36 protein-coding genes, 1 tRNA gene and 1 pseudogene (2 of these 38 running past the window's edge) are annotated in these 57671 nt (G+C 57.5%); 21 read left to right on the forward strand and 17 right to left on the reverse strand.

The annotated features are described in order from the left end of the window. A protein-coding gene (gene fruK, locus FOV68_RS04795; protein WP_010248301.1) for a 1-phosphofructokinase crosses the window boundary here: on the reverse strand, window positions 1-126 show its beginning. 813 nt of this gene lie to the left of the window's left edge; only the first 126 of its 939 coding nucleotides appear in the window; the start codon lies at window positions 124-126; the stop codon falls past the left edge of the window. Then, window positions 123-1253, reverse strand: coding sequence for a fused PTS fructose transporter subunit IIA/HPr protein (gene fruB, locus FOV68_RS04800; protein ID WP_143990412.1), 1131 nt, complete (start codon window positions 1251-1253; stop codon window positions 123-125). Before fruB ends, fruK begins: the two co-directional genes overlap by 4 nt. 312 nt (window positions 1254-1565) lie before the next feature. Here fruB and FOV68_RS04805 point away from each other — a divergent pair. Then, window positions 1566-1802 (forward strand): annotated as a pseudogene (locus FOV68_RS04805) (PIN domain-containing protein); the annotation flags it as partial. Between the two features lie 39 nt (window positions 1803-1841). On the opposite strand, the gene FOV68_RS04810 reads toward FOV68_RS04805, so the two are convergent. Next, the gene (locus tag FOV68_RS04810) at window positions 1842-2096 is read right to left on the reverse strand and encodes a YkgJ family cysteine cluster protein (RefSeq protein WP_031292689.1); all 255 of its coding nucleotides are present in this window, start codon (window positions 2094-2096) and stop codon (window positions 1842-1844) included. 343 nt (window positions 2097-2439) lie between these two features. Here FOV68_RS04810 and yeiP point away from each other — a divergent pair, with 343 nt between their 5' ends. From yeiP to yejF, 9 genes are all read left to right on the forward strand, one after another. Then, the gene (gene yeiP, locus FOV68_RS04815; RefSeq protein WP_003854146.1) at window positions 2440-3012 is read left to right on the forward strand and encodes an elongation factor P-like protein YeiP; all 573 of its coding nucleotides are present in this window, start codon (window positions 2440-2442) and stop codon (window positions 3010-3012) included. Window positions 3013-3088: 76 nt separating this feature from the next. Further along, complete coding sequence (locus tag FOV68_RS04820) at window positions 3089-4057, forward strand: GTP-binding protein (protein WP_143789159.1); 969 nt, start codon at window positions 3089-3091, stop codon at window positions 4055-4057. A gap of 45 nt (window positions 4058-4102) precedes the next feature. Beyond that, window positions 4103-4810 (forward strand): phosphatase PAP2 family protein, encoded by a 708-nt coding sequence (locus FOV68_RS04825; RefSeq protein ID WP_143990414.1) that lies wholly within the window; start codon window positions 4103-4105, stop codon window positions 4808-4810. A gap of 512 nt (window positions 4811-5322) precedes the next feature. Further along, window positions 5323-5898 (forward strand): bifunctional murein DD-endopeptidase/murein LD-carboxypeptidase, encoded by a 576-nt coding sequence (gene mepS, locus FOV68_RS04830; RefSeq protein WP_031593348.1) that lies wholly within the window; start codon window positions 5323-5325, stop codon window positions 5896-5898. A gap of 222 nt (window positions 5899-6120) precedes the next feature. After that, window positions 6121-7683, forward strand: a complete 1563-nt coding sequence (locus FOV68_RS04835; RefSeq protein WP_186289716.1) for a cyclic di-GMP phosphodiesterase — start codon at window positions 6121-6123, stop codon at window positions 7681-7683. 44 nt (window positions 7684-7727) lie between these two features. Further along, a complete protein-coding gene (locus FOV68_RS04840) occupies window positions 7728-9536 on the forward strand; it encodes an extracellular solute-binding protein (protein ID WP_083069102.1) in 1809 nt (602 codons plus the stop codon). Window positions 9537-9547: 11 nt separating this feature from the next. Continuing rightward, window positions 9548-10642 (forward strand): microcin C ABC transporter permease YejB, encoded by a 1095-nt coding sequence (locus tag FOV68_RS04845; RefSeq protein WP_143990415.1) that lies wholly within the window; start codon window positions 9548-9550, stop codon window positions 10640-10642. Continuing rightward, entirely contained in the window at window positions 10639-11661 is a 1023-nt protein-coding gene (locus FOV68_RS04850; RefSeq protein WP_143990416.1) for an ABC transporter permease, read from the forward strand. The genes FOV68_RS04845 and FOV68_RS04850 overlap by 4 nt, the downstream gene beginning before the upstream one ends. Next, on the forward strand, window positions 11662-13266 hold the full coding sequence (yejF, locus tag FOV68_RS04855) for a microcin C ABC transporter ATP-binding protein YejF (protein ID WP_109650826.1): 1605 nt from the start codon (window positions 11662-11664) through the stop codon (window positions 13264-13266). On the opposite strand, the gene FOV68_RS04860 is transcribed toward yejF, so the two are convergent. From FOV68_RS04860 to rsuA, 3 genes are all read right to left on the reverse strand, one after another. Then, window positions 13253-13573, reverse strand: a complete 321-nt coding sequence (locus tag FOV68_RS04860) for a hypothetical protein (protein WP_033788223.1) — start codon at window positions 13571-13573, stop codon at window positions 13253-13255. The genes yejF and FOV68_RS04860 overlap by 14 nt on opposite strands. Window positions 13574-13867: 294 nt before the next feature. After that, on the reverse strand, window positions 13868-15064 hold the full coding sequence (locus FOV68_RS04865) for a Bcr/CflA family multidrug efflux MFS transporter (RefSeq protein ID WP_031593356.1): 1197 nt from the start codon (window positions 15062-15064) through the stop codon (window positions 13868-13870). Between the two features lie 48 nt (window positions 15065-15112). Continuing rightward, the gene (rsuA, locus tag FOV68_RS04870) at window positions 15113-15832 is read right to left on the reverse strand and encodes a 16S rRNA pseudouridine(516) synthase RsuA (protein WP_010248342.1); all 720 of its coding nucleotides are present in this window, start codon (window positions 15830-15832) and stop codon (window positions 15113-15115) included. A gap of 155 nt (window positions 15833-15987) precedes the next feature. Between rsuA and FOV68_RS04875 the strand changes: the two genes are divergently transcribed. Together FOV68_RS04875 and rplY are read left to right on the forward strand one after the other, a co-directional pair. Next, window positions 15988-17742, forward strand: coding sequence for a DEAD/DEAH box helicase (locus FOV68_RS04875; protein WP_143789164.1), 1755 nt, complete (start codon window positions 15988-15990; stop codon window positions 17740-17742). A 176-nt stretch (window positions 17743-17918) separates the two neighbouring features. Continuing rightward, complete coding sequence (gene rplY / locus FOV68_RS04880) at window positions 17919-18203, forward strand: 50S ribosomal protein L25 (RefSeq protein ID WP_003854168.1); 285 nt, start codon at window positions 17919-17921, stop codon at window positions 18201-18203. A 118-nt stretch (window positions 18204-18321) separates the two neighbouring features. Here the strand turns inward: rplY and yejK are convergent, their stop codons facing one another. Beyond that, the gene (gene yejK, locus FOV68_RS04885; protein ID WP_010248346.1) at window positions 18322-19326 is read right to left on the reverse strand and encodes a nucleoid-associated protein YejK; all 1005 of its coding nucleotides are present in this window, start codon (window positions 19324-19326) and stop codon (window positions 18322-18324) included. A 158-nt stretch (window positions 19327-19484) separates the two neighbouring features. Here yejK and FOV68_RS04890 point away from each other — a divergent pair, with 158 nt between their 5' ends. From FOV68_RS04890 to FOV68_RS04910, 5 genes are all read left to right on the forward strand, one after another. Further along, window positions 19485-19712 (forward strand): YejL family protein, encoded by a 228-nt coding sequence (locus FOV68_RS04890; protein WP_010248348.1) that lies wholly within the window; start codon window positions 19485-19487, stop codon window positions 19710-19712. A gap of 22 nt (window positions 19713-19734) precedes the next feature. Further along, on the forward strand, window positions 19735-21489 hold the full coding sequence (gene yejM, locus FOV68_RS04895; protein WP_143990417.1) for an LPS biosynthesis-modulating metalloenzyme YejM: 1755 nt from the start codon (window positions 19735-19737) through the stop codon (window positions 21487-21489). A 73-nt stretch (window positions 21490-21562) separates the two neighbouring features. Then, window positions 21563-21639 (forward strand) — tRNA-Pro (locus tag FOV68_RS04900). A gap of 440 nt (window positions 21640-22079) precedes the next feature. Beyond that, window positions 22080-22283: a hypothetical protein gene (locus FOV68_RS04905; protein WP_003854174.1), complete on the forward strand. Its 204-nt coding sequence runs from the start codon at window positions 22080-22082 to the stop codon at window positions 22281-22283. A gap of 71 nt (window positions 22284-22354) precedes the next feature. Next, window positions 22355-23083: a 4'-phosphopantetheinyl transferase gene (locus tag FOV68_RS04910; protein WP_143789166.1), complete on the forward strand. Its 729-nt coding sequence runs from the start codon at window positions 22355-22357 to the stop codon at window positions 23081-23083. Between the two features lie 157 nt (window positions 23084-23240). On the opposite strand, the gene FOV68_RS04915 is transcribed toward FOV68_RS04910, so the two are convergent. The 3 genes from FOV68_RS04915 to apbE form a co-directional block, all read right to left on the reverse strand. Further along, on the reverse strand, window positions 23241-24893 hold the full coding sequence (locus tag FOV68_RS04915; RefSeq protein WP_064703756.1) for a multidrug ABC transporter permease/ATP-binding protein: 1653 nt from the start codon (window positions 24891-24893) through the stop codon (window positions 23241-23243). 96 nt (window positions 24894-24989) lie between these two features. After that, window positions 24990-25631, reverse strand: a complete 642-nt coding sequence (gene alkB, locus FOV68_RS04920) for a DNA oxidative demethylase AlkB (RefSeq protein ID WP_031593360.1) — start codon at window positions 25629-25631, stop codon at window positions 24990-24992. Then, a complete protein-coding gene (gene apbE / locus FOV68_RS04925) occupies window positions 25631-26677 on the reverse strand; it encodes an FAD:protein FMN transferase ApbE (RefSeq protein WP_039388539.1) in 1047 nt (348 codons plus the stop codon). The genes alkB and apbE overlap by 1 nt, the downstream gene beginning before the upstream one ends. Window positions 26678-26848: 171 nt before the next feature. On the opposite strand from apbE, the gene FOV68_RS24155 reads away from it, so the two are divergent. Beyond that, a complete protein-coding gene (locus FOV68_RS24155; protein WP_010248361.1) occupies window positions 26849-26959 on the forward strand; it encodes a hypothetical protein in 111 nt (36 codons plus the stop codon). A 149-nt stretch (window positions 26960-27108) separates the two neighbouring features. After that, entirely contained in the window at window positions 27109-27303 is a 195-nt protein-coding gene (locus FOV68_RS04930) for a hypothetical protein (protein ID WP_143990418.1), read from the forward strand. Window positions 27304-27320: 17 nt separating this feature from the next. Here the strand turns inward: FOV68_RS04930 and ompC are convergent, their stop codons facing one another. The 7 genes from ompC to FOV68_RS23965 all read right to left on the reverse strand — a co-directional run bounded on the left by ompC (window position 27321) and on the right by FOV68_RS23965 (window position 54795). Next, window positions 27321-28439: a porin OmpC gene (gene ompC / locus FOV68_RS04935; RefSeq protein ID WP_010248366.1), complete on the reverse strand. Its 1119-nt coding sequence runs from the start codon at window positions 28437-28439 to the stop codon at window positions 27321-27323. A gap of 599 nt (window positions 28440-29038) precedes the next feature. Then, window positions 29039-30208, reverse strand: a complete 1170-nt coding sequence (locus tag FOV68_RS04940) for an HlyD family efflux transporter periplasmic adaptor subunit (protein WP_010248368.1) — start codon at window positions 30206-30208, stop codon at window positions 29039-29041. Further along, window positions 30205-32352, reverse strand: a complete 2148-nt coding sequence (locus tag FOV68_RS04945) for a type I secretion system permease/ATPase (protein ID WP_143990419.1) — start codon at window positions 32350-32352, stop codon at window positions 30205-30207. The genes FOV68_RS04940 and FOV68_RS04945 overlap by 4 nt, the downstream gene beginning before the upstream one ends. A 16-nt stretch (window positions 32353-32368) precedes the next feature. Next, the gene (locus tag FOV68_RS04950) at window positions 32369-33724 is read right to left on the reverse strand and encodes a TolC family outer membrane protein (RefSeq protein WP_010248373.1); all 1356 of its coding nucleotides are present in this window, start codon (window positions 33722-33724) and stop codon (window positions 32369-32371) included. Between the two features lie 304 nt (window positions 33725-34028). Next, window positions 34029-35963: an Ig-like domain-containing protein gene (locus FOV68_RS04955; RefSeq protein ID WP_143990420.1), complete on the reverse strand. Its 1935-nt coding sequence runs from the start codon at window positions 35961-35963 to the stop codon at window positions 34029-34031. Window positions 35964-36310: 347 nt separating this feature from the next. Next, complete coding sequence (locus FOV68_RS04960; RefSeq protein ID WP_143990421.1) at window positions 36311-54313, reverse strand: Ig-like domain-containing protein; 18003 nt, start codon at window positions 54311-54313, stop codon at window positions 36311-36313. 308 nt (window positions 54314-54621) lie between these two features. Then, a complete protein-coding gene (locus tag FOV68_RS23965; RefSeq protein ID WP_186289717.1) occupies window positions 54622-54795 on the reverse strand; it encodes a hypothetical protein in 174 nt (57 codons plus the stop codon). Window positions 54796-55051: 256 nt separating this feature from the next. On the opposite strand from FOV68_RS23965, the gene FOV68_RS04965 reads away from it, so the two are divergent. Further along, window positions 55052-56206 carry an MFS transporter gene (locus FOV68_RS04965; RefSeq protein WP_010248386.1) on the forward strand — a complete coding sequence of 385 codons (1155 nt, stop codon included), beginning with the start codon at window positions 55052-55054 and terminating at the stop codon, window positions 56204-56206. A 19-nt stretch (window positions 56207-56225) separates the two neighbouring features. Then, window positions 56226-57671, forward strand: the 5' portion of a protein-coding gene (rcsD, locus tag FOV68_RS04970) for a phosphotransferase RcsD (RefSeq protein WP_050680390.1). The gene runs 1212 nt beyond the window's last position; 1446 of the gene's 2658 nt are visible here — the first part of the coding sequence; it begins with the start codon at window positions 56226-56228; its stop codon lies beyond the right edge, outside the window.

Below are 57671 nucleotides of genomic sequence, written 5' to 3' on the forward strand. Positions count from 1 at the left end.
GCCCTTGCCCGCAGCATGCAGCCCGGTGGTTTTCACCAGGTTAACTTCGCCACGTTCAATTTCAGGGGTATATCCCACCAGGTCATACGCCGGGTTCAGCGTAATGGTGGCGACGCGTCTGCTCATGATGCCCCCTCACCCAGACCACTGGTGATCGCTTCTTCAATCGCGTTCAGCGCCTGCTGTGCATCTTCACCGCTGGCGGTGAAGCGCAGGCGATGGCCTTTCTTCACGCCCAGCGCAACCACTTTCATCAGGCTGCGGCCATTAGCGGGTTTGCCGCTGCCGTCGAGATTGGTTACGGCGATGTCGCTGTTGAACTGCTTGATCACGCTGACCAGCGCCGTGCCCGGACGGGCATGCAGGCCGTGTTCGTTGCGAATGGTAAATTCAGCCGTCAGCACGTCAGCCTGCTCATCGACTTCGCTGGTGAGCAGTGCGTAAACGCCTGCAGCATCCGCTTTCAACAGACGATCCGCTTTGCCCTGCTGCAGCAAGGCGCTGAGGTAACCCAGTACTTCCAGCGGACGTTCATCGGTCGCCGAAACGCTGATTAACATCGCAGCCGATTCGCCCTGATGGTCGAAGGCATGTTCAGCGCGGCTGATAGCCACGCCGCTGCGCAGGTTGCCGAGGCTGCTGTCGCTGAGCCAGATGCCCTGACCCAGATTCAGCGGAGTCGTTGAAACCACGTCTGCGACGTAGCTGGCATCCACCACACCAGCGGACTGCAGCCGACCAGCGTTCATCGCCTGGAGGGTGATCAGATCGCTGGCAGCCACATTGAGCGTGATTAATGAGGTGTCGAAGCTGAATTCAGCGGCTTGTTTCTCGCCCATCAGCCACGCACGAAGATCTTCAGCAGAGGCGGTTTTTAGCTGTTCTGCAATGGTGTCATCGCTCAGCACATGGGTCAGCTGACGCAGCAGCGCCAGATGTTCATCCGACTTAGCGGCAATCCCGATGGCAACATAGGCTGTCTGATCGTCACCCCAGGCGATGCCCTGCGGAAACTGGAAAACCTGAACGCCGGTTTTCAGCACCAGATCGCGGGTATCTGTGGTGCCATGAGGGATTGCGATGCCGTTGCCAAGATAGGTTGAGGTCTGCTGTTCGCGCGCCAGCATCCCGTTGACGTACCCTTCAGTCACATTGCCCGCCGCGGTTAACGCGGTAGCAACCTGACGAATGGCCTCTTCTTTATTCTGGGCGCTGGCTCCGGTATGGATGGCCTGCAATTCGAGCTGGAACATAATTCTCCTCGCTTGCTGAGATTGAATCGTTTCAGCCAGTGGGAAAGTTTTTACGCCATGCTGTGGAAAACAGGTGGCGCAGTCACCGCTGAAACGTTTCAGGGATTGTGGTACAGCCGCTTTCACCAGGCAAGAAAATGCGCAAACGGCGTAGCAGATTTTTGACGTTACGCACATTTCGGGCAGGTTTAGCGGATTAACGGACGAACAGGCTGACGCTGCTGCTGTAAAGTGAGAATGAGTGGACCGAAAAACTTCAGCAGCGTCAGCGCCTCAGGGCGCGGTATCCGCTTCAGGTTACAGCAGATACGTTTGCAATTGGTGGATGCATTCTGTGCACGTCCTGATGCTGTACTTTCATGGGATCGCGCAGCGGCAGATGCAACCACTGAAATCAAAGCGGCGCTGGCTGCTGCCGGAACGCCCATTGGTCCCAACGACATCGCGATTGCCGGGCATGCCATTGCGGCCAGAGCTATTCTGGTGACCAATAACACACGCGAGTTTGAACGGGTACCCGGATTGCAGCTGGAAGAGTGGGTCAGCTAACCGCTGACGCTGGATTGAATCTAAGCGGTGGGAGGGTTCTCAGGCACGTGTGCTGGCTTCAAGCTCAATCAGGTAGGTCATGGCTGAGGTACGGTCTGTAAGACACATATCAACTGAAGGTTGCAGACTTCCGCATACTTTCGGCCTTAAATCTGAACCGAAAATCATGCACAAATTTTCATCCGATAACTGAATGCATCGGACATTCGCGGGTTTACCCTGCGGCATTCCGGGGATGGGGCTGGAGATTGACGGCGCGATGCAGCAGGCTCCACAATCAATACGACACTGCATTAACACCTCTCACGCGACCTTCAGAATACAACAGACGGTAACAGAACCTCAGAGGGAGCGACACCACACCCTTCAGCTCTTAACTTCCTGCTTAAATCGTTCACTGTCACCCATGTCAGAAATCGGTGAAGAGATAGAGGGCGATGTGCAACAGGCAACGCCCTGGCTACGGCATTGCATGCTGTGCTCCGGCAGAGAAAGTCGCGGCGACAATAGCAGTCCGGGGCGGCAATTGCCATGAAAGCCGCGGCCTGAGACAAAATTTCACGCCGGTGATATTGCCAGTCTTCACCGGCGCGAGTAACGTTGCGCGCACTTCACTCTCAAGATAGCGAGAACAGCAATGCCAAAAGCCAATGAAATCAAAAAAGGGATGGCCGTCACGCACAACGGTAAACTGCTGCTGGTTAAAGATATTGATGTCCAGAGCCCCAGCGCACGCGGTGCCGCCACCCTGTATAAAATGCGCTTTACCGATGTCCGCACCGGTTTAAAAGTGGAAGAGCGCTTCAAAGGCGACGAGATTATTGATGCGATTTCGCTCAGCCGTCGCAGCGTGACCTTCTCTTATATAGATGGTGACGAATACATTTTTATGGATGATGAGGATTACACCCCCTACTCCTTTAAACAGGAGCAGATTGAAGAAGAGCTGCTGTTTATCCCCGAAGGCGGCATCCCTGGCATTCACGTGCTGACGATGGAAGGTCAGGTGCTGGCGCTGGAACTGCCACAAACCGTGGATATGGAGATCGTGGATACTTCACCAGGCATTAAAGGTGCTTCCGCCAGCGCCCGCACCAAACCCGCCGGTATGAGTACAGGCCTCTCGATCCAGGTACCGGAATATCTCAGCAACGGTGACCGCATCCGCATCCACATTGCTGAACGCCGCTATATGGGCCGTGCAGACTAAATCAGAAGCCTGCTGCCGATCGTGATAGTGTTATATTATTACATTATCACGTTATCCCCCGGCAGGAGTCACTCCCATGACACGCGTTAATCTGATTACCGGTTTTTTGGGCAGCGGCAAAACCACGCTGCTCTGCCATCTGCTGGCTGCCAGGCCGTCCGGGGAAAACTGGGCGGTGCTGGTTAATGAATTTGGCGAGATCGGAATCGACGGCGCTCTGCTGGCCGATCGCGGTGCCACGCTGAAAGAGATCCCCGGCGGCTGCCTGTGCTGTGTTAATGGCCTGCCGATGCAGGTCGGGCTGAATATGCTGCTGAAGAGTAAACCCGATCGGCTGCTGATCGAGCCAACCGGCCTGGGCCATCCTCGTCAGGTGCTGGAGATGTTGGATTCGCCCGTCTATCAGTCGTGGCTGCAACTGAATGCCACACTGACCCTGCTGGATGCGCGTCAGCTGGCCGATCCTCGTATCGTTGCCAATGAAAACTTCCGCGATCAGCTGGCTGCCGCCGACCTTATTATCGCTAATAAGCGCGATTGCTGGGATCAGGCGGATCGTCAGCGCCTGGCTGACTGGCAGCAGCAGATGCAGCCTCCGCGACCTCTGATCGAGACAGAATTTGGTCAGATCCCCCTTTCTCTGCTGGATACACCCCGGCAGCCGCGCGAGCTTCCCGTGCCGCAGCATCATCATTCGTCGGTTCCCACCAGCGGTCTGGCGGCGTTGCGACTGAATGGCGATACGCGCTGGCGTCGGGCGCTGAACCACGGCCAGAGCTATAGCGCCTGCGGCTGGCTGTTTGATGCTGATACGCTGTTCGACAGCGGCGCGCTGCTTGAATGGGTTCGGCAGGCGCCGGTAGATCGCGTTAAAGGGGTGATGCGCACGACAGAAGGCGCCCTGCGTATCAATCGCCAGGCAAATGAGCTGCAGAGTGAAACACTCCCCTCACCGCCATCCGATAGCCGCATTGAGATCATTCATTCTCAACAGGCTGACTGGAATCGTCTACAATCGGCATTGTTGAAGTGCCGTTTACGCTGACAGAGGTATTGTCGGCGGTTATTTTTAATAATAATGAGTTTAATTATGCGCGTAACTCGCCTTATTACTATCCTGCTGCTTAATGCACTGGGCGTGGTGCTATTTCTGTCATGGTATCTGCCCCCGGAACATGGCTTCTGGTTCGGCGTCGATAAATCTATTTTCTTTGGCTTCAATAGCCAGATGGTGACCCATCCGCTGTTCGCGCTGATCGTCGCTATCACGAATTACCGTGGTTTTGATGCGGTGTCATTGCTGGCGATGGGTCTGCTTTACCTGTCGATCTGGCGGCGCGAAACGCCTAAGGCGCAGCGCCGGATGCTGGCAATCGGCATCACCATGCTGCTGACCGCCGTCGTTCTCAATCAGCTGGGCCATCTGTTGCCGGTTAAACACTCCAGTCCGACACTGTTCTTCGAGAACGTGCATCGCGTCAGTGAACTGACCGGTATTCCCGCAAAAGATGCTTCGAAAGATAGCTTCCCCGGCGACCACGGTATGATGCTGATCATTTTCGCCTGCTTTATCTGGCGTTATTTTGGGTTCAGCCGCTTTTTAATTGCCGCGGCTATTGTGGTGATATTTTCACTGCCACGCATCATGGCCGGTGCGCACTGGTTTACCGATGTTGCCGTCGGTTCAATGTCGGTGGTATTAGTCGGTCTGAGCTGGTGGCTATTAACGCCCGCCAGTGACGTCCTGGTTAACTGGTTTTATCGCAAATTGCCGGGGAAATATAAGCCCGTGACGTAAATGTTAAGCGCGGACGATTTAAACCCCTGGTTTGAACCGCCCGCGCTTATTAAAAACACCCCATCACTATTAGCCTGCTAATTAAATTTACGAAAAGAAAAGGTTATGACCCTGCTGGCAGGTTAATTAGTCACCAATATTCTCTGTCAATAAAGAAAACTCTAAAAACAGCCTCTATGCCCCGAATTAGCCCCCCTTTAACTCCCTGTTCTCACCATCATTTGACCACAATTGTAGCTAAAGTAGTCAGTGTGTTACGGTTTGATTTCACATCAAAAAAACCTATATGAAATTGATTAAAAGCACTCGCCACGGCGTCTGTAATCAGTTAACCTCAGTCGCAGTGAGGCAACAGCGGCGGAAAATTCGGATTTTTTACCGTTAAAATGTGTCCATTAACACATTTTAGTAATTAAGGATTTGTCTTAGTCTGTTTCGCTTATTAATCTCCCTGTTTTGTCATCTGGCTGGCGACAATCTTGTCGTAAGGAAATCGAAGGAAAACCCGAATAATGGTCAAGTCTCAACCAATACTGAGATATATCTTGCGGATCGTGCCCGCAGTGGCGCTGGCAGCACTCCTCTCAGCTTGTAGCAGTACCCATAGCAGTCAAAACGCGAATAACGAGAATCATGAAGTTAACAACCACAATGGTTTTTTACTTCAGGCGTCTCAGGATGAGTTTGAAGAAATGGTGCGTAATGTCGACGTTAAGTCGCGCATCATGGAACAATACGCCGTCTGGAAAGGTGTGCGCTATCGCCTCGGTGGCGATACCAAACGCGGGATCGATTGTTCCGCCTTTGTACAACGCACCTTCCGCGATCAGTTTGGCTTAGAATTACCGCGTTCTACCTCGCAGCAGCAGGATACCGGTAAAGAGATTACCCGCAGTAAACTGCGTCCCGGCGATCTGGTGATGTTCCGTGCAGGCTCTACTGGCCGTCACGTTGGCATCTATCTTGGCAACGATAACTTCGTTCATGCCTCGACCAGCAGTGGCGTGATGATCTCCAGTCTGAACGATGATTACTGGAAAAAGCGCTACCGTGAAGGACGCCGTGTATTAAGTCGTAACCCGACCTGATAACCACTTTCGATCTTCTCTCAGCCAGAGAACATGAAACGCTGCTTATGCAGCGTTTTTTTTCGCCTTTAATCATTTTTACCAGCAGTTATATAAGACAAAAGCATTCTGATTCAGATTAATAACAAGACATTTCCCGCCGTCTCGTTATATTCTCGGTCGCTTAAACCGAAGCCGTCGTGCGCAATAACATAATAATAATTTGATTAGGGGAAGCTCCTCATGCCACTGTCGGGGGCGCTACGGCGCCATGCCACCTATCCTCGCCGTATCGCATGGAGTAGTGCGATAGCTGGCGGCTTATTCTTTCTGTTATTTGCTGCACTCTCGCTTCACCATACCTGGCAGAAGCGAGAACGACAGCATCAGCAACTGCTGGAAAACAGCCGCACGGCATTACAGCAAACGCTCTCCAGCCTGATTAACAGTACCCTCAGTCCCCTGCTTCCGTTTACCCACACTGCCTGCAGTACCATCAATCGTGAACTCACCTCACGCGCCGCCTTTGCCGGAAATCTTCGCGCCATCCTGCTGGTTAACGAAGGTAATGCCTTTTGCTCCTCGGCCACCGGCAGTTTTAATCTGCCGCTCAATGTGATTGCGCCCCTGAGTGATATGTCACGTGATATCGATCTGCAACTGATGCCGGGCACGCCGTTGCAGCCCAATAAACCGGCGCTGGCGTTGTGGATCAAAAATCCCGGCAGTCTGCAGTCAGGCGTTTTCGCGACGCTGAATATTACCCTGGCACCCTATCAGCTGCTGGCGTCCGGGCATCCGGAAATTACCGGTATGGCACTGGTGGCACAACGCAGCGCCTTAACCAGCTGGCAGTCCGTCGTCATACAGAATAAAAACCTGCCGATGCCGCTGCACCGGCAGGCGCTGACAGGCTATCCGCTGCAGTTTGTGTTGTACGGTTCCACTCTGGCGTTCAGCGATTATCAGAATATCCTGCTGAGCGGCCTGCTACTGTCGCTGCTGGTTTCAGGCGGTTGCTGGCTGCTGTTGTCGGTTTATCAGCGCCCTGGTAAAGAGCTGATTCGGGGCATGAAGCGCGGTGAATTTCACGTTGAATATCAGCCGCTGGTCACCTCCCATGATGGTCAGCCGTATGGGATGGAAGCGTTACTGCGCTGGACCCACCCGACGAAAGGCCCGATCCCGCCCGATGTTTTTATTCACTATGCCGAGGCGCAGAACCTGATTATTCCCCTGACCCGACATCTGTTTCAGCTGGTTTCCCGTGATGCCCACCTGCTGTGTCATACCATTCCCCGTCATGCCTGCCTCAGCCTCAACATTTCGCCCCTGCATCTGGCTGACAGCGGTTTCCGTCAGGATGTGCTGCGCTGGCTTGATACCATGCCTGCGGACCACTTTACTTACGTGTTTGAGATCACCGAGCGAGCCATGGTGCGCGACGAAAATGTCGGAGAACTGTTTGACTGGCTGCATCAGCAGCAGATCCATATCGCCATTGATGATTTCGGTACCGGTCACAGCGCGCTGATCTATCTGGAACGTTATGACTTTGATTATCTGAAAATCGATCGAGGCTTTGTTCAGAGCATCGGTACGGATAGCCTGGCCTCGCCGGTGCTCGATACCGTGCTGCAGCTGGCGAAGAAGCTGAACCTGAAAAGTGTCGCCGAAGGGGTAGAAACCGGCGAGCAGGCTGCCTGGCTGATTAACCGCGGCGTGACCCATCTGCAGGGTTACATCTTTAGCCGTCCGCTGCGACCGGAAACGCTGATAGACTATTTCCGGCGTCATAACGCCTGACACTACCTGGCCCGAATTGCGCCAGACATCTGACAGGAGAGTGCATGCTGTTTCGTTCCGGATTTCTGCTGCTGTGCGGCCTGCTCAGCGCCCCGCTGCTGGCGGCCTCTGTCCAGCAAAGCTACGCGTTCACCCAGGCCGGTGAAGCGAAATATCCGCCTGGCTTCAGCCATTACGACTACGCCGATCCCCGCGCCCCCAAAGGCGGCAGTATCACCATGGCGGTGGTGGGCACTTACGACAACTTCAACCGCTACGCTTCACGCGGTAATCCGGGCATTAACACCGGCACGCTTTATGATGGGCTTTACACCAGCTCAGACGATGAGCCTGGCAGTTATTATCCGCTGATTGCCGAGTCAGCGCGCTACGCCAGTGATTTTACGTGGATTGAGATCCGTCTTAATCCCCGCGCCCGTTTTCAGAATGGCACACCCATCACCGCCCGCGACGTGGCGTTCACCTATCAGAAATTCATGACCGAGGGCGTGCCCCAATTTCGCGTCGCCTATCGTGGCGTGACCGTTAAAGCGCTGAACGATCTCACTGTGCGCATTGAAGCACAGAAGCCGGATAAAGATCTGCTGCTTGGCTTACTGACGCTGCCGGTTATCGCAGAGTCGTTCTGGCGCGATAAGAAGTTTAATGAGCCGTTAAGCGAGCCACCCTTGTCGAGCGGACCCTATCGCATCGCCCGCTGGAAGCTGGGACAGTTTATTGAGTTCAGCCGGGTAAAAGATTACTGGGCCGCTGACCTGCCGGTCAATCGCGGACGCTTTAATTTTGATCGAATGCGCTATGACTACTATCTGGATGACAATGTGGCATTTGAAGCCTTCAAGGCGGGTGCTTACGATCTGCGCGAAGAGACATCGGCAAAGAAATGGGCCACTCAGTATCGCGGCCGCAATTTTGACGATGGCAGCATCGTCAAAGAGACCACGCCCAATGATGCCGCTATCGATACCCGCTGGCTGGCATTCAATAATGAAAAACCGCTGTTCCAGGATCGCCGCGTGCGTCAGGCGCTGTCACTGATGTTCGATTTCGAGTGGATGAACAAGGCGCTCTATTACGGTGCCTGGCAGCGCGCCAGCAGCTATTTCCAGAACACGGCGTATGCAGCCAGCGGCGTGCCGGATCCACAGCAGCAGGCCCTGCTTGAACCCTGGCGCGGGCAACTGCCACCTGAGCTGTTCAGCCAGCCTTATCAGCCACACAAAACCGACGGCAGCGGCTATGACCGCGCCAGCCTGTTAAAAGCGTCTGACCTGCTGAAACAGGCGGGCTGGCAGATTAAAAATCGCCGTCTGGTCAATGATAAAACCGGTCAGCCGTTTACCATAGAACTCCTGCTGCGCGGTGGCACCAATACCGACTGGGCGTTACCGTTCCAGCACAATCTTTCCCGACTTGGCATTACGCTGAACCTGCGGCAGATCGATAACTCGCAGTATCTGCGGCGCTGGCGCGAAGGCGACTATGACATGATTGCCACGGTCTATGGTGCGATGCCGGTCCCAACCTCCAGTCTGCAGATCCTCTGGCAGTCTGACTTCATCGCCTCGTCGTGGAATACCGCGCGGGTCAAAGAGCCTGTAGTCGATCATTTCGTGAAACAGATTGTGGCGCATCAGGGTGATCCCGCCGCGCTGCGGCCGCTGGCCCAGGCGCTGGACCGGGTGCTGCTGTGGAATGCGTATATGATCCCGATGTGGTACAACGCAGAGCAGCGGCTGGCGTACTGGGATAAGTTTTCTCACCCTGCCCGCAAGCCAGCCTACAGCGTCGGACTGGAAAACTGGTGGTACGACACAAACAAAGCCGGACGCCTGCCGGCCAGCAAACGCTAAGGAGATCACCGTTGGCCGCTTACTTTCTGCGCAGATTGCTGCTGATCATCCCGACGTTATGGGCGATCATCACGCTTAATTTTTTTATCGTGCAAATCGCGCCCGGCGGGCCGGTCGATCAGGCGCTGGCTAACATTCAGTTTGGTCAGACAACCGGTCTGCCCGGCAGCGGCGCAGACAGCGCCGGTTCACGCGCCAGCCTCAGTCATCTCAATCCTGCCGATAATCAGTATCGTGGCGCTCGCGGGCTGGATCCCGAAGTGATTGCTGAGATTAAACAGCGTTATGGTTTCGATAAACCTCTCTGGCAGCGTTACGGCGAGATGCTGTGGAATTATCTGCGTCTGGATTTTGGCGACAGCCTGTTTCGCAGTGCCTCGGTGATCGGGCTGATCAAAGAGAGCCTGCCGGTTTCGATCAGTCTGGGATTATGGAGCACACTGATCATCTACCTGGTGTCGATCCCGCTGGGGATCCGCAAGGCGGTGCGCAATGGCAGCGCTTTTGATGTCTGGAGCAGCGCTTTTATTATCATTGGCTACTCCATCCCGGCTTTTCTGTTCGGCATCATGTTAATCGTGCTGTTTGCGGGTGGCAGCTATCTGGACTGGTTTCCGCTGCGCGGCCTCACCTCTGCGCAGCACGACACACTGCCCTGGTATGGCAAAGTGCTGGACTACTTCTGGCATATCGCCCTGCCGGTGCTGGCGACGGTGATCGGTGGCTTCGCCACGCTGACCATGCTGACGAAAAACGCGTTTCTGGATGAGATCCGCAAGCTCTATGTGGTGACTGCGCGCGCCAAAGGGGTGCCGGAGCGCCGTATTCTCTATCACCATGTGTTTCGCAATGCGATGCTGCTGGTGATCGCCAGCTTCCCCGCCACCTTTATCAGCATGTTCTTTACCAGCTCGGTGCTGATCGAGGTTATGTTCTCGCTCAACGGACTTGGGCTACTCGGCTATGATGCGACTCTGCAACGTGACTATCCGGTGATGTTTGGCACGCTCTATATTTTTACGCTGATAGGTTTGCTGATGAATATTCTCAGTGATCTCACCTATACGCTGGTCGATCCGCGCATCGATTTCGGGAGCCGCTCATGACGCTCTCTCCACTGAATCAACAGCGCTGGCAGCGCTTTCGCCATAACCGGCGCGGCTACTGGTCGCTGTGGATCTTTCTGATCATCTTTCTGCTGTCGATGGGTGCCGAACTGATTGCCAATGACAAGCCACTGCTGGTGCATTACCAGCAGCGCTGGACAGTGCCGCTGCTGTTTGATTACAGCGAAACCGACTATGGCGGCGCACTGGCGACAGCGGCGGATTATCAGGATCCATGGCTGCGGCAGCGCATTGAGCAGAATGGCTGGGCCATATGGGCACCGATTCGTTTCAGCGACAGCACTATCAACTTTGCCACCGAGGTGCCCTTCCCCTCTCCGCCCTCTGCGCAGAACTGGCTTGGCACGGATGCTAACGGCGGCGACGTGATGGCACGCCTGCTCTATGGCACGCGCATTTCTCTGCTGTTCGGACTGATGCTGACACTCTTCTCCAGCATCATCGGAATTGTGGTCGGTGCGGTGCAGGGCTATTTCGGCGGCAGGATTGACCTGATTGGGCAGCGGCTGATTGAAGTCTGGTCCGGCATGCCTGCGCTGTTTCTGCTGATTCTCCTCTCCAGCGTGATCCAGCCGGGTTTCTGGTGGCTGCTGCTGGTCACCGTGGCTTTCGGCTGGATGAGCCTGGTCAGCGTGGTCCGGGCAGAGTTTCTGCGTACCCGAAACTTTGATTATATCCGTGCGGCGCAGGCGCTGGGGGTCAGCGACGGCCGGATCATGCTGCGCCACATGCTGCCAAACGCCATGGTCGCCACCCTGACCTTTCTGCCGTTTATTCTGTGCGGATCGATTACCACGCTGACCTCACTCGACTTTCTCGGCTTTGGCCTGCCGCTGGGTTCGCCCTCGCTGGGCGAGTTACTGCTGCAGGGCAAAAATAACCTGCAGGCACCCTGGTTAGGCCTGGCGGGCTTTTTCACCCTGGCGATCCTGCTTTCGCTGCTGATTTTTATTGGCGAAGCGGTACGCGACGCTTTTGATCCGGGCAAAGGAGCCTGAATGAACACGCCATTGCTTGCCATCAATCATCTCTCGGTCGCCTTTCGTCAGGGCGAAACGCTTCGCCAGGTGGTGAATGACGTTTCACTGCGCATCGACGCGGGCGAAACGCTGGCGCTGGTGGGCGAGTCGGGTTCCGGCAAGAGCGTCACGGCACTGTCGGTGATGCGACTGCTGCATGAGGCTGCCGTGGCTTATCCCAGCGGAGAGATTCTGTTTAGCGGTGAAGATCTGCTGCGCGCACGTGAGCAGCGCCTGCGCGGGATTCGCGGCAACCAGATTGCGATGATTTTTCAGGAGCCGATGGTATCGCTGAATCCGCTGCATACCGTGGAGAAGCAGCTGTATGAAGTGCTGTCGCTGCATCGCGGGCTGCGTCGTCCGGCGGCACGCGGTGAAATTCTCAGCGTGCTTGATCGGGTCGGAATACGACAGCCCGCCACCCGGCTCAATGATTTTCCCCACCAGCTTTCGGGTGGAGAACGTCAGCGGGTGATGATCGCTATGGCGCTGCTGACCGAACCTCAGCTGCTGATTGCCGATGAGCCGACCACCGCGCTGGATGTAACGGTGCAGGCGCAGATCCTGAAGCTGCTTCGTGAACTGCAGCGAGAGCTGAATATGGGCATGCTGTTTATCACCCATAACCTGAATATCGTGCGTCAGCTGGCGGATAACGTCAGCGTGATGCGCAATGGTCACATCGTCGAACAGAACCGCTGCCAGACCCTGCTGAATCAGCCGCAGCACCCTTACAGCCAGCAGTTGCTGGCCGCCGAACCGGAAGGAAAAGCGCTGCCGCTGCCCGCAGACGCGCCGGTCATTCTTCGGGTCGATAATCTTCAGGTCAGTTTTCCGCTGCGGCGCGGGCTGTTCCTCCGGCAGAGTGGTGAGAAACAGGTGCTCTCGGGGCTGAGCTTTAGCCTGCGGCGCGGCGAAAGTCTGGGGCTGGTCGGCGAGTCCGGATCAGGTAAAAGCACTACCGGGCTGGCACTGCTGCGGCTGATTGCCTCGCGCGGCGAAGTCTGGTTTGACGGCCAGCCGCTGCATCAACTGTCACGTCGTCAGTTATTGCCGCTGCGTCAGCGCATTCAGGTGGTGTTTCAGGATCCCAACTCTTCACTGAATCCGCGGATGACAGTGCAGCAGATCATTGCGGAAGGCCTGGCGGTGCATCAGCCCGAACTTAGCCGTGCGCAACAGGAGCAGCGGGTCATCGCGGTGATGGCGGAGGTGGGGCTGGAAGCGGAAAGTCGCCATCGTTATCCGGCCGAATTTTCGGGCGGTCAGCGACAGCGTATTGCCATTGCGCGGGCACTGATTCTCGAACCAGAGTTGCTGGTGCTGGATGAACCGACCTCATCGCTGGATCGCACGGTGCAGAAGCAGATTCTGACACTGTTACGCCGCTTACAGCAGCAGCGGCAGCTCAGCTATCTGTTTATCAGTCACGATCTGGATGTGGTGCGCGCCCTGTGCCATCAGCTTATTGTGCTGCGTCAGGGAGAAGTGGTGGAACAGGGAGAGTGTGAAAGGTTGTTTGCTTCACCCGCGGCCGGGTATACCCGCGAGCTGCTGCAGTCGGCGCAACTCAACCTGCGATAAAAGTCTCGGCAATCGCTACGCCCTGATTTTTCAGGCAGCAGTTGGTGGCGCTTTCGTCACGACGCTGAATGAACAGACAGGGCTGTCCTTCGCACTCGGCTACTTTGCAATCGACCTGAATATCCGCCAGAACCTCTTTTAGCTGCTGAAGGATCTCCCACGCCGGAATGCCGTCATGGCTGATCAAGCGCAGCGCAACGAAATCCTGCTCGTCCAGCGTTGCGTCATCGGATTCGATAGCACTGTGGTGATCGCTGGCCCAGCGAAAATGCTGTGGCAGACGATGCACAATCGAAAGTTGCAGCATAGTTTCCTCTCCCCGGATGAGTTTATGTCGCAACACAAAGCAGCCCAGCTGGAAGCGGTCTGATAACCGCTGAGTCCGGACAGGGTTTAATGGCCCGTCCGTGTGGATTGCAGAAGCGCATTTTTTGCGACTTACATCGCACTTCAGCCTATATGTACCGCGTTCACACGCCGTTAACAATCATTTTAGCTGCATTGTGATTACTTTTTTAACTAAATATTTTCACAATATAGAAACAAAACCAGGAGGCGTGCAAGTCGGCAGGTCATTGCAGAGGGAAACCACTGCGCCCGATTACCGGGGCGCAGTGCGGGGACGTGAAGCGTAGAAAAAGAGCAGCAGAGAGATTGTCGCGCACAGTGCAATCGTGCCGACCATTGGCCAGGCGCTGTTGAAACTCACCAGCGACAGCAGCGCGCCGACAAACGCCCCGACGCCAAAACGCAGGGTGCCCGCCAGCGACGATGCCGTACCCGCCATATGCGGAAACTCATCCAGAATCACCGCCATCGCATTCGATGAGACCATCGATACGCAACCGATAAACATCGCGATCCCCATCACCAGCGGCAAAAAGCCGAGGCTGAAGGCGCTGACCAGCAGCAGCCAGATCCCCATACAGAACTGTATCAGCAGTCCCATCCGGAACATCGCCACCGGGCCAAAGCGGCGCACGGCGCGGCTGTTAATCAGCGTCAGGACAAACAGAAACACCACATTGAGGCCAAAGTAGTAGCCAAAGTTTTGCGGTGAAACGTGATTCAGTTCGATGTAAACAAAGGGACCGGCATTGAGAAAGGTAAACAGCCCGGCAAAGGAGAACCCGCTCGACAGCATGTAACTGAACGCGCGCTTGTGGCGAAACAGCGTTACGAAATTGCCGAGCGTAGTACGCAGATGAAACCGCTGTCGCTGCTCCGGCTTCAGGGTTTCACGGATCTGCGTGGTCACCAGCACGGTCGTGACTAACGCCGCGCCCGCGAGCGCCCAGAAGATGGCGTGCCAGCTCCAGAGCACCAGCAGCCAGCCGCCGATGATCGGCGCCAGCAGCGGCGCAATGGTGGTAATCAGCATCACAAAGGACATCATGCGGGAGAAGTCCTCTTTCGAGTAACTGTCACGCATTAACGCGTTGATCACCACACTCGCTGCGGCAGCCGACAGGCCATGCAGAAAGCGCATCGTAATCAGCTGATCGATGGTTTGCGACAGCGCACAGGCCGCGGCGGCGCAGGCAAAGATCAGGGTGCCGAGCGCAATCACCGGCTTTCGCCCATAGCTGTCTGCCAGCGGCCCATAGATAAGCTGGCCAATCGCGAAGCCAAGAATGTAGAGGTTGAGCGACATCTGCACGCTACCGGCTGAAACGCCAAACTCACGTGCAATCTGCGGCATGGCAGGCAGATACATGTCGATCGACAACGGCATCAGCATGGCTAACAGACCGAGGATGACCACCAGTCCTGTTGGCGAATTCTTTTCCTTACGCACTCCCTCTCCTGCCCTTATGGTCGTGATGCGGGCCGCCCGGCCCGTCGGTTATTTTGTCTGCAGCTCTTTCGGCAGACCGATGCTGGCGATCTCTTCTTCTGTCAGCGCACGATATTCGCCCGGTTCCAGATCGGCGTCCAGTACGATGTCGCCGATGCGCTCGCGATGCAACTCAAGGACCCGATTGCCTACTGCCGCAAACATCCGTTTTACCTGATGATAACGGCCTTCGCTCAGTGTCAGCCGGACGTCTGTCGGGGTGATCACCTCCAGCTGAGCCGGTTTAGTCAGGCTCTTCTCATTGTGCAGCTGCACGCCCGCCGTAAACTGTGCGGCGGTATCGTCACTGACCGGCGATTCCAGGGTGACACGATAGGTTTTCTCGCAGTGATGACGTGGCGAGGTAATACGGTGTGACCACTGGCCATCATCTGTCAGCAGCACCAGTCCGGTAGTGTCGATATCAAGACGCCCCGCCGCGTGCAGTTTAAATGACATCGGTTCTTCAATGAAATAGATGATGGTGGGATGATCGGGATCGTCGGTTGAGCAGACGTAACCCTGCGGTTTGTTCAGCATAAAGTAGCGTGGACCGGTCTGCATCTGCAGTACGTTGCCGTCATAGACGACTTCGTGGTCGGGCAGCAGTTTAAACGCGGTATCGCGTACGATTTCCCCGTTAACGGTGACACGCTGGCCACGGATCTCGCGATGGGCGATGGCGCGGCTGATTTCCAGTTGCTGAGAGATGAATTTGTCGAGTCGCATGAATTCGTTTTGCCTGTTACTGCGGAGGGAATCTGAAACGGCCTGGTTAACCGTTGAAAATGTGCGGGAAGTATAACGTGATCCGCGCCAGCCTGACAGCGCGTTTACCGCACTTTCATGGCATAATTACCACCAGTTTTGCAAAAGTGAGCATCATGTCTTTTACCTTACGCCCCTATCAACAGGATGCGGTGAATGCCACCGTGGCGCATTTCCGTCGTCATCAACAGCCTGCAGTCATTGTGCTGCCGACCGGAGCCGGAAAGAGCCTGGTCATTGCCGAGCTGGCACGGCTGGCGCGTGGCCGGGTGCTGGTGCTGGCGCACGTCAAAGAGCTGGTAGCGCAGAATCACAGTAAATATCAGGCTTACGGGCTGGAGGCGGATATCTTTGCCGCCGGACTTCAGCGCAAAGAGAGTCAGCGCAAAGTGGTGTTTGGCAGCGTGCAGTCAGTGGCGCGTAACCTCGACCAGTTCGACAGCGCCTTTTCACTGGTGATTGTCGATGAGTGCCACCGTATCGGTGATGATAAAGAGAGTCAGTATCAGCAGATCTTCAATCATCTGCGTCAGCATAATCCGCAACTGCGTTTACTGGGCCTGACCGCCACCCCTTTCCGGCTGGGTAAAGGCTGGATTTATCAGTTCCACTATCACGGCATGGTGCGTGGCGACGAAAAATCGCTGTTTCGCGACTGTATCTATGAACTGCCGCTGCGCTACATGATTAAGCATCAGTTTCTGGTGCCGCCGGAGCGACTGGATATGCCGGTGGTGCAGTATGACTTCAGCCGCCTGACGGCACAAAGCAGCGGCTTGTTCAGCGAAGCCGATCTTAATCGTGAACTGAAACAGCAGCAGCGCGTGACGCCCCATATTATCCATCAGATCGTGGAGTTTGCTGAAGATCGACTGGGAGTGATGATTTTTGCCTCAACGGTGGAGCATGCGCATGAAATTTTGCGGCTGCTGCCCGCTAACAGCGCGCTGGTGTCAGCGGAAACGCCTGCCAGAGAGCGCGATGCCCTGATTCTGGCCTTTAAGGCGCAGCAGCTGAAATTCCTGGTTAACGTGGCGGTGCTGACCACCGGGTTTGATGCCCCCCACGTTGATCTGATTGCGATTCTGCGCCCGACCGAGTCGGTCAGCCTCTATCAGCAAATCGTCGGACGCGGCCTGCGGCTCTCGCCCGGCAAAACCGACTGTCTGATTCTTGATTATGCCGGTAATCCGCACGATCTCTTTACGCCCGAGGTCGGCGCGCCCAAAGGGGCCAGCGACAATCAGCCGGTACAGGTTTTTTGTCCCGCCTGCGGGTTCGCCAACACCTTCTGGGGCAAGGCGACCGAAGATGGCATGGTTATCGAACATTTTGGCCGACGCTGTCAGGGCGTGCTGGAAGATGATGAGGGCGAGCGCGAACAGTGTGACTTCCGTTTCCGCTTTAAAAGCTGCCCCGACTGCGGCGCAGAGAATGATATTGCCGCCCGGCGCTGTCACCAGTGCGACAAAATTCTGGTCGATCCTGACGATATGCTTAAAGCGGCGCTGAAACTTAAAGATGCGCTGGTGCTGCGCTGTGGCGGCATGACGCTGGAACAGGGCCGTGACGCCAAAGGTGAATGGCTCAAGGCGACCTATTATGACGAGGAAGGCACCAGCGTCAGCGAACGGTTTCGTCTGCAGACACCGGCCCAGCGCAAAGCGTTTGAACAGCTCTTTATGCGCCCGCATCAGCGCGCGCCCGGCGTGCCGCTGGGCTGGCAGAGCGCCGCTGACGTGCTGGCGCTGCAGCCGCTGCTGCGTCATCCCGACTTTGTGGTGGCGCGGGCCAAAGGTCAGTTCTGGCAGATCCGCGAAAAAATGTTCGATTATCAGGGTCGCTATCGCCGTGCCAATGAGCTGCGCTAATGAGCGCTATCGGGTCCGGCTAACCGGATGCCGAACCCGGCTGGCGGGTATATCGTTTGCTACCACCCGGCATAACGGCTATACTGCCGCCCGCTTTTGCATGTGCATCAGCGGTATTGAATAACCAGCCTGTTACTGGGTCGCCTGTAGCAGGAATTAAATAAAGAGATATATTAATGCTCACTATCAATGCAGTAGAACGTAAAGAGCAGGGTAAGGGTGCGAGCCGCCGCCTGCGTACAGCAAACCGTTTCCCGGCCATCATCTACGGTGGTTCTGAAGCGGCTGTTGCCATCGACCTGGATCACGACTCCGTAATGAACCTGCAATCTAAGCCAGGTTTCTACGACGAAGTGCTGACCCTGTCAGTTGACGGTAAAGAAACTAAAGTGAAAGTTCAGGCTGTTCAGCGTCACCCGTTCAAGCCAAAACTGTTCCACATCGACTTCGTTCGCGCTTAATCGCGAACTTCGTTGAAAGCAGAAGGGCCGGTTGCGAAACCGGCCCTTTTCTTTTGGCGCTGCCCGGTGAAATGATCGCCGCGTGCAGGGAATGAAAGCCGGGCTAAGCCCGGCTTTTTTATTTACTGCTGGTACGGCGCTGCAGCTGATCGCGCAGATTGGGTGGTGTGCCCTTAATCGTCAGGGTGTCCGTTGCCGGATCCCAGAAAATGCGTTCGCCCAGCAACATCGCATCGAAGTTCAGGGTCAGGCCCCCGCCGCTTCCGGCAAACTTCGTCAGCTGGCGCAGAGTACTGCGATCCGCCGGGAAGCTCTCTTCCAGCTCATACCCCTGCTCCTGGGTAAAGGCCTGGAACGTTTTTTCACCCAGCGGTGGCAGTTCGCTCGACAACTCTTCCAGCGCAATCTCCTCGCCTGCCTGCAACTGCTCGTTGCAGTAGCTGTAGACCTGCTGGCGATAGTTCTGCCGCTCCTGCTTATCCAGTTCCGATTCGTTGCAGTAGTCATCTACCGCCTGCAACAGACCGCGGTTCTGCGCCTTGGTGTCTAATCCCACTTCGGCACCCAGGAAATCCATAAAGAAGTCAGCCACTTTACGTCCGACGCGGCCACGCAGGAAAGTCAGGTAACGAGTCGATTCCGGGTTAGTTTCCCACTCGGTTAAATCGATGCGTGCCACGATGTCGGCATGATTGATGTCGAGATAGTGGGTGCTGCTGATATCCATCTGCTCGTTGACGCGCATGCTGGACTGGCTGTTCAGCACCGCAATCAGCAGGTATTCCACCGCCAGATAGCGGTAGTGAATAAACAGCACCACGCCGCCTTCAGCGAAGGGGTATTTTGCAAGCTCATCGCGCAGACGACCGGTCGCGGCACGGCTAAAAGCGAGAAAATCATCGTTGCCCTTACGACAATTACGCAGCGCTTCTGCCAGTTCACTCTCTGCATTGAACAGGCCATAGGCTTTGCTTTTTGCGCTATAGACCCGGTGTAACTCCTCCACCATCGCGTTGACCGTGTTGGTGGCAGGCAGCAGCGAATCGCGCAGCGCCAGTTCAAGCTGGTTTTCATCGCGTTTAATTAACTGATGCAGGGCAATCTGGTCGATATCCAGACTCATGGTAGACTCTCCTTTTAGCACAGGCGCGTATTCAAACACCGCCAGCATCGGCTTTCAACTCCATGCGTATAGCGAACGTGCTGCTTTCGATAAAATTGCGGTAAAAAGTGCGCTGTTCCGGTAATATATCGCCTTTTGAAATGAGCTTAGACGACGATATGGCACAATCATCCCGTTACAGTGACGAACGCGTGGAACAACTCCTCGCGGAAATGGCCCAAATCCTGCACAAGGACAAAGCCCCCACCGATCTCTCCCTGATGGTTCTGGGAAATATGGTGACCAACTTAATTAACAGCGATGTCGCTCCGGCGCAACGTCGTTCACTGGCACGATCTTTCGCCGATGCCCTTCAGGCGTCTGTGCGTGACGATAACGCCCATTAATTGGCTGATTTGACTTCATAATATGGTAACCAACCGGCAGCGCTACCGCGAAAAAGTTTCCCAGATGATCAGTTGGGGTCACTGGTTTGCTCTGTTTAACATCTTATTCGCGCTGATTTTAGGCAGTCGCTACCTGTTGGTCGCCGACTGGCCTTCTTCGCTGGCGGGGCGCATCTACGCCTATACCAGCTGGGTTGGCCACTTCAGTTTTGTCGTTTTTGCCGCCTATCTGCTGATTATCTTCCCGCTGACCTTTGTGGTGATGTCGCAACGGCTGATGCGGCTGTTGTCCGCGGTAGTCGCTACCGCCGGGCTGACGCTGGTGATGGTCGACAGTGCGGTGTTCAGCCGCTTCCACCTGCACCTGAATCCGGTGGTGTGGGAGCTGGTCATTAACCCTGATCAGAGCGAGATGGCACGCGACTGGCAGCTGATGTTTATCAGCGTGCCGCTGATTTTCCTGGTTGAGATGCTGTTTGCGACCTGGAGCTGGCAAAAGCTACGCAGCCTGAATCGCCGTTCATTTGGCAAGCCTGTCGCCGCCCTGTTTATCAGCGCCTTCTTTGCCAGCCACCTGATGTATATCTGGGCCGATGCGAATTTCTATCGCCCGATTACCATGCAGCGTGCCAACCTGCCGCTCTCCTACCCGATGACCGCCCGCCGCTTCCTTGAGCGTCACGGTCTGCTGGATGCGCAGGAGTATCAGCGTCGGCTAATTCAGCAGGGCGACCCGGAAGCAGTGGCGGTGGAGTATCCGCTGAGCGAGATTACTTTCCGTGATGCCGGCACACGCAACAACCTGCTGGTGCTGACGGTCGATGGTCTGAACAACGCCACGCTGGCCAAAGCGCTGCCGGAACTTAATCAGTTCGCCAGCGAGAACGTGCGTTTTACTCAGCACTACAGCGCGGGTGATACGCCGGAGAAAGGGTTGTTTGGCCTGTTCTATGGGATCTCATCCAGCTACATGAACGGTATTCTGGCGTCCCGAACGCCGTCGGCACTGCTGGGCGCGCTTAGCACTCAAGGTTACCAGTTTGGCCTCTTCTCCTCAGAAGGCTTTAATCCGCCGCTCTACCGACAGGCGTTGCTGACTGATTATTCACTGCCAGCAACCACCAGCCAGCCCAACGCCAGTACTGTGGCGCAATGGCAGAACTGGCTGGAGAAACAGAACGGTTCACAGGCGCCGTGGTTCTCATGGATTGCCCTGAACGGCCCGGACGTCACTGGCGACAGTGCAAAAGCGCGTCAGCGCAGCTATCTGCGCCAGGCTCCTGCCGTTGATGAGCAGATCCACGCGGTGCTCAGCAGCCTGCAGGCGCGTGATTTACTGAAGAACACGGTGGTGGTGATTACGGCGCAGCGTGGACTGGCACTGGATGGCAATCCTGACAGCGCCGGAAACCGCCAGACGCTGCAGGTGCCGTTAGTGATTCACTGGCCTGATACGCCCTCGCAGACCGTTGATCGCCTTTCTGATCATCAGGATGTGATGTCGACGCTGATGCAGCGACTGCTGCATGTGCGGACCAATCCGGTGAACTACTCTCAGGGTGAAGATCTGTTTGCTGCGCGCCGTCGCCATGACTGGGTCGTCAGCAGCGAAGAGAATAAGCTGGTGATTACCACGCCGCAGGTGACGCTGGTACTCAACAACAACGGCAGCTATCGCGCTTATGATGCGCAGGGCAACGCCCTGAAAGATCACAAGCCAGAACTGGCGCTGCTGTTGCAGGTATTAACTGAAGAGAAGCGCTTTATCGCTAACTGATTAATAATCAGGCAAATAGTCTGCAGGTATCTTGCATTAATGGTGATAACCAGTAGACTAATCCTCCAGTGTTCGGCACGTAGCGCAGCCTGGTAGCGCACGGTCATGGGGTGTCCGGGGTCGGAGGTTCAAATCCTCTCGTGCCGACCAAATTCCCTGAAAAGCAGCCCTAAAGGCTGCTTTTTTCGTTTCTGTCATCAAACCTTAACTTTCCTCGCACCTTCGGCAATCCGTTCTATACTTAACTGCGTGTGGGTAACAAGAGGAGAGTTCATGACATATATTGAAAAAGACGATCCAACAGAAGCACCCGAGTCAGGCGATAAGCAACCTTCCCCGCCAGACCAGAAGTAACCCACGGGGCCGCGTCTGACGCGGCCTTTCTATGTCAGCTTACCTCTCCGTCTCACATTCAGAATAGTCCCGTGTGGCAGTTAACATTCCTCTAACAATCAGCAGGTTAACAGTTGCATAATAATCTGATCTGCTTCACAAAATCAGCTTCCGGCTGCGCTTATTCATCAAACTGAAACAAAAATGTCACAGAAAATGCCTACCCTGAAATCCCCAGAAATTGACGGATAATTTTTATGGCGATCAAAGCGAAAAGCCTGAAAGATGCAGAAGCATTGCTGCATTCAGGCATTAGCAAAGTGGAACTGGCGTATGACATTGGCAGCGACGATTTCTTTCGTCTGGCAAGCCACTGGTGCGACCGAGGTGCACGCATCAGCAGGGGCCACCACCATTTCGTTGTTTCTCTGAAGAGTTTTGCCATTCCTCCCAACGACTGATTCCGGCGGGCTGCTTGCCCTGATCCATCGCGCCTGATTTAATGCCTTTTTGGTTTTGATGATGGTCCCGCATGCGCTATCCCGACCTGCCGCTGCCGCCTGTTGCAGGCGGCTTCATCCTTTCCCGGCACCTTAACCGCAGCGATCCCTTGCTGGCGGTGAGTCACTTCGATCCGCAAAAGTATCATGACGGGCTGGCTGTCGAATGGGATATTCCGCTGCCCGTCCGACTGCAGAAGGCTGTCAGTAAACGGCGTGCTGAATACCTCGCCAGCCGTCTGCTGGTCCGGTCAGTGATGGCAGAACTGGGTATTGCTGATTTCATTCTGACCAATGCAGCCGATCGATCCCCCTGCTGGCCCGCTGGCATTAAGGCGTCACTGTCGCACAGTGCAGGCATCGTTGTGGTAGCGGCAACCCGTCAGCCCTGCGCTGTTGGGGTGGATGTCGAGCAGTTTATGTCGGAGACGACGGCGCATGAAACGGCTGAGTTGCTGATGAACGAGCAGGAACAGCACCTGTTACGGACGCTGCCCGTCTCTTTCCGCGCTGCCGCTACCCTGCTCTTCTCCCTCAAAGAGAGCGTTTACAAAGCCATCTGGCCGCAACTGCTTCAGCCGATGGACTTTCCGGATGCAGAACTGGTGTCGGTAGATTTCGCGCAGCAGCGCGCGACGTTGCGGCTGACTCAGGACTTTAGCGGGTGTTTTGCGATGGGGACGTTACTGGAGGCGAGCTTTGTATGGCGGGAGACTCAGGTAATCACGCTAATCACACATCGGCTTAAAAAAACCGGCTAAACAATACGCGTTAAAACAATGCGGTTTAGCCGGGGGTAACACAGACGAAAGAAAAGGTTCAGGATGGCAGAAACCGGAGTTTCTGCTGATCGCTAACGTAGCCTGGTTCAGGCGAAGCACGCCACTACGCTTTTTTGCTAAGCTTTGCCAGCTGCCGTTAAAGCCCGGTGTCGGTGCGTTTCACCGAGTCGAGCGTGGCAAGATCGCGCTCATTACCGGTCAGCTCTGTTAACTGGCCTTCACGCATCTCCAGCAGCCGATCGGCATGAATGAAGTAGTGATCGTCATGGCTGATAGCAAACACCGTTTTACCCGCCTGCTGCAGCCATGGCAGCAGCTCGCGATAGAAGATACGTCGGAAGTGAGGGTCCTGATCCGCCGCCCACTCATCCAGTAGCAGCACATCGCGCTCTTCTGCCACCGCCAGCAGCAGCGCCAGTCGCTTACTCTGTCCTTTAGAAAGCTGCAGGTTCAGTACTTTATTGCCTTCAATCTTCAGCTTATCCTGCATCTTCAGCCTCTCAAGCCAGAGCTGAACCAGCGCCGGGTTGGCTGCAACCCCTTCCCGCCCGATTAGCCGGTCAAACAGATGTAAGTCGGTAAAGACCGCCGAGAACTGACTGCGCCACACATCAAGCTCATCCGCCGTTATCGGCTTGCCATCCAGCAGCAGCGTGCCGGACTGAGGCTGATACAGCCCGGTCAGCAGCATTGCCAGCGTTGATTTCCCGCTGCCGTTGCCGCCAATCAGAAAGACCAGTTCGCCCCGGCGCAGCGTCAGGTTAACCGGCCCGACCTGGAAGCCGTTATCACCATAGTGAAAAGAGACGTCGCGTAACTCCAGCGTTTGCCAGTCTGAGGACGTGGAGGCGGAGTGGAATCCTGACTGATAAGGAGCGAGGTCAAAGGCGTTGAGCTTACGGAATGCGACCTGGGCGCTGAGCAGAGTCGGTAACGCGCCCACCGCGGAGAGCAGCGGCGTGCGTAAAAACAGCAGCGTCAGGGAAAAGGTGGCGGCGACGGCGGTATTGGCCCAGCCCAGGCTGTTGGCCATAAAAAAGACCATGCCGATAGCGCCTAACGTCATGATATTTGACCAGTTGACCGCACTGAGATGGTAAGTATCGGCGCGCACAATGTGGTGTCGCCAGGCGCGGGCATCTTCCTGATAAACCGTGTCGTAAACCTGCTGAGCGCGTGAGCGGTTAAGCTGTAGCTCTTTGCGCCCTTCAATCACCGTCTGATAATCGCGATAGAGGTTATCTTCGATTTCCCGCAGCTTTGCCATGTGCAGGTAAACCCGCGATACCAGCAGCCAGCCGCCAACCAGCGTGACACCCAGCCAGACACTGGTTACCAGCAGCATTTTAGGCGACAGCCACGCGAGATAGATCGCCGAGCCAAGCGTAATAATAACGCCCTGAAAGAGCTCCGGCAGACGCACAAAGGCCAGAGTAATGGCCCGCACGTCGCTGGTCAGTCCCGCCAGCAGTTGCGCACTACCGAGTTGCTCGATGCGTTCAATGCGGGTATCGAGGATACGCTTGATAAATTCGCCGCGCAGTCGCCAGACAAACTGATGGCCAAGCATGGTCAGCGCCAGCTGCGAGGCCAGCGTTACCGCCATCAGCACCACCAGCTGCAACAGAAACTGCGGCAGTACCGCAAATGAGGTGTTAATGGCGACAATCATTTCGCGATTGATAAAGGCAATCATGCCGATACCCAGCACGGCGCTTAACAACGTGAGCGCAATCACCCCGATAAAAGGCCAGCGGAACTGGCGAAAAACAACGCTTAGCAACGTCATGCAGGCAATCCAGCAGTCAAAAAACAGCCTGCAGTGTAATGGGATGCAAAATGATAGCAATAGTTATTCGCACCACGCCGTAACCGGCGTGGTGGGTCAGAAAGCGCGTCGAAACGTCAGGTTATAACGCCAGGCACCCACCAGCGGATGAACGCCTGGCTTAAGTGGCAGGATGCCGTGGTAGCGCAGGCGCGACGGCCCGCCCCACACCACAATGTCGCCATGTTCCAGCAGCACACGCTGGGTACTGTCACCCCGCTCGAAGCCGCCAAACTGAAAGACCGCCGGTAAACCCAGCGACACCGAAACGATAGGCTGACGCAGATCTTTCTCATCTTTATCCTGATGCAGTGTCAGCTTCGCGCCCGGCTCATAGCGATTAAGCAGGCAGGCATCCGGATTAAAGCCAGGGAATCCCGCCTCAGATGCCGCCTGCTGCGCCAGGGTCCGAAACAGCGACGGCATAGCCGGCCATTTGCGCCCGTTCAGGTTGTCCTGCTGCTGATACTGGTAGCCGCGTGAATCCACCGACCAGCCAAAATCGCCACAGTTGGTCATCGCCACCGACATGCGATGGCCACCGGGCGTAATGCGATGGGCAAACGGATTCTGCTCCGCAATTGCCATTATTTGCTGATAAAGCGCCTCTGCATCCTCACGTGCGCGACGCCGCAGGATCACCGCGCCCTCAGCCAGCGTCTCCTGCCAGGGTTGCTCTTCACTAAACAGATCTAACATCAGGGTTCTCCGGATTCAGCGGGGATCAGGAAAGCAGCGAACTGCGGCGACATCCAGCTGACAAATTTATCGCCCTGCTTGCTGATCAGATAGACCGCCAGATGCTGTTCGATCGCCAGCGCCTGGGCTTTTTCCGTGCCAAGTACCATCAGTCCGGTATCCCAGCCATCGGCTTCCAGCGCCGTGGTGGCGATCACCGTGGCGGAAACCAGTTTATGCTCAATTGGCCGTCCGGTAACGGGATCGATCACATGAGAAATGCGTTTGCCGTCCAGTTCATAATAGTTGCGATAGCTACCGGAGGTACTGATGCCGTGTCCCTGCAGATTAACGCGCGCCTGAACCGCATTCTCACGATCGGTCGGTTTCTGAATCGCCACCCGCCACGGCTGCTGCTGCGCATTAAGGCCACGGCTCAGCACGGCGCCCCCCACTGACACCAGATAGTTATTGATGCCGAGCTGCTCCATCAGTCGCGCCAGATGATCGGTGGCAAAGCCCTCGCCCACCGTCGAGAGATCGACATAGAGATCCGGCAGATCTTTCTGCAGCCACTGTCCGTCTGCGCCCTGCACCACCCGCAGATGCTGCAATCCGGTCTGCGCCCGGGCGGCGGCGATTTGTGCCGCATCCGGCGTATGGCCGGGCTGCTTCGTCGGGCCAAAGCCCCATAAGTTGACCAGTGGCCCGACGGTAATATCCATCGCCCCGCCGGTTTTACGGCCAATCCGCAGTGAGGTCGTGACAATATCTGCCATGTTTTCACTCACCGGCTGCGGTGACAGGTCACGGCTTTGGTTGAAGCGCGATAAGGCGGAGTCTGGCTTCCAGGTAGAGAGTTCCGCATCGTCCGCATCCAGCTGCTGCTGAATACGCTGTTGCAGTTCCGCTCTGCGCTCACTCGCCACATCGGCCAGGCTCACCCGCCAGACGGTTCCCATGGTTTTTCCTTCCAGCACCAGCGCGGATGTGGTCGCTGGCTTATCACAGGCCGTTAACATTAAAGTTAACATCGCTATAAACAGCAGATTAATCTGAGAACGCATCTTTCCTCACTTGTAACACTTTATTCAGCTCTGCTACAAAGCATAAACTTCGGGTAAAGACGCTTAAAGAGAGTTGAATATTTCTCTGAAACCTATCAATATTCACCGGTCATCTACCCTGTATCCGCCTTTTATCAGGCGACTAACGTTAACCAAAGTAAGGAGCGGCAGATGATCTATCTGATTCTCGTCATTGCCCTGGGGCTGTTTATCTTCAGTAGCTATAAAGTTTTGCACCAGCGTCGTCATCGTCACATGACACCCTCACGCCCGCGCCAATAACAGGCTTAACTGCACCTGATTGGGGCAAGATCGCCCTGACGCGCGCGGCAAGTGTACCAAAGTGCGCGCGAGGTCTGTGGCTGTGAGAGCGGTAAAGCTGGCATGAATTCTGCACTGTTGAAACAGTGTTTATCTCTGAGAGGTGCAGAATGAAAAATTCACAGAAGTGGCAGTCAGCATGGCATCATTGGCTGAGCTTTTCAGCCTTCACCCTGGCAGGCGTGGCATTTGAAGGCGCGCGATTCGGCAGCGTGGTGTCGTCAGTGACAACCGCGCCGGAAGCCACTAAGTGGCGAAAGGCTGAAGCGCTCAGCCCGAAAGGTGACGTAGGAGCGCAGCGGTAACTGCGCTCCCGTACAACTCAGAACTGGTAAACCAGACCCAGTGCCACCACGTCGTCGGTATTGATACCGGCTGCGTCGGTGAAAGCGTTGTCGTCCAGCAGGTTGATCTGGTAATCAACATAGGTGGACATGTTTTTGTTGAAGTAGTAGGTCGCGCCGACATCGATATATTTTTTCAGATTCTGTTTACCCCAGTTCTGAACATCGGTGCCGCGTGAGGTGACGTACGCCAGGGATGGACGCAGGCCAAAGTCGAACTGATACTGCGCAACCAGTTCCCAGTTGTCCGCTTTATCCGCATAGCCATAAGCTGAAGAGTCGTTGGTGCTGTCGCCGAAGCGGGTCGCATTGTACGAGCGTGAGTACATAGCCGCCAGATAGACATTGTTCGCGTCATATTTCAGACCGCCAGTATAGACTTCCGCTTTATCGCCACTCCCGAGGATGCCTGATGTTGCGCTGTTCTGGTCGTTGGTACGGTCAGACTGGAAAGCAGCCGCACCAATGCCGAAGCCTGAACCCAGATCGTAAGTTGTGCTCAGACCCCAGCCGTCGCCATTCTGACCCAGTACGTCACGGCCATTCGGAGACTCTGTGCTGTTGCCATTCTTGCCCTGATACTGGACTGCAAAGTTCCAGCCATCCACCAGACCGAAGAAGTTATTGTTACGGTAGGTCGCCATGCCGTTACCGCGCTGATACATAAAGTTATCTGCGCCGTAGGTATCGCCGCCGAACTCTGGCAGCACGTCGGTCCATGCGCCGATATCGTAGGCTACACCGTAGTTACGACCGTAGTCGAACGAACCTGCATCACCAAATTTCACACCGGCAAAACCAACACGGGTGTAGCTGTCAGCCGTACCTTCAGACTCGGCGTTGTTCAGCGCCGCCTGGTATTCCCACTGGCCGTAACCGGTCAGCTCATTGCTGATTTCGGTTTCGCCCTTAAAGCCGAAGCGAACGTAAGACTGATCGCCATCAGAACCATCGTTATCAGAGAAGTAGTGCAGACCGTCAACTTTACCAAACAGATCTAATTTGTTGCCGTCTTTGTTGTAGATTTCAGCTGCGTTTGCTGATCCTGCTGCAACCAGCAATGCAGGGATCATCAGGGAGAGAACGCGACGTTTCATTTTATTACCCTCTGTTATGTGCCTTTTATTATTTGCCACTGCTAACTGAATGATTAAAAATTCAGCCGGCAAGCCATTGTTGTTTTATAACGGGCAATAATCCACCAGGAAAATGCTACTAAATTTCCAAAAGTGTTTCATACGTCGAAACAGTTATTTCATAATGTAAATAACGGGGAACTAATAACCAGCACGGATCGATAAAAAATGGCGCACAAATCGATAAACCGATTTGGATAGCCATGTTATCAACAGGTTACATCAGAGTATTCCGAAGCACTGAATGATAAAACTTATACGGCATCTGGTAATAGAATAGACCCCGCTATCATCATTTATTCCATTATTACCTTCATTCTCCCCGAATGAGATGTACAACTTATTATTTCCCGCCGGACAAATTGTCCGGCATTTTTTTGCCTGCTGTTTGCCGTTGCGTTATATCTTCGTAAACTTTATTAACCGGGTTAAATTAACTACAGTCTGTTTCCGCACATATTGTTAAAATACGCACGCTTTGCGCCCTGATTGCCCAAATATCTGCCATGTTAATTTATCACCGTAATTAAGCAGGCAGATATTTTAGCTGGTGCGAATTTTCAGCGCTCGCGCATCGATTCTTTGACTTTATTCAGGGGTTTAATCAGATAATCCATGACCGATTTCTGACCGGTTTTAATCTCCACATTGGCCACCATACCGGGCACGATCGGGAATTTTCGTCCGGCACGGTTAGTCAGCTCGGCTTTCTGGGTACGTACATAAACACGATAGTAATATTGATCACGTTTTACCTCATCCTGCAGGGTATCTGGCGAGACCGTTTCAACTTCGCCGTGCAGATCGCCATAGATTGAGGAGTCATAGGCGGTCACTTTCACAGTGGCGGCCAGACCGGGTCGTATATAGGCGATATCGCGTGGATTGATGCGCGTCTCAATCAGCAGTTGATCCTCCAGCGGGACGATTTCCATCAGTTTACCGCCAGGCTCCAGTACGCCACCGACCGTGGTAACCTGAATATCTTTAACGATGCCGCGTACCGGTGAATAGAGTGTGGCACGCGTCAGCTGATCCTCTTTGCCTGCGGCAACTTGCAGTTGCGCATCCAGTTCGGCATTGTTTTTCACCTGCTCTTCGTGGGCGCGCACCAGATAGTCATTGCGCGCCTCATCGATTTTGCCGCGCAGATCGCTGACCTGACGACGCAGTCGAATCACCTCGACCTGCCCTGCTGCGCCTTTGGCAACCAGCGGTTCCGTCAGCCGCAGTTCATCCTGCACCAGTCGCAGCGACTGCTGCAGATTACTGATGGTTTCGGTGAGATTACGGCGTCGCGACTCGTAGAGCTGCCGTTCGCGCGTCACCAGGTTCGGCTCCTTCAGCGTTTCGGCGCTGAATGTCAGCGGTGTGCCCGACAGCTCCGCCTCCAGCCGTTCGGACGAGGCGCGCAGGGTGCGCACTTTGGCCTGCGCCTCGCCGAAGTTCGACTGGAAGCGCGTCGGATCGAGGGTCGCCAGCACCTGCCCTTTTTCGACAATGTCGCCCTCATGCACATTAAGCTGTTTGACGATGCCGCCATCCAGGCTGTCGATCACCTGTGCGCGGCTGGAAGGGGTGACTTTACCCGTGCCGACCGTGACCTCATCCAGAATGGCAAAGTGCGCCCAGATGAGAAATATCGCCAGCGCGGCGGTGCAGAGCCAGATAATCGCCGATGTCCGGCGTTCATGACGGGCAAGATCTTTATCAACAATAACCAGACTCATGCGGTGTCTCCCTTAGCTGGCGATGGCGCGTGTGTCGTCGCGCGGCGCAGGATCTCGTCGCGCGGGCCGTCGGCCACAATCCGGCCGTTATCCATCACCACAATACGATCGACCATCTTCAGCAGTGCCGGACGGTGCGTCACCAGCACCAGCGTCCGGCCGCTGATCCAGCCCTGTAGCTGACGGATCACATGCTCCTCCAGCTGTTCATCCATCGCCGCGGTGGGTTCATCCAGCAACACCACCTGCGGCTGACGCAGGATCAACCGGCTCAGCATCACCATCTGACGCTGGCCGCCCGACAGCCCGCGCCCGCCTTCATTGATAATGCGGTCCAGGCTGGCGGCATCCTGCTGGACTAGCGACAGCGCACCGCTGATGCGCAGCGCCTGCAGCATCTCCTGTTCGCTGGCATGGGGATTGCCCAGCATCAGATTCTGCCGCAGCGTGCCAAAAAAGAGACGAGAGTCGTGCGACAGCCAGCCGAGCTGACGACGTAAATCGGTGGGATCGATACGCTCAATATCGACGCCATCGACAATCACTTTGCCCTGAGTCGCCAGCGCCTGACCGGCGAGGATCTTCAGCAGCGTCGATTTCCCTGCGCCGACTTTGCCCAGAATGGCAATCTTCTCACCGGGCTTAATCTGCAGTTGCTGAACGTTGAGCACATTCTTTTCATTCTCTTCGTCATAGCTGTAATGCACATTGCGCAGATCGTACTGGCCGGTGAGCGTCGGGCAGTGTGCCAGCGTGGTCGCCTCAGGCTGATCAAGCGGCTTCTTCAGCAACTCATCCAGCCCTTTCATCGCCATTTTGGCATGCTGCCAGCGCGAGAAGACCATGGTCAGTTGCATCAGCGGGGCGATGGTGCGTGATGAGAGCAGGCTGCAGGCGACCAGCGTACCGGTGGTGATTTGCGAATCGAGCACCAGATAGACACCAAATACCAGCATGCCCGCATAGGTGAGCTGCTGCACAGTCGCGGCCCAGCCGGTGAGACGCGCGCCCCACAACCGCTGCTGATTACTGATTGAGGCGCTGACTTCGTGCGTCTGCTCCCACTGACGCTGAAAATAGGGTTCTGCCTGCAGCGCCTTGATATCCTCAATCCCTTCAATGGTCTCCACCAGCACTGCATTGCGCAGCGCGCCCTCGCGCAGCCCCTCTTTGGCCAGGCGTGCCATAGGGATCTGCACCAGCAGACCGGGAATGACGATCAGCGGGATCGCCGCCAGCGGAATCAGCACCAGCCAGCCGCCAACAAACGACATGATAAACAGGAACAGGATGACAAACGGCAGATCGGCCGCTGCGCCTACCGTGGTCGAGGTGAGCAGCTCACGCACCTGGTCGATCTCACGCAGCTGCGAGATAAACGAACCGGTCGATTTCGGACGTGCCTCATTACGTATGCTCATCGCCCGGGCAAACAGCATGGCCGAGACTTTCAGGTCGATGCGTTTGCCCATTAAGTCTGACACCTGGGTCCGCATCAGCCGGATCAGATACTCAATGGCCGCAGCGATCAGCACGCCGACAAACAGTACCCACAGCGTGGACTGCGACTGGGCCGGAATGACCCGATCGTAGACCTGCATCGAAAAGAGAATACCGGCCAGCGCCAGCACATTACTGATCACCGAGGCCAGCGAAATTTCCGTGATACGGCGGCCCATACCGCGAAAATTTTTCCAGAACCAGTGTGGCTCATAAGGCTGAACGAATTCGTCGATGCGCGCATCACGGCCACGCGCCGCTACGCCAATCACGCCGACATCGCCCTGGGCGCGTGCCAGCAGTTCTGATAACGCGCTTTCACGCACCACATCGCCGCCTTCACTGAGCCAGTAGCGCGCGCTGTTGTCTGAATCGATGCTCTCCAGCACCGCCACGCTGGCATTCTCCAGCACCAGCACCACCGGGGTAATCTCCTGACGCCAGCGCAGTTTGTTCTGCGGCACCATGGTCAGATGCAGTCCCAGCAGGCCGGAGAGTCGTTCCAGCTGCTGTGACACCGGCAGATGTTCAAACCAGCGCATCTGCTGACGCAGGGTTTTGCCATCGGCAGGTTTACCGAATCGCGCAGCCACACGCAGCATGGCGGCAATCCAGTTATCGGTATTCAGGGTTGATGTACTCATTATTAATGCCTTATCGCTATTGCAGCGAAGGAAGGAGATCGCCGCTGCTTTGCTGGCGATCGATACCCATGATATCGAGCAGATTGTCTACCGCGGCGGCATAACGCACGGTGGCGTCCCAGCCATCGTAAAGCGCGGTGATGCGTGAGCTGTCAGCCTGAAATACATCCTGTTCCACGCTAAGCAGATCGTTCAGGCTGCGCTTACTCAGGCGATATTCATCGGCGTAGACATTACGGGTATGGTCGGCGCTGGCCAGCTGCACTTCCCCGGCGGCCTGCCGCTGCTGCGCGCCAATCATGTCGGCATAGGCGGTAGAGGCGTTTTGATTGATCGCGAGCTTAGCCTGCTGAATAGCGGCCTGCGCCGCTTCACGATCGCCCTCGGCTGACTGGGTTTTCGCATTCACCAGGCCGCCCTGATAAAGCGGCGCTTCCACCTGCAGCTGCACTTCATCATCCCAGTAAGATTGACGGTCGTTTTCATAGCGGGTCCGGCCCGCCTGCACTTTAATCGTCGGCCAGTGACCGGACTCTGCCTGGCGCACACGTTCACGAGCGGCTTCCTGTTTCGACTGCGCGCTGCGCACCGCCGCGCTGCTTTCATAGGCGATTTTGTCGAGGGTGATCTGCTGTTTAAGCAGCGCCTGTGGCAGTTCAGGCAGAGTTGCGGGGACCACACCGGTCAGCACGGTCAGCTGCGCGGTGGCGGAACGGTGCTGGGCACGATATTGCTCCAGCGTAGCCTGCATCGCGGCGATGCGGGTTTCCGCCTGCAGCACGTCGGACTGAGAATTGAGGCCAGCATCGGCGCGCAGCTTCGCGATATCCCGCACGCGCTTCAGCGAGGCGATATTGGTATGCGCCGTTTCTGCCAGCGCCTGGTAACGTTTGACTTCAAGGTAGGCCTGCAGCGTATCTTCCGCCACGGTGGTCATCGAATCGAACAGGCTGTAACGATAAGCATCCGACAGCGCGTGCTGCTCATCGATGGCGCTGCCGGTGCGGCCAAAGTCGTAGAGCAGCTGGCTGAGCGTGATGCCACCGGAGCCGTTATTGTTGAGGCTCCCGGCGGAGTCAGTCTGATGAGAGCGTCCCGCCGCGCCCTGCAGTGAGATCTGCGGATACCAGGCGCTGCGGGCGGCATCAAGATCCCCCTCACCGATATGGATCTGTGCCGCCGCTTCCGAGATTTTCGGATTGCGGGCGAAGGCCCGAAGAATGGCGTCGCGCAGCGTTAAGCTGGCAATCTGCTCTTCGGTGGGCGCGGCGCGCCAGTTAAATTCGGCTTTAGGTAACGGTGCGGCAAAGGCCGCGTGCACTGCAACGCCACTCAGGGCGCACAACAAAAAAGTTAATCGCGCTTTGTTCATTATCCATACCAACAGGGGTTCTTATCATCATGGTGTTTTTCCTGGTGAACAAAGCGAGCAAAAAGGGGTGCCACTCAGCGTCTGACGCATTTATTGCATTATTTTATTTATGGTTCGCAAGCGAGGCGCTAAACGACCTTTAACATTATTAGATCATATCCCGGGCTTATTCCTGCTAAAAACAGATGAAATCGTTAATATTTCTCCTGAGAGGACAAAAAATAATCACTAAACGCATCCACGCCAATCCAGACAGGCTTAACAGACCTGTCCGGAAGGCAGTGCGTTTGCTAATGTTTTCGCGTCAGACCAGCGGGTGTGCCGCAGGATGCTGCAGCAGGTGATCGGCAAGTGTATAAGGAATATCGGAGAACAGATGGTTTTCCTGCGGTGCGGCGGCAGTGGATGCCTGCGCCACGTGCGCGGTTTCCGCCTGCTGGGTCAGGCTGACAGTCTCCAGCAACTGGTCCACCGTCTGACCCTCCAGCGGGTTGGCGCTTTCGGTATGGGATGCCACCTGCACCGTCTGGCTGGCACTGGCCAGATTACCGGCGCTGTCTTTGCCGCTGACTGTCATCTGGTACTCACCATCGTCCAGCGGTGCCAGTTGCCCGGCCAGAATGGTCAGCGCCCAGCCGCCATCGGCTTTTACACTGGCGCTGTAGTGCTGATCGCCCAGCGTTAATTCCACCAGGCTGCCCGGTTGCAGATGACTGGAGCTGCCCTGAATCAGATGCCAGCTGTTGACATCGGCAGCATCAATTTTGTTATCACCAAAAGCCGTGTCCAGGGTCAGCGTCGGTCGCTGATGCACGGCTACGGTAAACAGTTGATCACTTGTCTGGGTGTCGCTGTTGCCATATTCATCCCAGCGGTGAAAGGTGGCGGCGACCGGGCCATCCGGCAGTGCCAGCAGTTCGCTGGAGGTCAGTGTTACCATACCTTTGGCATCGGGCTGGTAGGTTTTACCGTTGATCTCCAGGGTGTTGGCGCCTTCAACGTAGAAGCTCAGATCGTGCTGCGCCTCCTGATAGTTGAGCGTCATGTCACCGCCGATATCCATTTCGGTGTAGATCGGAATAAAACCGGTGTGGATATTCAGCTCATGCGTGACGTTGGTGTAGTTGTTGGCCCCGTCGATCGACCAGGCGCGGATTTCCCCAACGTTGATAAAAGCGTGCACATCCGCTGCCGGGATCACCACCTGCCAGTGTCCATCTTCGGCTATCGTGGTGGCATAATCTTTCTGGTTGGCACCGTTGATCACCAGCCGATGGCCCGGCATCACGGTGGAGAGCGTGCCGCTAATTAGCAGATCCTCCTGGCTTTCTGCCAGGTTTATCACATCGTCCGCAGTGACCTTGTCGAAGGTAATTTTTGGCAGGCTACTCAGATGGGTGATCAGCGTCAGATCGTGATATTCGGTGGCGCTGTTTCCATTGGGATCGGTCGCCGTGACTTTCAGGCTGTAGACCCCATCTTTAAGCGCCTGCATATCGCTTTCATGAAATGTGCCATACCACTTACCGTCGTTTCCCATGCTGGCGGTGGTGGTTTGCGTCCCCAGCGTCAGTGTCAGCTTCGACCCCACCGGCAAGTGCGTTGCGCTGCCGCTGATCTCAACGCCATAAATGCTCTCAGCAATACTCACCGCGTTATCGCCACTGACCGTGTCCACGCTCAGGGTAGGTTTGATCGTGCGGTCGACATAGAGACCAAAGTCAACGGTGGTTGCCGTGCTTTGCCCTGCTTTATCGGTAATGGTCAGCGTGAGCGTGTGATTGCCATCCGGTACGCCTTTCAGCGCGTCGGCCGGCATAGAAGCATTCCAGTAGCCCCACTGATTAACGGTGCTGTGCCAGCTTTGATCGTTGAAGGTCAGCGTGACGGTGGAGCCCGCTTCTCCTTCCGCACGGCCGCGCAGATGCACCGGCTTTTCCGCTTCCCAGCCGGCGATCACGCCATCACTGGCGATCGCTTCATAGGGCTGCAGCCAGGCGGGTGGCGAATTCTTCACCGTGGCCAGAGTGTTGCCATTGAGCGGGCTGCTATGCAGTGACTCGGTGGAGAGCGTGGTGACAGGCAGGCTCTGGCCCGGCGTGGCGAAAGGAAGGCTCAGACTTTGCGTGGCGGCTGGCGCAATGGCGGGCACAGCGCTATCGGCAACGGCAAAGTCGCTTACCGCCGTCTGGAAAATGGATTCGAGCCGGATGGTACGAAGCGTATCGCGTGATGACATAGGTAACCTCAGTTCAGAACAGAAACGCAGACAAAAACCATCGGATAAACCGATCGTTTACTCTGACGATATGGTAGTGGGACAGCTAAAACTGCCCGTTTCCGCTGGTCGGAACTGATTACCCGCAGGTAACAAGGATTTATAAACAGGACGCTAATAAAAGCGCCAAATAGAGTCAGAATGCTGATTTTACGGCGTGACGCCGTTTGTTGCGCCTACCCTAATCTTTCATTCTGCTAATGAATAGTGGCGATAATCTGGAAAGTGGAATTATCACGTGACTGAAACAAAAAAAGCGGGTGCTTTCGCACCCGCTCTATTCATCTTCTGAACAGACCTTTCAGTCACTACACAACATGGACCTGCAGGTTCTGCTGCACCAGCACATCGCCCAGGGTGTTATCACTGGTCAGCGCCGAGTTGTGGTAGATCTCAAAGACTCTGCCCTCAACGGTACGCTCGCCGGTCACTTCCCAGATTCCGCCGTTGCTGTTAGCCAGTGTCACCTGGCTGCCATCTGCGCCTTTGATCAGCAAATCGTCACTCTGTTTATCCGTGATATTGAGTGCCTCATTGAGATCGAGCTTCACGGAGTTGGTTCCGGTTTTACCCAAATCGAGCACCTCAATGTGTTCGACCTTCAGGCCCAGCGCAGTGAGATCCAGACTGAGATGCTCACCATTCAGCACCAGGGTATCGGTGCCTGCGCCGCCATCAATATGGGTAAAGTTAAGGTCACTGACCGTCACGAGATCCGCCCCGCTGCTGCCGGTCACTGTCGCCCCCTCAATGGTGCTGCCATCGGCCAGCGTAATCACGACGCCGCCGATGGTGTAGCCCACCTCCTCTGCCGGTGCCGCTGCCACCGCGGCGTCATTTGCCGCCGCGTTTTCACTGCTGCTGACCGGCGTCACGGTATCCGCTTCGGTGATCAGCGTGGAAGCCACCGCCACATGGGCGCTGCTCTCGTCGCTGCTGGTGCTGCTGTTATGCTGCGTCTCCGCGCTGGCGACAGTGGCGCTGTCATCCGCCACCGAGAACAGCGCAACCGATTCGTTTGCCGCCAGCGACACCGGCAGCAGCGCACCCAGCAACAGGGTATTGGTGGTCGAGTAGCTGTTACCGGCCGCGTCGGTAATCGTGACTTTCGCCAGCGTTCCCAGCGACAGCAGCAGGCCACCCACCGACAGCAGTGAAGGTGAGAAGTTAACCGCGTAACGCCCCAGCGCATCGGTCGTGGTGTTCAGCGTCGGGCCATTGTTGCCGTTGGAGAGCAGCAGCGTAACGCTCACTTTCGAGCCCTGCGCGGCATTCAGCGATCCCCCCTGCACCACCAGACCCGCCAGTAAGGAACCGACGATGCTCAGCACCGGATCGACCCCGACCAGCGGCTGATTGTGCGACAGCGCGGTAAAGCTGCTGGTGCTGGTTGCGGTGTTGCCGCCAATGTCCGCCACCGTAACGGTGAGTGGATGGCTGCCATCGGCGATCCCTTTCAGCGTCGCTGACGGCACGCTGATGCTCCATGCGCCATTCGCACCAATGGTCGTGGTAAGGATATTACCCGCCACGTTCACCGTCACCGTGCCGCCCGCCGCGTTGGTGCTGGTCCCTCTGATGGTTTCAGCACTATTGGCTTCCGCAATATTGAGGTAGCCATCGCCGCCAAAGAAGCTGTTGACGCTGACCGTCGGCGTAGTGTGACTGACCACACCCAGCGACGCCGAGATGTTGCCAATGCTGCCCGCACCGTTGGTAACGCTGGCGGTGACGGTCTGCAGGCCGTCAGTAATGGCAGCAAGGTTAGCCGCCGGAACAGAGATGCTCCAGTTGCCGTTGCTGCTCACCGTGGTGCTGTAAGTCTGACCGCCCAGCGTGACGCGCACGACCGATCCCTCGGCGTTGCTGGCGGTGCCGCTGATAGTCTGCGCCGTTTTGACATCTGCCGCACTCAGCGCACTGTCACCAAACAGCGAGGTAATGGCGACCACCGGCGTCGACTGACTGATGACGCTCAGCGTTCCGCTGCTGTTTGCCACGTTACCGTAGGCATCGGTGCCGGTGACCGTGACGGTTTTACTGCCGTCAGTGATAGCAACAAGATCCGCTTTCGGGACGGTAATACTCCAGTTGCCGCCGCTGACCACTTTGGTGGTGTAGGTCAGGCCATTCAGCGTGGCGCTGACGGTTGAACCGGCAGAGAGGCTGGACGTCCCGCTCAGGGTCTGGTTAGAGGCCAGATCCGCGGCGCTCAGCACGCCATCGCCAAACACCGTATTCACCGACAGCGTCGGCTGGAACAGTCCCAGTGACACGCCCGCGCTGGTGCTGCTGACGTTTCCGACCGGATCGGTGACGGCCGCGCTGACGGTGAAGTTACCGTTCAGCAGCGTTGACAGAATCGCTGGCGAGACGGCGGTTGAGAAACTGCCATCCGCGTTGACCTGCGCGTTGACGGTGGTGTTACCAATCGCCAGCCTGACGCTGCTGCCCGCAGCCAGCCCGGAGACCGTGCCGCTGATGGTCTGAGTGACCAGCGACTCCGCCAGGTTCAGCACGCCGTCGCCAAACAGCGGATTGAGGGTAACTTTCGGCAGGTTGTGAATACCGACCAGTGCCCCGGCCGTAGTGCTGTTAGTGTTACCCGCGCTGTCGGTGACGCTGATGCCCACGGTCAGATTGCCATCTGCAATCCCCTGCAACAGCGCTGGCGTCAGCGAGACGTTAAAGTTGCCATTGGCATCGGTCGCCGTCACCAACTGCTGTGAACCTACCGACACCACCACGCGCGATCCCGCTTCCGCGCCGCCAATCACCCCACCGATCACCTGGGTGACCAGCGAATCCGCCACGTTCAGCAGACCGTCGCCAAACAGCGGATTCACGGTGATGGTCGGCAGCAGCGTATCGACCCGGATACCGGCGCTGGTGCTGGCGGTATTGCCCGCCGCATCCGTTACCGACGCGCCCACCGTCAGGTTGCCCTGCGCCAGCGTGCCCAGAATATCTGGTGTCACCGTGGCACTGAACGCCCCGCCCGCACCCACGGTGGCGGTCACCTGGCTGTTGCCAACCGAGAGCGTCACCACACTGCCCTGCGCAACGTTGTTCACCACCCCGCTGATCACCTGTCCGGTGGCGATATCGGCCAGGTTCAGTACTCCATCACCAAACAGTGAGGTCAGCGAGATTGATGGCGTCTGAGTAAAGATGCCGATGGATGCGCTGCTGGAGGCGACGTTACCCGCCACGTCTCTGACGCTGACGCCCAGCGTCAGATTGCCATCCAGCAGAGAGGTCAGATCGCTGCCCGGCAGGCTAACGCTCCACACTCCACCCGCCTGCACCGTCGTGCTGTAACTCTTGCTGCCAAAGGTGACCGTCACCTGGGAACCCACAGCCGCATTTTCTATCACGCCACTGACAAGCTGTCCGGCAGCGGCTTCCGCAATGTTCAGCAGGTTATCACCGCCAAACAGCCCGGTGAGCGCACCGACCACCGGCACCGCATCGACAATCGCCGTGACGGTTTCACCAACGGTGCGGGTGTTGCCCGCGGCATCGGTCAGGGTGACGTCAAGCGCAAGATTGCCATCGCTTAACAGGCCCAGCACCGAAGGCGGCACCACGATGGCCCATTTACCATCCTGGCCCACTGACGCAGAGAGCGTTGTGCCGCCCAGCACCACCGATACCGTGGCACCCACACCCGCCGAGGTCGCAACCCCGGAAATGGTCTGTGCCACCGTGGTATCCAGCGCGCTGAGCGTGCCGTCGCCAAACACCGAATCGACCACCAGCGTCAGCGCACTGTTGACCACTTTGTTGACCGTCAGCGTGGCGTCGGTCTGGTTTCCGGCTACATCATTGACCCGCACGCCAAACACCAGCGCACCTTCAGTGAGGCTCGCAAGGACATCCGGCGCGAGATCGATGCTCCAGCGTCCGTCAGCACCCACCGTTGCGGTGGCGATCGGCGCGGCATCGCCCAGATAGAGACCGATGGTCTGGCCTTCTGCTCCCTGTGCGCTGCCGGTCAGCACCTGGCTTAGCACCAGGTCAGCGGCGTTGATCACGTTGTCGCCGAGGAACGCGTCGACCAGGACCAGCGGCGCGGCGGTATCCACCGTCACCGTCTGGGTAGTCGTCGTCACGTTACCGGCCACATCCGCCAGCTGCGCGGTGATCACCGGCGAGCTGCCATCGGGAAGAGCCTGCATCGCGCTGGCAGGAACGGTAGTGGACCAGGTGCCGTTGCTCTGCACCACGGCGTTGTAGGTCTGATTATTGAAGGTCACCACCACCGTGCGACCCACTTCGCTGAGATCGGCGGTGCCACTGATGGCCTGACTGGTGGCACTTTCATTGCCATTGACCTGGTTGTCACCGGTAAACGGATTGAGAGTCAGTGCCGGTGGCGTAAGGTCGATCAACACGTTACCGCTGGTAGTTACAGGATTAGTGCCGTCGGTAGCATTCACCGTGATGGCGACGCTGCCGTCCGCACTGCCAAAGGCGCTGACCGGCAATGCCGCCGTTGACCAGTTACCCGACCCATCCAGCGTAGTCGCGTACTCCTGACCACCGATCGACACCGTCACTACCCCACCCGCGCCGAGGTTAGCGGAGGTGCCACTCACTACCACACCGCCCGCTACATCCTGAGTGCTGATGATGTTGTCGCCCGAGACCGTGCCCAGCGTGACCAGCGGCCCTGGCGGTGGCGTCAGATCCACGGTCAGCGCGACCGGTACGGTTGCGGTATTGCCAGCCAGATCGGTCACTGCCAGCGTCAGCGTTGTTGATGGTGTAAAGGTGGCCATCTGTTCTGGCGTCAGCGTTACACTCCAGTTGCCGTTACCGTCAACCACGGCTGTGCCGAGGGTCGTGTTATTCAGCGAGACCGTAACCACATCGCCCGTCTCTGCGCCAGTCGCGGTGCCGCTGAGACTCTGCGGCTGAATGCTCTCGGCGTAGTTCAGCGCATTGTCACCAGTAAAGGCGACAACATTAAGCACCGGTGGTGTGGTGTCGAGCACCAGCGAGCTGTTAATGGTGGTGCTGTTGCCCGCCGCATCGGTTGCTGTCACGGTAACCGGATAGGTATCATCCGGCAGCTGTGAAAGCTCCTCCGTTGTCAGTGGCACCGTCCAGTTACCATTGGCATCGACGGTTGCGGAATAAGTTGTGCCGCCAAGCGTAAGCTGCACAGTCTGATTCGCGCCCGCCTCACCGGTGGTTCCGCTCAGCGTCACTCCCGCGGCCACATCGCCGCCGTTCACATAGCTGCCAAGGAATTCCGGATTGACCGCAGGCTGCGGCGCGCTGAGATCCGAGGTGAAAGGCAGCTGCGCCGACGCGCTGTTGCCCGCCGCATCCACGACGTTAACCGTCAGTGATTGCGCACCGTCACCCAGTGAACTCAGGGCGCTGGCAGGAATGTTAACAGTCCAGTTACCGTTGCTCGCCACGGTGCCAGAATAGAGGCTGCCGTTGACATCCACGGTAATGCTGACCGCCTGGTTCGCCCCCACACTGCCGGTGGTGCCGGTCAGGGTCACCCCTGCCGCGGCTTCACTGATGTTCAGCAGGTTGTCGCCGCCAAATGCGCCTGGGTTGAAGGTCGGCACGGGCAGCGCCACCTCTGTCACCACGCTCTGCGCCGTCGCGTCGCTGTTACCCGCGATATCGGTCGCCGTCACGGTAATGGTGTGGGTGCCGCTGGTGAAAGTGGCTAACTGCGCCGGCGACAGGGCCAGTGACCAGCTGCCATCGGTCTGCACCGTGGCTGCCAGCGGCTGACCGTTGTTAAAGCCGGAGATCAGCACCGTTACCGTCTGTCCGGCACCGGTAATGCCGGTTGTGCCACTGAGGATCTGTTCACCGGCCGCCTCTGCTGCGTTCAGCGCACCGTCGCCAAACGGCAGGTTCAGGGTGACATCCGGCAGCGCGTTAACGGCGACCAGTATCGTGCCGCTGGTGCTGCCGATGTTGCCGTTCGCATCGGTAACCGTCACGCTGACTGGCAGGTTGCCATCCGGCAGTGACTGCAATACATCAACTGGCAGATCCAGTGACCAGCGTGAACCACCCTCAGTCAGCGTCGCAGAATAGAGGGTGCCATTAACGGTCACCGTGACCGACGCGGCGTTATTAATATTTACCGCACCGGTCAGGGTTCCGCCTGCGGCGGCCTCGTCAGCATTGATACGGCCATCAATAAATGGCGTATCCAGCGTTGGATTAGCAATCGGCGTAATCGCGGCGACGAACGTTTTGGTCGTTTCAATGCTGTTACCGGCCCGATCGGTGGTAATCAGGGTCAGCGTGTGTTCACCGGTTCCCAGGCTGGCGATGAACTCTGGGGGCAGGCTGGCAGTCCAGTTGCCATTGGCATCGACCGTCACCGACAGCGGGATATTGTCATCGCCTACCGTGACGCTCAGGGTCTGGCCCGGCACGACGGTGGAGGTGCCGGTGACCAGCTGAACGGAACCGGCTTCGCTGATATTAATGATGTTATCGCCGAACAGTGTCGTGTCGAAGGCGGCTGAAACAGGATCACTCTGCAGGATCTCAACGCCTGCGGTAACCTGCGCCGGATTACCGGCACCATCCGCGGCGCTGACCACCACCTGTGTCAGTCCATCGGCCAGGCCTGTCAGCGCACCCGGAGCCAGGTTCAGCGTCCAGTTGCCGCTGGCATCCGTGGTGGTGCTGAAGTTCTGCCCGCCTACAGAGATGTTCACCACGCTGCCTTCCGGCAGATTGGTACTGTCACCACTCAGCGTTAACGCCCCTTCCGCATCTGCCGCACTGATCAGCGCATCGCCAAACGGCGTATTCAGCGTCAGGGCTGGCAGGGTATTAAATGCTACGTCCAGTGACGTGGTGCTGTCTGTGGTGATATTGCCCGCCGCGTCGGTGACCGAAACGGTAATCGCATTGGGACCATCCGCCAGCTGCTGCAGGTCGGCGGTCGGAATGGTAAGTGACCAGTTACCGTCGGCATCTGCCGTGGTGGTATAGCTGACGTTATTCAGCGTCACCGTCACCGGCAATGCGCCCGTGGTGTTGCCGCTGATGGTGAGATCCTGCAGCGACTCCGCCAGGTTAAGGATATCACCCGCGTCGACCGTGATATTCGTCAGCGCAGGCGGTGTGGTGATGAAACTGACCTCCTGAGTGGCAGTCGCCGGATTGCCTGCGACATCAGTGGCGGTCACGGTAAAGATTTGCGTGCTGCCCGGATCCACGCTGGTAAAGGCAGCAGAGGGTACATTCACCGTCCAGTTGCCGTCAGCGTCGAGCGTGGTGCTGTAGTCAGTGCCGTTAAACGACACCGTCACCAGGGTACCCGCTGCCAGCAGGGTGCTGCTGCCGCTGACCGCGACATCCGCTGTGGCCTCGGTGGCGTTAATCACATCATCGCCGGCTACCACGTTCATGGTCAGCGTCGGCTGAACCTGCTCGCTGGCCAGCACGACCAGGCTGGTGCTGGCGCTGGCCGGATTGCCAGACGTATCCGCTGAGACCACGACCAGCAGCTGATCGCCATCCGGCAGATTACCCAGATCGGCGGCCGGAACGGTCACCGTCCAGCTGCCATCGGCTGCCACCGTGCCGCTGTACTGAATGTTATTCAGCGTCACCGTCACCAGCTGGCCTTCCACCAGGTTGTTACTGGTGCCGCCGATGCTCAGATCCTGTAGCGACTCCGCCTGGTTAAGGAAGTTATCGTCACTGATGGGCCCAATGGTCAGGGTTGGCAGGTTCAGAGTGTCAGCATCACGCGTCAGGGTCTGGGTGGCCGTGGCCGGGTTGCCCGCGGCATCGGTCATCGAGACAGCAACGGTGTAGCTGCCGTCTGCCAGCCCCTGCACGACGCTGGCTGGCAGTGTCACCTCCCAGGTGCCGTCAGAGAGCACCTGAGTGGTGTAATCGACGTTCTGGAAGCTGACGGTGACCGTCTGTCCGGCATCCGCTACCGACGCACTGCCGCTGATGGCGACCGCTTCCAGCACCTCTACCGAATTGATGATGTTGTCGCCGCCGATGGCATTGACAGTCAGCACAGGCGGCGTGAGATCGACCGTAACGGCGCTGGTCAGCGAACCACTGTTACCGGCGGCATCGCTGGCATTGACCACCAGCGTAGTGACCCCCTCACCCAGCGTCTGTACCTGATCCGCTGTTAAGGTCAGCGTCCAGTTACCCTGCGCATCCACCGTGGCGGAATAATCATTCCCGCCCAGCGTCACGCTGACGGTCTGGCCGTTGCCCGCTACACCGGTGCTGCCGGTCAGCGTCTGACCGCCCCCCTGTTCCGCCAGGTTCAGATAACCATCGCCAAACGGGGTGTCTATGCTGACGGCCAGCGACGCCGTCGCCACGGTGATTTCACGGGTTTCGGTTACCGGGTTACCCGCCGCATCGCTGACCGTCACGGTCAGAATGTACGCCCCGGCCGGAATACCGGCCAGCGAACCCGCAGGCAGCGTCAGATTCCACTCACCGTTCTGGTCAACCGTGGTGGTCCAGGTCTGATTGTTCAGGGTAATGGTAATCTGCTGTCCGGCTTCGGCATTACTGTTGCCGCTGAGAACAATCGGCGCGGTGCTTTCGGCAATATTGATACTGTTATCGCCCGCAACCGTATTCAGTGTAAGGGTCGGTGGCGTCAGATCCACTGTCACGCTGCCCTGGCTGCTGCCGGTATTACCCGCCGCATCCTGGACTGTGACGGTATAGTTCAGGAGGTCTTCCGGCAGGCCAGCCAGCGCGGAAGCCGGCACGCTGATCTGCCAGTTGCCATTGCCGTCGACGGTGCCGTTGTAGGTTGCGCCATTCAGCAGCACGCTCACCGTCTGGCCGTCACCGGTTATGCCGGTGGTGCCGCTCAGGGTTTGTGCTGTGGCGATCTCGCTGCTGTTGAGCAGGCCATCGCCAAAGGCCGAGACGATCTGCGGTGCTGGCAGCGTCGCCAGCACGCTGAGCGCTGCCTCGCTGCTGAGGGTCGCCCCGCCGCTGTCAGTTGCGGTGACCGTCAGGGTGTAAGGCCCATCGGCGAGCGCCGTCAGTGCCTCAGCCGGAACGATCACTGTCCAGCGGCCGCTGGCCGAGACCTGCGCGGTGTAGCTGATGTTATTAAACAGCAACGTGACCGTGCTGCCCTCTGTCACATTCACCGACGTACCGGTGACGACCAGGGCCTGACCCAGCTCCTGCGCATTCAGGTAGTTGTCTTCGCTGATGGCATCCATCGCCAGGCCAGAGGCGTTGCTGTTGACGTCAAAGGTGAGATTGCTGGTGGAGGTGTTGCCCGCCACATCGCTGACCGCCACGGTAAAACTGGCGCTGCCATCATTAATCGCGGCCAGCGCACCGGCTGGCACGATCAGGCTCCATGCCCCGCTCGCCTGTACGGCGGCGCTGTAGACTGTACCGTCAACGGTGACGGTAACCAGCTGACCCGCTTCGACGTTGGTGGTGGTGCCGGAGAGACGTTGATCGGTGAGGCGCTCCGCGCCATCGACCACGTTGTTACCGGCAAAGGTATCCAGCGTCAGGGTCGGCAGTGTGCCTGGCTCCACTTTCAGCGCCAGGTCGCGGCTGGTGGTGGTGGCATTTCCGGCCGCATCGCTGGCGGTTACGGTCAGCGGATAGCTGCCGTTGCCCAGCCCGGTATAAACCGTGGCGGGCAGTTCCAGCGACCAGACGCCGTTGACGTCAGCGGTGGTGCTCAGGGTAGTGCCGTTAAAGCTGGCAACAATCAGGGCGTTAGCTTCGCTGCTGCCGGTCAGCGTCAGCGGCTGCTGACTTTCAGCGGCGTTAATGATGCCATCGGATGGCGTAATGAAGTTCAGCACCGGAGGCAGTGTATCCACCACCAGGTTGCCATCAGCCTGGCTGCTGTTGCCCGCCACATCACTGACGACCACGGTGTAGCCACTATTGCCCTGCGGCAGCGCAGACAAAACATCGGCCGGAACGGCGACCTGCCAGTTGCCTGCGGCATCGACCGTGCCGCTGTAGTTGTTGCCGCCCAGCGTCACGACGACGGTCTGGCCGTCGCCGGTCACGCCCGTGTTACCGGTGATCGTGCCACCGGCGGCGGCTTCCTCACCGTTCAGAATGCCATCATCAAAGGCCACGCCCGGTGTCGCCACCGGCAATGCGCTGGCGATCACCGTCAGGGTAGCGTCGCTGGTCGCCAGCGGCTGTCCGTTAGCGTCGCTGGCGGTGGCGGTGATGGTTTGCGGGCCGTCTGCCGTTCCGGTAAAGGTGCCTGCCGGTAAGGTCAGGCTCCAGCTTCCATCTGCCGTCACGGTGGTGCTGACAGTTGTGCCGTTGGCCAGCACGGTGACAATGCTGCCGTCAGGCAGACCGCTGGTGCTGCCGCTGACTACAACGGCGCCACCCAATTCCTGCGCATTGAGGTAGTTGTCGTCACTGACGGGTGCCAGCGCGATCGACGGCAGGCTGTTGTCCACACTGAAGTCAAGCGTGCTGCTGGCGGTGTTACCCACGGCGTTGATGACGCTGACGTTCAGCGTCTGAGTGCCTTCTCCCAGCTCAGCCAGGGCGCCCGCAGGCAGAATAATGCTCCAGTTGCCGCTGGCCTCGACCACACCACTGTATTCGTTGCCATTCAGGGAGATGATCACCTGCTGGCCCGGTTCGACATTCGTGCTGCTGCCGCGCACCGTTATCGGCTGCAGCTGCTCCGCTGCCGTGACGATGCCGTCACCGGCGAAGGTGCTGCTGTCGATGGTCAGTACAGGCTGCACGTCCGCCGCGGTTGCCACATTCAGATCAACCACCTGGCTGCTCTGATTCCCGTTAGCACTGATTTCCGTCACCGTCACCAGATTACTGCCCGGAGGCAGTGCCGCCAGCGCTTCAGGGGCGATCTGCAGCGTCCACTGGCCGTTAACGCCAACGGTGGTGCTGTAGAGCTGGTCATTGAGCTGGACCGTGACCACGTCGCCATTCTGACCACTGCCACTCACCACCAGCGGCTCTGCCAGTTCCCCGACGTTCAGCGCGTTATCACCGCTGACCGGGGCGACGACCAGCGGAGGCGGCGTAGTCGCAACCGTCAGGGCACTGTTCTGGCTGCTGCTGTTACCGGCTGCGTCGGTGACGGTGACCACCACCGGATAGCTGCTGCCATTGGTCAGACCGGCAAGTGCCGCTGGCGGAACAGCCAGCGCCCAGTTTCCGTTACCATCAACGGTGCCGGTGTAGGTCACGCCATTCAGCGTCACACTGACGCGATCGCCTTCACTGCCTGCGCCGCTGAAACTGAATCCTGCCGCCTGCTCAGCGATGTTCAGCACGCCATCACCCGCGGGCGCAGCGATACTGAAGTCTGGTGCCGTGGTATCCACGATAACCGACACTGGCGTAGTGGCGACGTTGCCGCTGACGGTGGTGACGGTCAAGTTGAGATCGTAACGGCCATCTGGCAACTGTTGCAGATTCGCAGCAGGCACGGTGGCGGTCCAGCTGCCATCAGCGGCAACCACCGCCTGATAGGTCTGGCCATTCAGGGCAAGGCTGACGCTGCTGCCCGGCGTAACGGTGCCGCTGAGGGTCAGATCGGTGGCGGTTTCGGCCGCATTGATCACACCATCGGTGGCAATCGGGTTAACGGTCAGCGCCGGTATGCCGGTATCAACAGTCAGCGGCTCGCTGATGCTGGTGCTGTTACCCGCTTCATCACTCACCGTCACGGTAATCGGATTGCTGCCCTGCGCAAGCGCCTGCAGCCTGTCTGCGGGTATCGTCACGCTCCATTCACCATTCGCGTCTACAGTGGCCGGATAGCTGGTACCGCCCAGGGTCACGCTGACGGCCTGGCCTGGCAGCACTGTGCCGGTCAGCGTCTGCGCTGCGCTCGACTCATCGGTATTGAGTATGCCGTCAGTGAATGGCGTGTTGATTTGCGGGTCTGCCAGCGGCGTGGTCGCCACCAGCAGCGGCAGGCTGTTCTGCACATCACCCGAAGAGACGGTAACGGTGGTCGTGCCCTGCGGCAGCGTCGCCAGATCGGCAGCCGGCACGGTCAGGGTCCACGCGCCGGTTTCATCGGTTGTGGTGGTGTAGACGGTGCCGCCAGTCACCAGCGTTACGCTGATCGGGCTGTTAGCCGGCAGGTTCGCTGAGCCGCCACTGAGGATAAGATCGCTCTGCGCCTCCAGGGCATTCAGCGCATTGTCGTCACTGATTGGGGCAATCGACAGCGACGGTACAGGTGAGGTAACCACGCTGAACTGCCCTTCAGCAGGCAGCGCCGGGTTACCGGCCACATCGGTAATCGCCACGGTGAAGGTTTTATCGCCTGCGCCGCCCAGCGATCCGGCTGGCAGCGACACACTCCAGCTACCGTTCGCCTGTACTACGCCATCGTAAGACTGACCATTGATGGTCAGCAATACCGGCTGACCTGCCGGTACGCCGGTGACGTTACCGGTGACCAGAATGTCGGTGAGCTGTTCAGCGCTGTCGACCTGATTATCGCCGGTCACGGGATTAATGGTCAGCGCCGGCGACGTTGCCGCCAGCACAGTGACGCTGGTCGGTACGGTGCTGCTGTTGCCATAAGCATCGCTGAGTACCACATCCACCGGATAGATTGCGTCACCCAGCTGGCTGATAATCGCGGCGGGCACCGTAACACTCCACGAGCCATCGGTATCCACGGTGGCGGTGTAGGTCTCGCCATTGAAACTTACCGTGACGGTGTCGCCCTGAGCCCCCCCGCGCCCGTCGAGTGTGAGATCCTGAGTGTGTTCAGCGATATTGATATAACCATCACTGCCTGGCGTGGAGACTTCCAGCAGCGGCGGTGTGGTGGCGAAAATCAGTGAACTGCTGGCTGGTGTGGTATTGCCATCGGCGTCTGTCGCCACTACCGATACCGGTTGGGTACCGTTGGGCACATTTGCCAGGTCGGATGCCGGAACGGTGACACTCCAGCTGCCACCCTGCGCCACCACGGCGCTGTAGGCTACGTTATTCAGCGTGACGCGGATGATGTCGCCTTCGTCGCCGGTTCCGCTAACGATCAGCGGCTGCTGCGCGTCGCTGACGTTGATCACGCCATCATCGCTGAGATCGTTGAGCGTCAGAGCGGGCACCGCGGTAGCCACCCGCAGTTCCGTATTCTGAGTGCTGATGTTACCGGCCGGATCGGTCACGGTGACGGTCACCGGATAGGTCTGACTGGTCAGCGTGCCGAGATCGGCCACCGGGACGGATGCACTCCAGTTACTGTTTTCGTCAACAATGGCGGTGTAGGACTTACCGTTTAACTCCACCGTCACGCTGTCGCCCGGTGTGCCGGTTCCGCTGATTTGCAGCGGCGTAGTGAGTTCGTTGTTGGTCAGGACGCCATCACCGCCCGGTGCGGTAACGGTCGCAACCGGAGGCTGCGTGCTGACCGCCAGGGGCTGTGTCTGCGTGGTGGTGTTACCGCTGGCATCAGTCAGCGTAACTACCAGCGTATAGCTGCTGCCATCTGACAGGGCCTGCAGCGCCGCTGGCGGCAGATCCACCGTCCAGTTGCCCTGCCCATCTACGGTGGCGCTGTAACTCTCGTTATTCAGCGAGACAGACACCACTTCGCCCGGCAACGCACCTGAACCGCTGACCGGCAGACCGGCAGCCACTTCACTGCTGTTGAGAATGCCATCGCCGCCTGCGACCTCTGCCACAATCAGATTCGGTGGCAGCGTGTCGACGCTGAAGTTGAGCGTCTCGTCCACGCGGTTGCCCGCTTCATCAATCGCGGTAATGATCAGGCTGTTAGCGCCCTGCGGCAGTAAGGCGAGATCGGCGGCCGGCAGCGCCAGGCTCCAGTTGCCGTCTGCATTGACCGTGGTGCTGTAGGTTTTACCGTTAAGTTCCAGTTCAACCTGCTGGCCCGGCACGGCTTTGCCGGTGCTGCCGCCGATCAGCAGATCGCTGCCCGCTTCCACCCGATTGAGAAGGCCATCGGTAATCGCGCTCTCCTCCAGTGTGATTTGCGGCAGCGTGGCCGCGACCACATTCAGCTGCGCTGAGTCGGTCAGCAGTGCGCCGGTGGCGTCGGTGGTGGTGACCGAAATCAGTTTTACGCCGTCGGTGATAGTGGTGAGATCGCCTGCCGGAACGGTGACGCTCCAGAAGCCATTGCTGTTCACCACCGCGCTGTAATTACTGCCGTTAAAGTTAACCTGCACCGCCTGGCCCGGGTTAACGCCCACGGCAGAGCCGCTGATGATCAGATCGCTGCTCAGCTCCTGCTGGTTCAGGAAACCATCAAGGCTGACAGGTTCACTAATGGAAACCACGCCAGGTTCGCCTGCCGCCGGGGCGACGTTAATATCGCGGGTGTCGGTGGCTGAGGCGCCTGCCGCCGTTGTGACGCTGACCGCGATGCTGCTGCTGCCCGCCGCCAGTGCGCTGAGCGCCGCAGAGGGGACCTGCGTGCTCCAGTTGCCATCCGCGTTGACCAGCGCAGTGTAATTTTGGCCGCCCAGGGTAATGGTGACCGTCTGGCCCGCCTCCACGTTGCTGGTGCTGCCGGACAGCGTCTGGTCCAGTGCTTTTTCGCTGTTATCCAGCAGATCGTCACCGGCAAACAGAGCGATCGTCACCGTCGGCGTACCCGGTTCCGCTGGCGCTTCCACCGCAATCACCCGATCTTCGCTGACTGTTACGCCCGCCTGACTGGTGACTGTGGCCGCGATAGTCGCGTTGCCCGCCGTCAGTGCCGCCAGCGCGCTGGCCGGGACGCTCAGGCTCCAGCTGCCATCCGCGCCGACCGTGGCGCTGTAAGTCTGGTCGCCCAGCGTGACGGTCACGACCTGACCCGCCTCGACATTGGTTGAGCTGCCGCTCAGCAGCTGATCGCTGGTTTTCTCATCGTTGCTCAGCACGTCATCCACGGCGAACTGATCGAGCGTGATAGTGGGCTGTCCCGGCTCGGTAACCGGCGGCTCAACCGTGATCGGCAGGGTGTCGCTGAGGGTAGTACCTGCCGCGTTGCTGACCGTGACCACCAGCGAGGCAAAACCTGCTGCCAGCGCACCGAGTGCATCGGCCGGAATGGCAATGTTCCAGCTGCCGTCGGCGCCAACCGTTCCGCTGTAGCTCTGGCCGCCCAGCGTCACCGTGACAATCTGGCCCGCCTCGACGTTGGTGGTGCTGCCGGAGACCGCCTGCGCTTCCAGCTTCTCATCGTTGCTCAGGATGTTGTCGTCAGCAAAGGCATTGAGGGTTAGCGTCGGGGCATTCGGTGAAGTGCCCGCTGACTCCACCAGGAAGTCGCGGGTTTCAGTGATCTGTGTACCAGACTGATCTGTCACCGTCACATTCAGGGCTGCGCTACCGGCTGTCAGCGCCGCCAGCGAACTGGCAGGAATCGTCACGCTCCAGCTGCCATCCGCGCCGACCGTGGCGGTAAAAGTCTCTCCGTTCAGGGTGACAGTGACCTGCTGGCCTTCGCCGATATTAGTGGTAGTGCCGTTCAGCAGCTGGTCGCTGGCTTTCTCGCTGTTGCTGAGGATGTCATCCCCGGCAAAGGCGTCGATGGTTACGGTGGCTTCACCCGGCTGCGTTACCGGGGCTTCGACAGTGACTGGCTGCGTTGAAGTGACTGTGTCGCCCGCCGCATTACTGACCGAGACGGTCAGTGTGGTGATGCCTGCTGCCAGCGCGTTCAGCGCAGCTGACGGCACGGCGACGCTCCAGCTGCCATCACCCTGCACGCTGGCACTGTAGGTCTGACCGCCCAGGGTGACCGTCACGATCTGCCCGGTTTCGATATTACTGGTGCTACCGCTGACAAGCTGATCGACCGCTTTTTCGTCGTTGCTCAGAAGGTTGTCGCCGGCGAAATCATTCAGGGTCAGAGCCGGCACGCCCGGTTCCGTTACTGGCGTCTCAACCGCGATATCGCGGATTTCGGTAGTGCTCACGCCATCGGCATTGCTGACGGTGACGCTGATGGCATTGGCTCCTGCTGGCAGATTACCCAGCGCGGCTGCCGGAACAATTACACTCCAGTTACCACTGCCATCGACGGTGCCGAGGTAAGTCTGACCACCGAAGGTAACGGTGACCGTCTGGCCCGCTTCGATGTTGGTGGTGGAGCCGGAGAGCGTCTGGGCCGTCCCTTTTTCATCGTTGCTGAGGATGTCATCCCCGGCAAACTGACCAATGGTGACTGTGGGTTCGCCCGGCAGTGTGACAGGGGCTTCCACGGTGATGGGCAGCGTGCCGGTTACGTTATCTCCGGCCACATTGCTGACTGAAACCGTCAGCGTCGTTTCACCTGCCGACAGGGCGCTCAGGGCCGCCGATGGCACAGTAACGCTCCAGTTGCCCTGCGCATCAACGCTGCCGCTGTAAGTCTGACCGCCCAGGGTGACTGTTACCAGCTGACCGGGTTCAACATTGCTGGTGCTGCCGGTGAGTGTCTGATCGGTGGCTTTCTCCACGTTACTCAACACGTTGTCCCCGGCAAAATCATCCAGCGTGACGGATGGCGGGCCCGGAACGACCGGCGTATCGATGCTGATCGCGCGATTTTCACTGGCTTCAATGCCAGCCTGGCTGGTGACGACCGCAGAAATCGCCACCGAACCGGCTGCCAGCGCATTCAGTGCCGCAGGCGAGAGCGTGACGCTCCAGTTGCCCTGCGCATCCACTACTGCGCTGTAGGTCTGATCGCCCAGCGTGATGGTGACAATCTGGCCCGCTTCCACATTGGTGGTGGTGCCGCTAAGTACCTGATCGCTGCTTTTCTCGGCATTGCTGAGAATGTCATCACCGGCAAACTGATCGATGGTGATAACGGGAGTACCCGGCTGAGTCAGGGGTGGTTCTACGTTTACGGTCAGGCTACCGCTGGCGGCGGTTCCTGCCTGGTTAGCAACGGTGGCAGTCACCGTGGTGGTGCCGGATGCCAGTGCGGTCAGCGCATCAGCAGGCACGGTAATGCTCCAGCTACCGTCGCCTGCCACGCTGCCGCTGTAGCTCTGGCCGCCCAGTGTAACCGTGACGATCTGCCCGGCTTCGACGTTGGTGGTGCTGCCGCTAAGAGTCTGATCGCTGGTTTTTTCTGCGTTGCTCAGCACGTCGTCGCCGGTAAACGGGGCGATCGTCAGGGCTGGCACGCCAAGGGTGGTGTCAGGTGCCTGCACCTGGATACCCAGGCTGGCGGAAGCCGCCGTGCCCGCGGCGCTGGTCACACTGACCGAAATGGTGCTGCTGCCTGCAGCCAGCGCCGAGAGTGCGGCAGCCGGTATTGAGACGAACCAGCTGCCATCCGTCCCCACAGTGGCGTTATAGCTCTGTCCGCCCAATGTCACACTGACCTGCTGGCCCGCTTCAACATTGCTGGTGCTGCCGGACAACGTTTGTGGCGTGGTTTTTTCGCTGTTATCCAGCAGGTTATCGCCCGCAAACGGGTTCAGGCTAATGGACGGCGCAGCCGGTGTGCCGGGATCGGCGGCCGCGACGGTAATGGGCAGGCTGCCGGTGGTCGTCGTGCCCGCCGCGTTAGTGACGCTGACGTCGATGGTGGTGGTGCCTGCGGCGAGTCCCGCCAGCGCGGCAGCAGGAATAGTGACGCTCCAGCTGCCGTCAGCACCGACGGCGGCGTTGTAGGTCTGGCCGCCCAGCGTGACAGTGACAATCTGACCCGCTTCGACATTGCTGGTGGTGCCGCTCAATACCTGATCGCTGCTTTTTTCCGCGTTTTCAAGGACATCATCGCCAGCGAACGCATTGAGCGTGATGGCAGGCGTCCCCGGCGTGACCGGTGTTCCGGGATCGGTGCCACCGTCATTGCCGCCACCATTACCCCCACCGCCACCACCACCACCGCCGACGCCAACGGCCAGGCCGGCTAAGCCGAGCACACCCAGACCGCCCGCCGTTATCACACCCATGGAGGTGTTGGCGTTATCTGCCAGCAGCAGCGGCTCTACGCTGTCGAGTGATTCATAGGTTGGCGTAACCGACGTGGAAGCGAGTTCAGCGCCTTCTGCGGTCTGCGGAAAGAGCGCATGTTCCGGTGGATTGACGCCATCATCGAACACCAGTTCGCTGTGCTGGCCATCGGCGTCGTCGAGGAAGAATTTCTGATAGCGGACAGTCTTGCCGTCGCGCATATGCAGCACCAGATCGTTACCCTGGCGCTCATACTGCGTCACCATGTCGCGCGTGCCGCTGATGCGCACGACGCTGGGCTCGGTGAGGTTAATGGATTGTGACGAACCGCTAACGGACTGCGAGATGAGTGTGCCGTTTTCGCGCGAGATAATGTCTACACGGCCTTGCGTGAGTTCTGCCATTTGTAACCTCTACTCCACCAGATTAGCTAATATACTGAATCCATAAACATAAAATTATTTTATGCTTACAGTGTTCACACATAGTTTCACCTTCTGAAGATCAGAAGATGTCTTAACCTGGTGTATGTCGAAACGGCAAAGCCAAAGCTGGTCGTACGCCCCTAATCAGAGTGGCGAATGACGCTATTATTGTTAGTTTTACTTGTACAGACTCACGCAGAATGTAACGTTTCTGACAGATTAACGTTTAGCGTAGCCGTGTTAAAAAACAATTTCAATGTACAGATTTCATTATGGTTTAATCTTCATTACATAAGCCACACTTGAAATAAGGCTTTCATAAAATCCGCTTTGCCTTTGTTTTTACATGTCAATTTATTGCTGACTGTTTCCAAAAATGATGCGGAAAGGTTAAAAAACCACCACTCCCGAAACATTAGGGCGCTAAAAAAAATTTGTTCATTAAGCGATTCAGCCATCATTTATGCGTGGTCCTGATCCGGTTTTTCAGCAGCAAGTCGTTGAAAAACGGCAGTGAAATTTGAGTTAAGTCATTCTGCGGGGCGGTGGTCATGCCAGGAAAGTTCTGGAAAAAATTCGCAGCGCGACAAAAGTCGGTAAACTCCCGGTTTTGTCATTTATGCCATGTTGCAATCCCCTTCCTGATAAGAGGCGCAACGGCCACTGACTCACGGCCAGTGCTACACTTTTCCGCTTTACCATTGATGAATCTGACCTATGACCGCACTGGACGCTGCACAACAAAACAAACATCAGAGCCGCCTGAACTGGGGCACGCGCACCATCTTTTTGATCAATGGCTTAGGAATGTCAGCCTGGGCTCCACTGGTGCCGTTTGCCCGCGATCGTCTGCAGCTCAGCGGCGCATCACTGGGCGCGTTACTGCTCTGTCTGGGTATTGGTTCGCTGGCCGCGATGCCGGTGACCGGCACGCTGGTGGCGCGGTTTGGCTGCCGTCGGGTGATGTGCTTCTCTACCCTGTTAGTGCTGATGATGATGCCGCTGCTGGCCACGGCTGACTCTCATCTGGTCATGGCGGCTGCGCTGATGCTGTTTGGCGCCGGGCTGGGCATGCTGGATGTGGCGATGAATTATCAGGCGGTTCAGGTTGAGCAGGCGGCGGATAAACCGATGATGTCCGGCTTCCATGGCTTCTTCAGTCTTGGCGGGATTCTGGGTGCGGGCACGGTCAGCCTGTTGCTGAGCCAGTCTTTTACACCTCTGGCCGCCACGCTGGTGGTGATGGCAGTGATGTTGTTGCTGTTGCTGTGGCGACTGCCGGTCTTAATGAATGAACGCCTGCATCAGCCCGATCAACCCTGGCTGGTGATCCCACGCGGCTGGGTCGCGTTTCTTGGCCTGCTCTGCTTTATCCTGTTCCTGGCGGAAGGGGCCGTGCTGGACTGGGGCGCGCTGCTGTTGCTGCAGAACCCGGAGATGTCACCCGCCTGGGCCGGGCTGGGCTATGCGGTGTTTTCCGTAGCGATGACGCTGGGCCGTTTTAGCGGCGATAAGATCATCCAGCGTTTTGGTCGCTACCCGGTGATGCTGACCGGCGCGCTGACCGCCGCCGCGGGCATGAGTCTGGCCGTCTGGCTGCCGTGGCCGGAGATCGCCCTGCTGGCTTTCCTGCTGGTCGGCTTTGGTTTATCTAACACGGTGCCGATGTTGTTCAATGCTGCCGGGAATCAACAGGATATGCCTGCGAACCTGGCGATTTCTGCCATGACAACGCTGGGATATGCGGGTATTCTCTCAGGTCCGGCTTTAATCGGATTCATTTCGCAATGGATCAGCCTCAGCGGCGCATTTTTAGCGATCGCCCTGTTGCTGTTAGCGGTAGCCGCCAGTGCGCGAAAAGTTGCGCAATAATTCAGGTACCTGACACGCTATGTTGTATAAGTTTCCACTGACCTCCGGCAACGTCACCCGCTTTTTTGTGGTTTTCAATCTGGTGCTCCTGCTGGCGCTGGGCTTTATGGTGCATAACTCGGTGAATGCCTGGCTGACCGGGAAACGCTATGCCATGGACGATCTGGCACGTGACGTTCAGAAGCGCATTGATGCCTATCGCTTTGCCACCTGGCAGATCTATGAAAACCTCTCTACCAGTGCGGCAGGTGCAACACCCGGCAGCAACCTGCAGGAGACGCGACTGCGTCCCGACGTCTACTACCTGGAAAAAACCCGGCGTAAAACGGAAGCGCTGATTTTCGGCTCACATGACAGCAGCACGCTGGACATGACCATGCGGATGTCGAACTATCTCGACACGCTGTGGGGCGCAGAAAATCCCACCTGGTCGATGTACTTTTTAAATGGTCAGGACAATAGCCTGATTATGATCTCGACCCTGCCGCTGAAAGATATGGCGACGCGCTATAAAGAGAGCGCCATCAGTTCAATGGTTGATGGCCGTCGTGCTGAGATGTTGCAGCAGGCGAATGCGCTCGATGAGCGCGAGAGTTTCTCACCGCTGCGCCACTTCGCCTTCCAGAACGATCACTATTTCACGCTGCGTACCACCTTTAACCAGCCAGGCCATCTGGCCACGGTGGTCGCCTTTGATCTACCGGTTAACGATATTGTTCCGCAGAACATGCCGCTGGAAAATTTCCAGCTGCGTCAGGACAGCTCAATGCCTGCCAGCAGCAGTGAACAGCAGGAGGTGGAAAATACCCGCATCTCACTGGTTAATCCCAATATTGAGATTACGGCCACCCTGCCCAGCACCTCGCTGCAGCTGGTTTATCAGGTGCCGATTGGCCGTCTGATTATCGACACCCTGCATAATCTGCTCTGGCCGCTGCTGATTAACCTGCTGCTGTTCCTGCTTTCACTGGCGGGTATCGTACTGCTGCGCCAGCAGTCGCTGCGTCCCAGCGAGAACCAGAGCGCTGAACTCGATTCGCTGCGGGTATTGAATGAAGAGATTGTTGCCAGTCTGCCGGTCGGCCTGCTGGTGTATGACTTTGCCAGCAACCGCACCCTGTTGAGCAATAAGATTGCTGAACATCTTTTGCCTCACCTCAATCTGCAGAAGATCATTAATATGTCCGACCAGCATCAGGGCGTGCTGCAGGCCACCATCAATAACGAAGTGTATGAGATTCGCCACGCCCGCAGCGTGCTGTCGCCGCATACCCAGCTGTTTATGATGCGTGACCAGGATCGCGAGCTGCTGGTGAATAAGAAGCTGCAAAAAGCGCAGCAGGTGCTGGATCGCAACCATCAGATGCGACAGCAACTGCTGCACAATCTGGGCCATGCGCTGAATCAGCCCCTGGAGAAGATGGTGACGCAGCTGGTACAGCTCAGCCAGCGTGATGCCGATGAG

The organism is Pantoea sp. paga, from assembly GCF_007558755.1.
GTDB classification, from domain to species: Bacteria; Pseudomonadota; Gammaproteobacteria; order Enterobacterales; family Enterobacteriaceae; genus Pantoea; species Pantoea agglomerans.

Excerpts from the sequence above, each read along its gene's own strand:
- FOV68_RS04910 (WP_143789166.1), top strand. The coding sequence starts at position 22,355 with ATGCGCTATCCCGACCTGCCGCTGCCGCCTGTTGCAGGCGGCTTCATC.
- FOV68_RS04850 (WP_143990416.1), top strand. The coding sequence starts at position 10,639 with ATGACGCTCTCTCCACTGAATCAACAGCGCTGGCAGCGCTTTCGCCAT.
- FOV68_RS24155 (WP_010248361.1), top strand. The coding sequence starts at position 26,849 with ATGATCTATCTGATTCTCGTCATTGCCCTGGGGCTGTTTATCTTCAGT.
- ompC (WP_010248366.1), bottom strand. The coding sequence starts at position 28,439 with ATGAAACGTCGCGTTCTCTCCCTGATGATCCCTGCATTGCTGGTTGCA.
- yeiP (WP_003854146.1), top strand. The coding sequence starts at position 2,440 with ATGCCAAAAGCCAATGAAATCAAAAAAGGGATGGCCGTCACGCACAAC.
- yejM (WP_143990417.1), top strand. The coding sequence starts at position 19,735 with ATGGTAACCAACCGGCAGCGCTACCGCGAAAAAGTTTCCCAGATGATC.
- fruB (WP_143990412.1), bottom strand. The coding sequence starts at position 1,253 with ATGTTCCAGCTCGAATTGCAGGCCATCCATACCGGAGCCAGCGCCCAG.
- FOV68_RS04860 (WP_033788223.1), bottom strand. The coding sequence starts at position 13,573 with ATGCTGCAACTTTCGATTGTGCATCGTCTGCCACAGCATTTTCGCTGG.
- FOV68_RS04840 (WP_083069102.1), top strand. The coding sequence starts at position 7,728 with ATGCTGTTTCGTTCCGGATTTCTGCTGCTGTGCGGCCTGCTCAGCGCC.
- FOV68_RS04835 (WP_186289716.1), top strand. The coding sequence starts at position 6,121 with ATGCCACTGTCGGGGGCGCTACGGCGCCATGCCACCTATCCTCGCCGT.
- FOV68_RS04955 (WP_143990420.1), bottom strand. The coding sequence starts at position 35,963 with ATGTCATCACGCGATACGCTTCGTACCATCCGGCTCGAATCCATTTTC.
- yejK (WP_010248346.1), bottom strand. The coding sequence starts at position 19,326 with ATGAGTCTGGATATCGACCAGATTGCCCTGCATCAGTTAATTAAACGC.
- FOV68_RS04950 (WP_010248373.1), bottom strand. The coding sequence starts at position 33,724 with ATGAACAAAGCGCGATTAACTTTTTTGTTGTGCGCCCTGAGTGGCGTT.
- FOV68_RS04890 (WP_010248348.1), top strand. The coding sequence starts at position 19,485 with ATGGCACAATCATCCCGTTACAGTGACGAACGCGTGGAACAACTCCTC.
- rsuA (WP_010248342.1), bottom strand. The coding sequence starts at position 15,832 with ATGCGACTCGACAAATTCATCTCTCAGCAACTGGAAATCAGCCGCGCC.
- FOV68_RS04905 (WP_003854174.1), top strand. The coding sequence starts at position 22,080 with ATGGCGATCAAAGCGAAAAGCCTGAAAGATGCAGAAGCATTGCTGCAT.
- apbE (WP_039388539.1), bottom strand. The coding sequence starts at position 26,677 with ATGCGTTCTCAGATTAATCTGCTGTTTATAGCGATGTTAACTTTAATG.
- FOV68_RS04940 (WP_010248368.1), bottom strand. The coding sequence starts at position 30,208 with ATGAGTCTGGTTATTGTTGATAAAGATCTTGCCCGTCATGAACGCCGG.
- FOV68_RS04875 (WP_143789164.1), top strand. The coding sequence starts at position 15,988 with ATGTCTTTTACCTTACGCCCCTATCAACAGGATGCGGTGAATGCCACC.
- FOV68_RS04965 (WP_010248386.1), top strand. The coding sequence starts at position 55,052 with ATGACCGCACTGGACGCTGCACAACAAAACAAACATCAGAGCCGCCTG.
- FOV68_RS04825 (WP_143990414.1), top strand. The coding sequence starts at position 4,103 with ATGCGCGTAACTCGCCTTATTACTATCCTGCTGCTTAATGCACTGGGC.
- mepS (WP_031593348.1), top strand. The coding sequence starts at position 5,323 with ATGGTCAAGTCTCAACCAATACTGAGATATATCTTGCGGATCGTGCCC.
- FOV68_RS04930 (WP_143990418.1), top strand. The coding sequence starts at position 27,109 with ATGAAAAATTCACAGAAGTGGCAGTCAGCATGGCATCATTGGCTGAGC.
- FOV68_RS04945 (WP_143990419.1), bottom strand. The coding sequence starts at position 32,352 with ATGAGTACATCAACCCTGAATACCGATAACTGGATTGCCGCCATGCTG.
- FOV68_RS04915 (WP_064703756.1), bottom strand. The coding sequence starts at position 24,893 with ATGACGTTGCTAAGCGTTGTTTTTCGCCAGTTCCGCTGGCCTTTTATC.
- alkB (WP_031593360.1), bottom strand. The coding sequence starts at position 25,631 with ATGTTAGATCTGTTTAGTGAAGAGCAACCCTGGCAGGAGACGCTGGCT.
- FOV68_RS23965 (WP_186289717.1), bottom strand. The coding sequence starts at position 54,795 with ATGATGGCTGAATCGCTTAATGAACAAATTTTTTTTAGCGCCCTAATG.
- yejF (WP_109650826.1), top strand. The coding sequence starts at position 11,662 with ATGAACACGCCATTGCTTGCCATCAATCATCTCTCGGTCGCCTTTCGT.
- FOV68_RS04960 (WP_143990421.1), bottom strand. The coding sequence starts at position 54,313 with ATGGCAGAACTCACGCAAGGCCGTGTAGACATTATCTCGCGCGAAAAC.
- FOV68_RS04820 (WP_143789159.1), top strand. The coding sequence starts at position 3,089 with ATGACACGCGTTAATCTGATTACCGGTTTTTTGGGCAGCGGCAAAACC.
- rplY (WP_003854168.1), top strand. The coding sequence starts at position 17,919 with ATGCTCACTATCAATGCAGTAGAACGTAAAGAGCAGGGTAAGGGTGCG.
- FOV68_RS04810 (WP_031292689.1), bottom strand. The coding sequence starts at position 2,096 with ATGCAGTGTCGTATTGATTGTGGAGCCTGCTGCATCGCGCCGTCAATC.